The organism is Campylobacter mucosalis (assembly GCF_013372205.1).
GTDB lineage: Bacteria > Campylobacterota > Campylobacteria > Campylobacterales > Campylobacteraceae > Campylobacter_A > Campylobacter_A mucosalis.
In genome coordinates, this window is the sequence record NZ_CP053831.1 from 1672473 (window position 1) to 1728151 (window position 55679).

Sequence of the window (55679 nt, forward strand, 5' to 3'; positions counted from 1 at the left end):
TTTCTTTAAATATGCACGAATTTTATAATCTTCGCCAATGTTTTCAGCCAAGTTTGATTTAGCAGGAAACCATCTTGACTCCCAGTTGCGGTTAATACCAAGTCTAAGACCTATCGGATTTACTTTTTGTCCCATATTATGCTTCCTTGTTTGCTTTTGATACTTCTACCAATATATGAGAAGTTGGTTTGCGAATTCTACTTGCACTACCTCTCGCTCTTGGTCTAAATCTTTTTAACACAGGGCCTGCATCAACACGGCAACTAGTGACCACAACCTCTTCTGGCTCAAAACCGCCATTTGCAACAGCCGAGCTGATAGCGTTAGCGATAAATTTTGCACCACGATTTGGCATAAACTGCAAACTTGCAAGAGCAAGTTCGGCATTCATACCTTGAACTTCACGTGCTATAAGTCTAGCTTTTGTAGGTGAAAGTCTAACAAATTTTGTAATTGATCTACTCATAACCTACCCCTTACTTACCTATTTTCTTTTGCACTGAGCCTTTATGACCCTTAAATGTGCGTGTTGGAGCAAATTCGCCAAGTTTGTAGCCTATGTGATTTTCTGTGATATACACAGGTATAAAGCTCTTACCATTATGAACGTTAAATGTAAGTCCAATCATCTCAGGCACTATTGTGCTTCGTCTTGACCAAGTTTTGATTGGCTTGTTGTCGTTTGCCTTTTTAGCGGCATCAACTTTTTTCATAACGTGATCATCTACGAAAGGACCTTTTTTGAGTGATCTTGCCATCTCTATTTTCCTTTCCTTCTTGAAATTATAAGCTTATCGCTTGCTTTTTTACGGCGAGTTTTTGCACCTTTTGTTGGTTTGCCCCACGGAGTTACTGGATGGCGACCTGAGTTTTTCTTACCCTCACCACCGCCGTGTGGGTGATCAACTGGGTTCATTGCAGAACCACGTGTTTGTGGGCGGATACCTCTGTGGCGGTTACGACCAGCTTTACCGATAGTTACGTTTGCCCAATCTTCGTTGCCAACAACACCGATACTTGCCATACATTCAGCCAAAATTTGTCTCATCTCACCACTTGGCATACGAACGATGACATATTTTTCTTCTTTACCCATTAGCTGAGCATAGCCACCAGCTGAACGAGCTATTTGAGCACCTTTGCCCGGCTTTAACTCTATGTTATGAACTATCGTTCCCACTGGGATATAGCGTAGTTTCATAGCGTTACCCGGTTTAATGTCAAGTGCGCCGTTTTCTGCACTAGCGATAATATCGCCTACATTTAGTCCGCTTGGCTTAATGATATAGCGTTTTTCGCCGTCTTTGTAAGCAATAAGTGCGATACGGCAGTTTCTGTTTGGATCATACTCAATCGCTTCAACTTTGCCTTCAACATCAAATTTGCGACGTTTAAAGTCAATAATACGATAAAGTTTTTTAGCACCAGCCTCTTTATGTCTTGAAGTAATGCGACCATTGTTATTTCTACCGCCAGTTGCTGGAAGTTTTACAAGAAGGCTTCTAACACTTGGTTTAGCTGTGATATCTTCGCTGCTTAAACCAGTAATATATCTACGGCTTGGGGTATATGGTTTATATGATTTTATAGCCATCTTATGCCTCCGTGTTTTCTAGGGTTACACCCTCTGGTAGCTTAACGTAAAATTTCTTCACGTCATCTCTAACGCCAACTCTGCCTCTAAAACGCTTAACTTTGCCGTCCATTCTTAGTGAATTTATGCGAAGTGGCGTTACACCAAAATACTCTTTTAGCACCTCTTTTAAACCATTTTTGGTAACTTTTGGTGAAGTTTGGATAACTACAACACCTTGTTCGCCAAGGCCAAGAGTTTTTTCTGTATATATAATTGTTCTGATATCTGTAATATCTGCCATTTTAGCCCTCTTTTGTTATAGTTTGAAGTGCTGCTTTTTCAATTATAACTGCACTATAAGTTGATACCAAATAAGCATTTACTTCACTAGCATCAACAACATAGCTATTTGCTAAATTTCTAAATGCAAGTAGAGTTTTGTCATCAAGCAAATCTTTAACAACTAAAACATCTCTTACATTTAGAGCTTTGATGATTTTAGCTGCGTCTTTTGTCTTGCCACTCTCAACTGCTATGCTATCAACTGCAAATAGTTTATTAGCTGCTGCTTTTTCATTTAGTGCAAATTCAAGAGCAAGTCTTTTTTGCTTTTTATTTACCTTTTGGAAGTAGTTTTTCTCATTTGTAGGACCAAATGCTACTGCACCGCCAACCCATACGTTTGTTCTAGTTGAACCTGCACGAGCACCACCGCGACCTTTTTGTCTCCAAGGCTTCTTACCACCACCGCTTACAAATGCACGGCTCTTTGTATGAGCTGAATTTGCACGCATAGAAGCTAGGTAAGATTTTACATAAAGATAAAGATTGTGTGGATTTACCTCTGCATAACTTGCTGGAAGTTCTAGCTCACTAGCTTTTTCAAATTTATCATTTAATACACAAATTTTACTCATTTTACAATCCTTATTCTGCCCATTGCACCATTAAATCCCGGCACACAACCCTTTACAACGATAATGCCATTTTCTGCATCAAAGCTTACTAGCTCGTTTTTAACGGTTACTTTCTCGTTGCCCATATGTCCTGCCATTTTCATACCTGGCTGAACACGACCTGGCCACTCTCTATTACCGATTGAACCGTGGCGTTTGTGGAAACGTGAACCGTGGCTAGCTGGACCACCTGCAAATCCGTGTCTTTTTACAACACCTTGATAGCCTCTACCCTTTGAGTTAAAGCTAACTTTTAAAACCTTTGCTTCGCTTAATGCCGAAACATCAATAGCACCAGCCTCTTTGTTTGCAACTTGCAAAGTAGCAAATTTGTTAAATTCAGCAGTTAGATTGTATTTTTTTTGCTGACCTGCGATAGCTTTGTTGTTTGCTTTTGTATCAGCGTATGCTACGATAGCACGACCGCTTTCATCAACTTCGCAAACTTTTGTATCTACAAGTTTTAGTAGCGTTACTGGTATGCTTTGTGCAGCGATTGTTCTGCTCATACCGATTTTTTCTACGATGAATTCCATAACTTGCTCCTTACTTCATTGCACGAACTTCAACATTAACCTCAGGGGCTAAGTCAAGTTTTGTTAGGCTATCTACGGTTTCTGGAGTAGCTGCTACAATGTCAAGCATTCTAGCGTGAATTCTCATCTCAAACTGCTCACGTGAGTCTTTATTTACGTGTGGAGATTTTAAGACTGTGTAGCGTTTAATCTTCGTAGGCATTGGCACTGGACCACGAACGTCAGCACCAGTTCTTTTGACAGCTTCTACAATTGCTGCAACTGTGCGGTCTAGAACTCTATGGTCATAAGCTTTTAGCTTTAACCTGATTCTTTCCATATTTTTTCCTTTAAAAAGAACTTGTCGCAAACCCGCGACCCCTTTACATAGACAAATTTACAGAGGATTGTAAGCTTTTTGTGGCTTTTAATCATGCAAACAGATATTAAATCTTTCGTAAAGAGAACGCGATTTTACTAAAAAATCTCTAAATTTGCAAGAATTTTGGTAGTTTTAGCAAAAATTTACAGGATTTATTTCCTTTAATAAAGGAAAGATAAAGCGAGAATTATCTCGCTTTACGGTACCTGTTTATCGCCTGTTCTATCGCGTTTATTATGTCCTTTTCGTGATTTACATTCATATCGTCGTGAGTGTTTTCTAAGATGGTTTTTAAATTTTTCTCAACGTAGCTCGTATCAAAAAAACCTCGCCTAAATTCACGGCTCTTGCTAATAGCAAGTAAAAACGGGATAATCGTCCTAACGCCCTCAATTGTAAATTCATCTAAAGCACGTTCAAGCTTATTTACCACAGAATCATAGTCGTCGGCTTTAACTATGAGTTTAGCCACCAAAGAGTCAAAAAAAGGCGGTATCTCATAATCCTTATAAGCGTGACTATCAACTCTCACGGCTGGTCCGAGTGCTGGGTAGTATCCTGAAATTTTCCCTGGTGCTGGAGTGAAATTTTGCCATACATTTTCAGCTGTTATCCTAGCTTCTATAGCGTATCCTCTTGGCTTTATGTCGCTTTGGGTTAGCTCAAGTATCTCGCCGTCAGCTATACGAATTTGCCTTACAACCAAATCAACCCCGGTTATCTCCTCGGTAATGCCGTGCTCAACTTGTATCCTAGTGTTCATCTCCATAAAATAAAATCGGTTGTCATCATCTAGCAAAAACTCGATCGTTCCGACATTTGAGTAGCCAACAGCCTTTGCAGCTGCCACCGCTACAACACCCATAGTTTTACGCAAACCATCGCTTATAGACGGGCACGGAGCGATCTCGATAACCTTTTGATGACGGCGTTGTATAGAGCAGTCGCGTTCGCAAAGATGTATGATATTCCCGTAATTATCGCCTAAAATTTGAAACTCAATGTGGCGAGGATTGACAACAAGTTTTTCCATAAAAACTTCATCATTATTAAAATACGCCTTTGCCTCCCTAGTGCAAGACTCAAAGGCGTCCTCCATATCTTCCTCTTTCCAAACCTCTCGTATCCCGCGACCGCCGCCGCCGCCACTTGCTTTTAGTATCACAGGATAGCCTATGCGTCTTGCATACTCTTTTATATTTTGCATACTTTCGTCATTTAATTTTTCTGTGCCAGGCACGATAGGAACGCCATTTTGCTTCATAAGCATACGAGCGATATTTTTATCCCCCATTTTCTTTATTACATCAGCCTTTGGTCCTATAAAAATAAGCCCAGCCTCCTCCACAGCCTTGGCAAATTCATAGTTTTCGCTTAAAAATCCATACCCAGGATGAACCGCGTCCGCACCACACTCAAGTGCTACTTGCACTATCTTTTTTGCGTCAAGATACCCTTTTATAGGATCTTCGCTTACCATATAAGCCTCATCGGCTATTCTTACGTGTAAGCACTGGGCGTCTGGTTTTGTATATATAGCTACACTTTGCATATGTAAATCTCTACACGCACGAACGATACGTACCGCGATTTCGCCACGATTTGCGATTAAAATTTTATGTATCATAAACGTCCTTTTTGTAAATTTTTATAATGATATTACTAAACGATTTATGTCTAGCTAAACCATCGCACAAGGCGACCAAAAATTAGAATGGTTTAAAAACTATCATCCATATAATAATAAGCATTGCGACTGTTGGAACTTCGTTATATGCCCTAAAAAACATACCCGTTCTCTTACAGCGACCAGCTTTTAGCTCTCTCATATAATAACCCAAGCTAAAATGATAAGCTGCCATTAAAACAACGACTAGTAGCTTTAGATGCATATAGCCTATTTTTAGCAGATCAGGCATAGCAAGTATGATAAGCACACCTGTTGCAAAAGAGCCGATTAACGCTGGGTAGCCTATATACTTATACATCTTATACTCCATCACTTCAACCACTTTGACATAGTCTGGCTTGTCGTAGTTCTCAGCGTGATAGACATAAAGCCTAGGCTGATAAAATAACATCGCCATCCACGATATGAAAAACAGGTAGTGCAAATACCTAAAGTAGTTGTAATACTCACTAAAAATTTCCATATTCTCTCCTATCTAAATAGTATTTCTTTTCTAGCTTCAAACTCTGCTTTGCTTATCTTTCCTGATTCGTAAAGCTCATAAAGTGTGCGTAAGTCATTCGCGATATCTTTGTTTCTTAGCTCATCTTTTAAATTTTGCTTTATTATATTTTTATCAACATAAGAACCAGTTAAAAATACATCAACTATCCACCAAATTCCCCAAATCGCTAAAAATAGATATCCAACTAAAATAAACGTCAGAGCAGAACCCGTAAAAAATAGAGCCATCATCGCAAAGCCTGATATAAATTTGCCAAGATAAAGCCTATGAGCCCCAAGCCAACCTAAGAAGAACCACAACGCATAAGCTATGTATATATTGTTCAATTTTTTTCCTTTTTAAGTGCTTTTTTATGCAAAAAACTTTGAAAAAGTATGACCACAACGCCAATGTCTATCATTACGTCAGCAAAGTTAAATACCGCAAATTCAAACCATTTATGCCAAAATACATAATCCACAACTCCACCGTGGATAAAGCGATCAAGCACATTTGAACTACCAGCACCAAGTATCATACCAATAGCAATGGTGTGCGAGCAAATGATTGTCTTTTCTTTTACCAAATATAAAAAAACTACAATTAAAAGTGCTGTTTGTATAAATTTTAAATTCTCGCCCAAAAAAGCAAACATAGAAAATGCCACGCCCCTGTTGTATGTAAGAATTAGTGAAAAAAACTCTCCATCATATCTGCCATAACCTGCGACATATAGCCATTTTATAGCTTGATCAATTGCAAAAATTACAAAAAAAGCGATCAGAAATTTTAAAAAAATACCCTTCACGAATTTAATGCTTTCACAAAAAATTTCTCAACCTCATCCATACGCTTTTCAACCAAAGCCTGATTTTTGCCCTCTAGTAAAAGGCGGATTAAATTTTCAGTGCCTGAATAGCGAAATAGTGGGCGAATTCCCTCTTTTTTAAGGCTCTCTTGCAACTCTTTTAATCCAGAAATTTCATCAAGCGGTTTTTTCTCTGTTATCTTTAAATTTAGCAAAATTTGTGGATATGGCTTAACTTCGTTAAAAACAGCACTCGCTTTTTTGCCCTTTTTAAGTAGCATTGCAACCACCTGCATTGCAGTAACTAAGCCGTCTCCGGTCTTTGCAAAGTCACTAAAAATCACGTGTCCGCTCTGCTCTCCACCAAAATTTATGCCCTCTTTTTTCATCATTTCAAGCACATATTTATCGCCGACATTTGCCCGAAATAGCTTTAATTTATGTTTTGACAAATAGTCCTCTAATGCAGCATTACTCATTATCGTAGCGACCACACCACCGCCTTTTAAGGCACCTTGTTCTGATAAAAACACACCAAGCACACCAAGCACAGCGTCGCCATTTACGATATTGCCCTCATCATCAACGACCACAAGTCTATCAGCGTCGCCGTCAAACGCAAAGCCGATATCAGCACGAAGTCTTTTAACCTCACTAGCTAAATTTTCAGGATGAAGCGCTCCGCAACTTTGGTTGATATTTGAGCCGTTTGGCTCGTCATTTATAACGATAACATCGGCTCCAAGCTCACTAAACACGGTCGGAGCGACCTTGTAGGCAGCACCATTTGCCACATCTAAAACAACGCGTAAATTTCTTAAATTTAGCTCTTTTGGGAATGAGTTTTTAATCTGGACAATATAACGCCCTATGACATCATCAATTCTCTTGTTTGCACCGATGTTTTCCATAGTTTTTTGAGCATTTGCAATTATCTCATCATCATAAAAAATTTTCTCTATCTGTGCTTCTATATTCTCATCTAGTTTATCACCCTTAGCGTCAAAAAATTTAATGCCGTTATCATAATATGGATTATGACTAGCACTTATCATAATCCCAGCGTCACAACGCATATTTTCAGTCAAAAATGCCACAGCAGGTGTTGGCATAGGGCCAATTTGAAGGACATTATACCCCACAGCCGTAAGCCCAGCAACGATTGCCGTTTCTATCATATAGCCCGATTTTCTAGTATCTTTGCCGACTAAAATCACATTTGTGTTTGAGTGCTTTCTAAAATAAATTCCAGCCGCCATTGCTAATCTCATCGCCGTTTGAGCTGAAATTTTCTCACCAGCTTTGCCACGAACGCCGTCAGTGCCAAATAGTTTCATTATTTTTATCCTTTTTTCTTATACTTTATTGCTCTATTTTAAATTTTAAAATTTCATAATGAAGCATATCGCACCAAGAAACGAATTCTTGTGCCGATAGGGCGTTGCGTTCTATGCTGAGTTATGAAATTTAAAAACCATAAATAGCAAAATTTTCGTTGATTTTATCAAAATCCACTTAAATTTTTGTTTTAATTAAAGCTCACTTAAATTAAGTGTCATTTAAATATATTTTTAGTAAAATCGGCAATTTAAAATTAATTCCAAAAAGGGTAAATTTATGGCAAATCACAAATCTGCTGAAAAAAGAGCAAGGCAAACGATAAAAAGAACAGAGCGAAACAGATTTTACCGCACAAGACTTAAAAACATCACAAAAGGTGTTGTAGTGGCTGTTGAAGCAAAAGATTTAAGCAAAGCAGAAGAGGCTTTAAAACTAGCAAATAAAAGTTTTCATAGCTTCGTAAGCAAGGGCTTCTTGAAAAAACAAACAGCTTCACGCCGTGTAAGTCGCCTTGCAAAACTTGTAAATTCACTAAAAAACGCATAAATTTTAAATGTTAGCCGATAAACTTCGTCCATTTTTGGATCGCTATGATGAAATTTCATCACTTCTTAGCGATCCAAATATTGTAAATGATATTGAGAAAATGACGAAACTCTCAAAAGAGCAATCAAGCCTTGAAGAGATAAGAAATACGGCTAAAAACTACCTAAAAACTCTTGACGATATAGAAGAAAATAGGGCTTTACTTGATGATAGTGAGCTTGGCGATTTGGCAAAAGAAGAGCTTAAAAATGCTCAAATTCGCAAAGAAGAGCTTGAAAACGAGATAAAAATTCTACTCCTACCAAAAGATCCAAATGATGATAGAAATATCTTTTTAGAAATTCGTGCTGGTACCGGTGGCGATGAAGCGGCGTTATTTGTGGGCGATTTGTTTAATGCTTACATCAGATACGCGGACGCAAAGGGATATAAATTTGAGATCGTTAGCCAAAGCGAGGGCAGTGTCGGTGGATTTAAAGAGGTGATTTTGCTCATAAAGGGCAAGGGGGCTTACTCACGCTTGAAATTTGAGGGTGGTACGCACAGGGTTCAGCGTGTGCCAGAAACCGAATCTCAAGGGCGTGTGCATACTTCAGCGGTTACGGTTGCCATTATGCCAGAGGTTGAGGATAGTGAAGTGCAGATAAATCCAAACGACCTTAGAATCGACGTAATGAGAAGCTCAGGACACGGCGGACAAAGCGTAAATACAACCGATAGTGCCGTCAGAATCACACATATACCAACAGGTATCGTAGTAACCAACCAAGACGGCAAATCCCAGCATAAAAATAAAGACGCTGCGATGAAAGTGCTAAAAGCTAGACTTTTTGAAATGCAAGAGGCTGAGCGTCTTGAAAAAGAGATGAAAGATAGAAAAGAGCAGGTCGGCACAGGCGACCGCTCTGGACGCATACGCACCTACAACTTCCCACAAAATCGTATCTCAGATCACCGCATAAACCTCACGCTTTACCGCCTTGACGCGATAATGACAGCTGGGCTTTTTGACGAGATTATCGACCCACTCATAACTCACGCTCAATCAGAAGCGTTACTTGAAGCTGGACTTTAAAATTTCGCATTTTTATATAAGATATTTTTTTAGATTATTATAATTTTGTCTCAATTAAACCTAATAAGTAGTATTTGATAAAAATTTTCTCTGTTATTAAATCTAAGCTTACACTCTTTTATCTCTTTAAACTTACTTCAATAACCCCAAAATTTCCCTATACCATTTTAGCTTTTACTTTTAATCTACCAAACCACTATAAGTCTTAAAATAGGCACTAGCTCATTTTTTGATAAACCGCACATAAGTCTTGCCAACTCTTTTTAGCACACAAAATACTAGCTGTTTATTGTTACGTTTTTTACGAACCATTTTTGGTTTTAAAGTAGTTTTCACCTATCTTATTTTGCCATTAAATTTAGAAATTTTTTCGTATTCTTGTATCTTTAAAATTCTGATATTTTTAAAATTTTTACATAAGTTTTGTTCTAAAATTCATGTTAATTTAGACATTTTACTAGCTTTAACATCTATGCAAAAATACTTTAAAATTTCTCTAATTTTAGCTTCTGAAATTCTTAAACAGACTATATTTGTTTGAGTCAAGTAAATCAAATTTGACTTTTTCTTACCAAATTCATTTTCTTTGTGATAAAGATAGAAAATTCCTTTCTAATCCCCTTAAATTTAGTCAATCTATGCTTTGCATAAGCCCAAAAACTATATGATTTTTGCCATTTGCAAACTAGTTCTTTCAGTGCTTTATCACATAATGAGATTTTGTAGCATAATCTAAAAGTCTATTATAGGCTTTTTAAGAAAATCAGCAATAGCCAACTCGCAGAGCAATTTTATCTATTTATTTTTTTATAGTTATCATAGCAACCAAAAAGTTGTTAGATATGAAAATCTGCACAAAGCAAGGCAGTATAAAACAAATTTAAAACAAAATATAAATAAAATTAAATTAATTTATGCATTTTTAACACAAACTCAACTCTGCCAAGCCCCAAATACAGGTCTTTTGCGATAGCTTCACTACTTTTGCCTTCGTTAAAAAGTCGCACTATCTGCTCTGCTTCATTTTGCATACTTGGCGGTGTGATTTTATTTATATCGCGAGTGCGTTCTTCAAGGCTATAAATTCGGCTTTGTTGCTCACTTTGAAACTCATCTATCGTGCTTTCAATGTTTTTTAGCGAGTTAAAAAGAGGTAAAATTTTCTCACTTAAACGACTCTCAATCTTCTCATCAAGCTGTTTTTCAAGCACACTTAAATCCACCACGCCACCATCATTTGTGCTTGTTAGCGTTAAAAGTTGCTTTTTTAAGGCAAAATTTTCTTGTATCACGCCCTCAATAACCTTTTCAAATCTAGCAAATTTCTTTTTTTGATTCAAGCTCTTTTAGATAGATAAAACCTAAAAGTGCTGCTAAAATTACACTAAAAACAAAATATAATCCAAATTTTCTCCTTTAATCTCTATTTTGCCGTATCATCACACGCTCTCTTGCGGTTACATAGGCATTAAAATCACTCTCATCATCAGTGTGCATTGTTGAAATTTTTGCTGTTTTTTCATCAACTCCAGTTAGGTAAATAGCTATCGTTCGCTTTGGAAATATCGGCATTAAAATACGTTCATAATAGCTTTTGCCACTTTGAAATTTTGGCTCATCAATGCTAATGCCATCAAAGCCAATGCCGTTAATTTTAGCCACACTTTTAAGCTCAATCCTGCTTTTTTGCTCGTTTTTTATTATCTCGCTAAGCTCATCAAATTTACGATGAAGTTCAATTAAAAGCGTTAAAAGCACCTGATCGCTCTCTTTTGTATCGCCTCTTGCCTTGGCACGTTTTAGCCACGCTCCAAGTGCGTCCTCTTCGCTTCTTGTCATTGAGTTAAACTCATTAAAAAACTGCTCATTTTTATCATCATCAAGCTCAAATTCCAGCACCAAACTAGCAGGGACTAATCTCATAATAAATCAACCAAAACAAAGATAAAAAACATAATGCCAAGATAACCATTAAGCGTGAAAAATGCCCTATAAATCTTACTAAAATCACGCCTTACAATGCGGTGTTCTTGCCATAAAATCACACCACTTAACACCACACCAAAAAATGCAAATCCACCAAGTTTTGCCGACCAACAAAAAAGCAACCAAAACAACACAGCAAGTGCGTGAAATAGGGCTGAAATAAAAAGCGTGGCCTTATCGCCATAAATGCTAGGCACACTAAAAAGTCCGTTTTTAACGTCAAATTCTAAATCTTGAAGCGAATAAAGCAGATCAAATCCAGCCACCCAAAAAACCGCGCCAAGCGATAAAAGCACAGCATAAAGCGTAATCTCATTTGCCACAGCAACCACGCCTGCAATTGGTGCAAGTCCTAAACTAACACCTAAAACAACGTGTGCGAGCGAACTAAAACGCTTAAAAATTGAGTAAATTGCAAGAATAATTAAAATCGGCACACTTAAATAAAATGCTAAATCATTTATAAAATACGCTACAAGCACGAAAACAATGGCATTTATAGCGATAAAAATGAGCAAATTATTTGCACCAATCCTGCCATCAACGCTAGGGCGAGATGCTGTTCGTGGGTTATGTTTATCAATATCTCTATCGGCATAGCGATTAAACGCCATAGCAAAATTTCTAGCACTCACAGCACACAAAACGCCTAAAATCAGCAGTTTAAAGCCAAACCAAGCCGAACCTGTTTTAATAAAACTAGCCACAATCATCGCCGTAAAAATAAACGGCAAAGCAAATATTGAGTGCTTAAAGACGATTAAATCGCTAATATCTTTTAATAAATTTAGAAATTTTTGTATTTTTATCCAAGAGTTTTTCGTGGATTTTACACGGATTTTCTTTAAATTTAGTATAATTTTTAATTTTTAAGGGATTTAAAATGTTTAGACAATTTTGCATCATCGGCACGACAGCAAGTGGCAAAACCGACCTAGCACTGCAAATAGCACGTGAATTTAACGGCATTATTTTAAGCCTTGATAGTCTATCAATTTACCGCTATATTGACATAGCAAGTGCTAAACCAAGCAAAGATGATTTAAAAAATGTTAAACATTTTGGCATTGATTTAATTAATCCAGATGAAAATTTTAGCGTTGGCAGGTTTTTTGAAATTTACAAACAAGCACGAGATTATGCTAAAAAGCAAAACAAAATTTTAATAATCACCGGCGGGAGCGGATTTTATTTAAAGGCGATGATGAGCGGACTCACACCAGATGTGCCAAAATACGACACGCCAGACAATGCCAAAATTTATGAGTTAATCACACAAATTGACCCAGAATTTAAAGCAAAATTTAGCCAAAATGACACATACCGACTACAAAAGTGGTTTTGTATTTATAAATTTAGCAATCAAAAGCCGAGCTTATGGCTAAAAAACAACACGCAAGAGCCAATTTTAAAAGAAATTCCGATATTTGAAATTTTATGGGATGTAAAAACAATTAGAGAACGCATAGAAATTCGCACCAAAAATATGTTAAAAAATGGACTTCTTGATGAAGCAAAGTGGCTATTTAAGCGTTATGATAGCGATTTAAAACCACTAAAATCAATCGGATTAAAAGAGTGTGGCGAGTTTTTTAGTGGTAAAATTTCAAGTCAAAACGAACTTGAAACACTAATTTTTACACACACAGCGCAACTTGCAAAAAGACAGCGGACATTTAATCGCTCAGCGTTTTTAGAAAAAATAAGCGGTGATTTAAATTTTATTAACGATGAAGTTAGAAAATTTTTAAAATTTTAACCAAATTTAATGACTTTTTGCTAAAATCGCTCAAACGTAAAGCAAACGTAAATAAAAAGGACTGCAAATGAAACTAAAATTTTTAGCAAAAACGATATTTCTAGCGACTGCAACGCTATTTTTCGTAGCTTGCGGAGGTGATGAAGCAAAGAGCCAAAATGCCTTTGAGCGTATCAAAAAAGATGGTGTTTTAAGAGTTGGCACAGAAGGGACCTACTCGCCGTTTTCGTATCACAACGAAAAAGATGAGCTTGTAGGATATGATGTTGATATTGCTAGGGCTGTTGGCGAAAAAATCGGTGTAAAAGTTGAGTTTGTTGAAGCGCCTTGGGATGCTATGTTGGCGGCGTTTGATGCTGGTAAATCTGATGTTGTCTTTAATCAAGTTACAATAAATGAAGATAGAAAGAAAAAATACGACTACACACTACCTTACACAAAATCACGAAGTGCCTTAATCGTGCATAAAGATAACAACGACATTAAAGATTTTAGCGACTTAAAGGGCAAAAATTCAGCCCACTCAGCCACTAGCAACTGGGCGAAATTAGCCGAAAATCTTGGTGCAAATATTGTAACTACCGACGGATTTAGCAAAGGTGTTGAGCTGATCATCACAAAACGTGCCGACGCTACAATAAATGATGACGTTACATTTTATGATTATCTAAAACAAAAACCAGACGCACCGATAAAAATCGCAAAAAACGGCGATGAAGCGATACTTTCAGCCGCTATTGTTAAAAAAGGCGAAGATGATTTAGTAAATGCAATCAACAACGCTATAAAAGAGTTACAAAATAATGGAAAAATAAAGGAAATTTCAATAAAATACTTCGGCAAAGATATCTCACAATAAAAAGGATTTGATATAGAACGGGCAATTGAAATTATATTTGAAGCGATTGTGCCAATTGCAGTCGCTGGGGCAAAAATCACGATACCGCTTAGTATTATTTCATTTGCCTTTGGGCTTGTTATTGCCGTTATTACGGCACTTGCGCGACTTTCAAAGATTAAAATTTTAAAAATATTTTTTGATTTTTACGTTTGGATTTTTCGTGGCACCCCTATGCTTGTTCAGCTTTTTATCGTGTTTTATGGGCTACCAAAGGTTGGAATTCAGTTTGATATTTGGAGTGCAGCCATTGTTGCGTTTAGCCTAAATGTCGGCGCTTACGCATCAGAAGCGATTAGGGCAGCTATCCTTTCGGTGCCAAAGGGACAATGGGAGGCAGCACTATCTCTTGGTATGAATAAGGTTATGATTTTACGACGAATTATCGCCCCGCAAGCGATGAGAATTTCTATCCCACCGCTTTCAAACACCTTTATTAGCCTAGTTAAAGACACATCTTTGGCTGCTTCTATAACGATGGTTGATATGTTTATGGTCGCTCAACGCATTGCTGCACGGACTTTTGAGCCACTTTTACTTTATGTTTTAGTCGCCGTTATGTATCTAATAATCTGCACAGCACTTACGTTTTTGCAGTCATATTTAGAGAAACGCTCATCAAAATTTTTAGGATAAATATGTCAGTAAAACTCATAAAAATAAACAAATTTTTTGGTGAAAATCACGTTTTAAAAGATATAGATTTAGAAATTTACGACAAGCAAACAACGGTGATTTTAGGTAGCTCTGGCTCTGGCAAATCAACGCTTTTGCGCTGTATAAATCTGCTTGAAACCCCAAATAGCGGACAAATGTATCTACGTGGATTTTATATAAATTTTTCATTGCCGATCAAAGAGAGACAAAAAATACCATTTCGTAGCCACACTGGTATGGTTTTTCAAGATTTTAACCTGTTTCCGCACCTAAACGTGCTTGAAAACATCATTGAAGCACCGATAAATGTGCTTAAAATTCCAAAAGAAGAGGCGATAGAAAACGCTAGAAATTTACTAAAAAAAGTAGGTTTGGCACAAAAAGAAAACGCATATCCAGCCACACTCTCAGGCGGACAAAAGCAAAGAGTTGCGATTGTTAGGGCATTAGCGATGAAACCATATTTTTTACTGCTTGACGAGCCAACATCAGCACTTGACCCTGAACTTGAAGCCGAAGTTTTAAAGGTTATTTTTGATTTAAGCAAAGAACAACGCTCAATCATAATCGTGACCCACAATATGGAATTTGCAAAGCGAGCAGCGGATCGGATTTTGTTTTTAGACAAGGGCAATATCATTTTTGATGGCACAAGCGATGAGTTTTTTTACAACGACAACGATAGAATTGTAAATTTTATTTCAGCGATGAAATTTTAAGGAGAGATGATGAATTTAAACACACTTTTAGTCAAAGGTATTTGTGCACACGATGACCAACACAAGGCCGTCGTGCCACCGATTTATCTATCAAGCACATTTGCACAAGACGGACTTGATGAATTTGGCAAATTTTGCTACTCACGCGGCTTAAATCCGACCACAGACGCATTTGAAACGCTATTTGCAAAGATTGAAGGCGTCAAACACTGCATTAGCTTCTCATCGGGGATGGCGGCAACTACGGCTGTTTTTCATTTGCTAAAAAGTGGCGACAAAGTGCTTTTAAATAACAATGTCTATGGCGGGACATTTAGATACGCACACAATATTTTTGCAGATAGTGGCATAAAATATGAGCTAGTTGATGGCTTAAATTTACTTAGCGAAAACGACTTAACACCAGATGTTAAAATGATTTTTGTAGAAACGCCATCAAATCCGCTTTTAAGAGTAACTGATATTAAAAAAATCGTGGATTTAGCACATAAAAAGGGGATTTTAGTAGTCGCTGATAACACATTCTTAACGCCATATTTTCAAAAATTATTTGATTTTGGAGTTGATGTTGTCGTGTATTCAGCGACAAAATATATCGGCGGACACGCTGATGTCATCGCTGGCATCGCTACGACAAACGACGAAGCACTTGGCGAGAAATTAAGATTTATTAAAAACACACTTGGTTCAAATTTAAGCCCAACTGACGCATATTCGCTAATTCGCGGACTAAAAACGCTAAGTGTTCGTTTTGATAGACAGATGCAAAATACGCATAAAATCATTGAATTTTTAAAATCAAACGAAGCCATTGACGCTGTGCATTATGCTGGGTCATACTCAGATTATGAAGATAAAATCCAAAAGAGCCAAGCTGGCGATATCGGTGCTTTAATCTCAATTGAGCTAAACGAAAATTATGATTACAAAAAATTTGTAAAATCGCTAAAACTATTTGATTTAGCCGTTAGTCTTGGAGGCGTCGAAAGTCTTGTTTGTCAGCCGTCATCAATGACACACGAATCTTATCCAGCCGAGCTTCAAGAAAAAATCGGCATTAAACCAAACCTACTTCGTTTAGCAATCGGCGTAGAGGATATAAATGATTTAATTGCTGATTTAGCAAATGCAATCAAGCTATCAAAAAAGTAGCTACATCCAAACCAAAACTACATCTTTTATAAAAATATCGCTCTTTTTTGGAGCGATTTTTATAAAAGACGGCTCTAAATTTTCATTGTTTGCTGTAATCTCGCCTGATTTTTGCTCAAATTCACGCTCTAAATCATCAATCAAAGATAAAATTTCATCAACCCCAGCCTCGCTTAATTTCACGTCATTTCGCTCTTTTAAAAGGCGATTTGTGCTTTTTACGCTAGTTGCGATTTTTGAGACACTTTTTTGCCAAATAACGCACCAATCAAACCAGCACCGATATTTATTACGGCGTCAATCGTGCTAGATTTTGCGTCATTTTGCTCTTTAACTAGCCTCTGTTTTGCACGTGCTAATCTCTCATCAAGCCTTACTCTTTGTGTCTTAAATTTCTGTTCTAACGCTTCTAGTTCTTTGTTTAAAATTTCAGCCCTTTTATCTTTTATCCTAGCTAAAAACTGCTCTTTATTCTCGCCTAAATTTGAGCTAATGCCAAAAAGCGTATAAACATAAAACCCTTCATTTTGATAGATAAAATCCTTTAAATCACTCTGTAAATTTTTTGTATTTTTAAGACGTAAAATTTCACTTGGCAATTGCGTAAATGTCGCATTTTCTGGCATTTGATTAAAATTTAAAGCTAAATTTTACTAGCATTTTGCCAGCTAAAATTTTCAACCGCCTCGCCAATAAAACTAATGTCTAAAATAGTATCAATATTTAATTTTAAATCATAAAATCTGACCTTTGCCGTGCCTAAAAAATAGGCATTTAAATCCGTATTTTTACTTGCATAAAGCTGTTTTATCTCGTTTGACAAAAGTGGTTTTTGTGAAATTTGTGTAGATTTTGGCGTAAAATTTTGACGTTTTTGGCTCATCAAATTTGAAATTTCATCAGTCGTTAATGGACCTTTTAGATAGCTTAGGGCGTAGCGAGTTTTTATCGCCATTTAGTCCGCTAATGATTCGCTCTTTATCCTGAGTGGTTAAGAGTCTGCCGATAAACCAAGTACCGATATTGCCAAGCCCTTTATAATCTAAATCTACTGGATTTTGTGTGCTTAAAACACCGCCCTAAGCTCATCTGTGCCTTCTGTCGTCCTTAACCAAGCGATAATTTCATTTAATAAAAACGTAACAAAAAACATACGCTCGTTATCATTTAGGTGCGATATGCTAAAAATGTTGCATTTTGCCTTTTTGCCGTTAAAAAGCATATTTTTTATATCAAGTCGTTCGCCGTTTGTATAGGCTTTAAAATTCGCACTTGCAATGAGTGAGTTTAATTTGACGCTAAGCTTAAAACGCTCATTTGCTGGATAAAATTTCTCAATCTCAAAGACGCCAATTTGGCTAAATGGTGGCTCATTTAGAGTTAAAATCAGCTCATTTAGAGTTAAAATTTTACCTTGTTTAAAAGTGCTTATTAAAATTTCATTTATTAAAATATACTCTTTTGATGTATCGTCATTTTGAAGTGAAACTAGCGACAAAATAGAACTTGTAAGCGAATTTATGTAGTTTATCATTGCTTCATCGTCTAAATTTTGCGGTAACGTAAAGTCGCCTAAAAGTGCTACACCAACCCCACTGCTGCTTTTTGGTGTATAAATCGTAAAATCCACGCTATCTTTAAACTCACTAACTCGCGCTAAACTACCAAAACTATTTTCAAGTCCGATTTTTAGACTATTTGCTAAATTTTCTGCCGTGTCTTTATCTTTTGCGTAAGGCAAAAATTCATCAGCATTTTTAAGCGACAAACAAAGATTAGCCATATCACCTTTTGGATCAATGACAAAGCTTGGGATATTTTTTAAACAAATCTCTTCAAGTAGCGTAACACCAAGTCCGGTTTTGCCTGAACCTGTCATACCGACAATGAGTGCGTGAGTGTTTAAATCGCTACTTTTATAAAAAAATGGCTCGTTATCTTTAATGCCAAGCAGAAATTTATCACTCATTGATAGTGGCTTTGAAGCTCATTTAGCTCATTTATCGTATCTCAACCCTTTTATCTATGAATTTATCAAGCTCAGGCGTGATTTGATTGTGATTTTGCATACAATAACGCATAAATCCGTTGTAATTTATCTGCACGACAAGCGTTAAATCAAGTGTAGTCGTAACACAGCTATCCTCGCTCACACATAGTTTTTTCGTGTGGATGAAATTTCACATCCTCTTGACTTAATACACTAAGTCCGCCCTTTGAAATATCATAAAGATTACCTAAAAGTTCGGTATTTTCGCCTTTTAGTTTAACTCTTGTAAATTTATTTGGATGCACCCTTTGGTGCTTTCTAAGGCTAGCACTCATCTTTTCAACACGCTTAAAATTCGTGAGCGTAATCGTCTTTGAAGTTAGATTAAAATCGCTAATATCAGCCTTTATGTGCTTTAAAAAATAATCATTTTTTAAAATATAAGCATTACCTTCTTGCTTCATAGCTAAAATTTGATTTAGCGTCGTTTGAAGCGTTACACTATCTTCGCCGATATTTAAAATCGTGCCGTCATTTTGGATATTTACGCCATCATAAAGATTTAAAAACGTAACACTTTTTTCTAAATCTTTTATCTTTTTAAAGGTGTTAATTGGGTGTTCAAAAAACATATCATTGTTTAAATTTAGCACCGAAGGCTAAGCTGAAACTACCTTTCTAGCCTTTAAATCCTTAATAATAAACTCAATCCTAGAAATAAGCTGCGTAAGACCAAACTCACTCTTTTTTGCGTATTGAATAAGAAAATTTAAAAAACGTGTTCTGGTAGCCTAGAAACGCCGTTTGCCTTTATTACAAGTGCCTCAAAATCATCTTTGAGTTTTAAATTATCAAGCTCATCGCTAACTAAGGCTAAGTAAATATCCTTTAAAAACATAGTCACATCATCGCTATCAAGCTCAATCAGAAGCGTTGCTTGAAGCTGGATTATAATACCCCTCTAAACTCCTTTACAAGGCTTAAACTAGCCTCTATCTCGGCACGTTTTGCCATCACACTTTCGATATTTGCACCTACACTTACTCCTAAATTTTGACCAAGCAAATAAAGCTGAGCGAAATTCTCAACGCAAATTTTTGACGACTCAGCCAAAATATCACTGCTTTTTAAAAGGCGTTCCTCTACGTTTTGTGGCACATTTATGCCAAGCCACTTTATAAATTCAAGCGTTTTTGGCGTCCCACAAGTCGTAAATGTAAAGATGATTGGCACATTTAAATTTGCCCTTGCCACGGCATTTAAAAGCTCTTTGGCTAAAGGCAGATCAAATACCGCCTGCGAGATGAAAAATTTCGCGCCAAGCGATACTTTGTGAGCCATTCTTTGCTCCTCATCGCCTTTTTTGGCGTGTCTTTCGGCTATACAAATACCGCCTACACAAAGGTTTTTAAACTCATCTCGTGCTATCTCATAAGCCCTATTTAGGCTCATTTTTGGCTCTATCTTACTCGAGGCGGCTCCTACAAATACGCTTAGATTGGCACTTTGATGAGCCAAAATTTCACGGAATTTCTGCTCATCATATTTGTTTGCCACGTTGTAAAAAATACTTGGCGTTTTTACATTTAGATAGTCGTTGTAGTAGTTATTTGGGCTTAGGGTGTCGCTAAACTCAAACGTCCGCTCACCCATTCTAGCACTCTCATCTTGTATCTCATAAAGCACCAAGCCATCGGCATTTACGCTATTTATACGCTCCGTCCAGCGAGATGAAATTTCACGAAGCTTTTGCTCGTCAAACTCCGCTTTTGGCGGTGTAAGTCCGTAAAGTAAAATTCCAGCTTTATTATTTTTTAAATTCCCTTTTAGCATCGCGCCTATTTTTCTGCAAAGTCGGCGGTTAGCATTATGCCTATCGTCTTTGGTCCAGACATACAAACAAATTTATCTTTTAAAAGTTCTTTGTTGCCACGCCAGTTACTTGATATATTAACAACATCAGCCTTATGCTTTATAGCAGACTTGACATATTTACGAATAATTTCAATAAACGCTTCCGTACAAGCATCTTTTATAAATTCTACACTAGATGTAGTTACGTATTTTTGAACCTTAATATTTGCCTTTTTGATGGTTTTATTTTGATCATTTGAACCAAATTCAAGTCTTACTCTGTCAAAACCTTTGATATTTTGTTTAGCATATTCAGAACCTAAAATTTCATTAACATCATAGACATTTCTTTGTTGAAGTGCACCTTTGTTTAAAGGTATTGAACTACGACCACAACCTACAAAAAATAGTACCAATAAAATAAATAATAAAAGCTTTTTCATCATCAACGCCTTTTAAATTTTTAAGAATTTCTTACGATTTTAACAGCTTGTGTCATATTTACTAGACTTGGCTTAACCTCTTCCCATTTGCGAGTTTTAAGACCACAATCTGGATTTATCCAAAGCTGCTCTTTTGGCAGAACTTCAAGCAGTGCTTTTATCTGTGTTACTAGCTCATCAACGCTTGGTACACGTGGGCTGTGGATATCATAAACGCCCGGCCCTACCTCTTGCTTGTAGCCAACTGATTTGAAAATTTTAAGTAGCTCATTGCCACTTCTAGCCGTTTCAATAGAGATAACATCAGCATCCATTGCTTCAATGGTTTTAATTATATCGTTAAATTCAGAGTAGCACATATGCGTGTGAATTTGCGTCTCTGGGCGTGCTGAACTAACTGAAAGCTTAAAGCAATCAACGGCAAATTTCTCATAAGCTGGGATATTTTCTACACGAAGTGGATAACCCTCCTTAAAAGCCGCCTCATCAACTTGGACGATTTTTATACCAGCGTCTTGAAGGTCTGAAATTTCATCATTTATACAAAGTGCGAGTTGCTTTGCGATCTCGGCTCGTGGCTTATCATCACGCACAAACGACCAGTTTAGGATTGTAACTGGCCCAGTTAGCATACCTTTCATTATTTTATCAGTCCTGCTTTGAGCGTAGCTTATCCAATCAACGGTCATCGGTTTTGGACGGCTTACATCACCAAATAAAAGCGGTGGCTTTACACAACGACTGCCATAGCTTTGCACCCAGCCATTTTCACTAAACGCATAGCCTTTAATCTGTTCACCAAAATACTCAACCATATCGTTTCTCTCAGGCTCTCCGTGAACTAGCACGTCAAGTCCGCACTCCTCTTGAAATTTTACGCAATCATCAATGTATTTTTTAATCCCGTCATTATAAGTACTCTCATCTATCTCGCCTTTTTTGAAATTTTGACGAAGCACACGAAGCTCGGTAGTCTGTGGGAAAGAACCTATCGTAGTAGTTGGTAAAATGCCGTAGTTTAGGGTTTTATGCTGGATTTTTATACGCTCATCAAAGCTTAGATCTCTCTGTAATTTTACAAGAGCATTAACGCGCTCAGCAACAGCCTTATCATGAATAAGCGTAGAATTTGCACGTGAGTTTGCACTAGCTTTGTTATCGTTGTAAATTTTAGTCGCAACTTCACAAAGCGGTTTGTTGTTTGCAAGAGCCGTGATAATCGAAATTTCAGATAACTTATCAACCGCAAAACTTAGCCAACTCTTTACCTCTGGATTTATTTTCTCTTCGTATTTTAGAGTAAATGGCACGTGAAGTAGTGAGCAAGATGAACCAACATAAAAGTCCTTTCCGCCAAGTCTTTTTTCAATCTCTTTTACAAACTCAACCTTTTTATCAATATCACTCTTCCAAACGTTTCTGCCGTCAACTACACCAGCAAATAATACAACGTTTGACTTTGCTAAAATTTCAAGAGCATCTAAATTTTTTACCCCATAAACAAAGTCAAGTCCGATACCATAAATTTTAGTTTTAATAGCCTCATTTACAGCTTTTAAGGCGTGTTCAAAATATGTCATAAATACGATTTTAACGTTGTTTGCTACGCTTGTTAGTTTCTCATAAACTGGTACGATTTTATCCGCTAGCTCATCGCCTTTATCGGTAACAAAAATCGGCTCATCAAACTGCACGATAATCTCATCATCAAGTTTTGAAATTTGTGCTAAAAGTTCGGCGTATTTTGCTACAACTTCATCAAGATGACAAAATGCACAGCTATCATCAGTCGTTTTTGCAAGTGCTAAAAACGTTATAGGACCAATTAGATTGATTTTTGTTTTTATCCCTTGTGCCTTAGCTTCGTTATATTCGCTAATAACCTTTTGGCTATTTAGGTTAAATTCTGTGCCTTTGTGAAGTTCTGGCACGATGTAGTGGTAGTTTGTATTAAACCACTTTGTCATCTCCATAGCAACGGCACTATTGTTGCCACGTGCCATTGAAAAATATAGCTCGTTTCCGCTTAAACCCCTAAATCTAAACGGCACACAACCTAGCATAAAAATCGTATCTAGCATAATGTCATAAAGTGAGAAGTCGTTGCTAGATATGACGTCTATATTTGCATTTTTTTGATACTCCCAGTGTCTAGCACGAAGCGTTTTTGCTGTTTGGCTTAAACTATCTTGACTAAACCCCTCTTTTTTACTCCAAAGCCCCTCTAATGAACGCTTTAACTCTCTTTTTTCGCCAATTCTTGGAAAACCTGTAACATAACTTTTTATCATTTTTTATCCTTGTAAATTTTATTTTTGTTGATGAGTTAGATAGATATACCAAAAGGCGGATGACAACCGCTTTTACGTAAAGAGAAGTGGAATTTGTAATACTCTTGACCTATTAGCAAATAAGCAAGAGATAGTTTCTGGTAAGATAACTTAGAGTGCAAACCCGACCATGGGTAACATTTTAGCTCCCTTTTAAAATAAAGTTCGCAATTATATTATTTTTTACCACTTTTGTAAAGAGTATGTAAATTTAATTTAGTTAAAGCAATATTTGAGTATAATCCACTCCTTACGTTCAGTCGTAAAATACACTAAAGGATTTAGTATGCCAAAAATGAAAACCGTTCGCGGTGCTGCTAAACGCTTTAAAGTAGGCAAAAACAAGATCAAACGTGGTTCAGCTTTTAGAAGCCACATCTTGACTAAAAAGTCTGCTAATCGCAAAAGAGATCTTCGCCAACCACAATACGTGGATAGCACAAACGTCTCAGCAGTAAAGAAAATGCTCGGTATATAACCGAGGTAGCTTAAGTTTTTGACGCAAAGTCATTCAAAACTCCCCTAAAATAGGGAAAGATCCGCTTAGCGGACGCCAATTTGTGAAAGGATAAATATGGCAAGAGTAAAAACGGGCGTAGTTAGAAGAAGACGCCATAAAAAGGTTTTAAAACTTGCACGTGGTTTTTATAGTGCAAGACATAAACATTTTAGAAAAGCAAAAGAACAGCTTGAAAGAAGCTTGGTCTATGCATACCGCGACAGACGCCAGAAAAAACGCGATTTCCGCCGTTTATGGATAGTTCGTATAAATGCGGCTTGCAGACTAAATGACATAAGCTACTCACGCTTTATCGCTGGTCTTAAAAAGGCTGGTATTGAGCTTGATAGAAAAATTTTAGCTGACTTAGCTATGAATGACGCGAATGCATTTGCGGCACTTGCAAAATCTGCAAAAGACTCTTTAAAATAATCTTAGCCCCATTTTTGGGGCTACTTTGCTTCGTTATTCTGTTTAGTATCAACCGAATTTAAAGCCGAGTAACCCACTATAAAAACACTTGCAATCATCAAAATCGCCACAAAAACACCCATAACGCATCCTTTACTTTTTTAAATCTCTAATCTCTTTTAAAATTTTCTTTGACTTTAAGTTACCAAGTATAATCAAAACCAACAAGCCAATCGCACATATACAGACACTAAAAAATTCTAATGGGTCAGTGTAAGTTTTATAGTTTGTAAAAATCCAACTGATAATACCCGCAAGTTTTGGTATTTTTTATCTTTTTATTTTTTTGATTATAACACAAAAGCCCACCAAAAGGTAGGCTAGAAAGTATTAATTTTTTAACTGAAGAAGTGTGTTTAGCATCTCATCACTTGTCGTGATAGTTTTTGAGTTTGCTTGGAAACCACGCTGGACGATGATGAGTTGGGTTAATGCACGGCTTAAATCAACGTTACTTTGTTCTAGTTTAGCTGAAGCTATCGTTCCCTTATTACCAGTTCCGGCAGCGCCTATGACCGCCTCGCCTGAGTTTGCGCTAGCTAGAAAGAGATTTCCGCCCTCTGCTGTTAAACCCTCTTCGTTTGTAAAGGTCGCTAGTGCCACCTGCGCTAGTCCAAAGCTCTGTCCGTTTGTAAAAGCACCTATAACTGTGCCTGACTGATCTATCCTGACATCTTTTAGGGCTCCGCCCTCGTAGCCATCCTGGCTTACATAGTCAGTGCTTGAATCCCTATCGTTACTTGTAAGTCCGTTAAAGTCCGTGCCAAGACCAAAATTTAGCCTTACGCTTTGACCTGATTGTGAGCCGTTATTTGCTGTAAATGTAAATCCAGCAGGATAAAAGCTACCCAAAGAGCCGTCAGAGTTAAATCTAAGTGAGCCTGTGATAACGTTTGCAGGGCCCTCGCCTGAGAAATTTATCTCCGCTGGTTCTGGGACTTGTATTATCATACCCCACTCTGTTCCACCGTCTGGTGTGGTGCCGGTTTTTGCCCATTTGATACTTACGGTGTGTTTTGAGCCAAGAGAGTCAAAAATTTCTATCGTAGAGCCGTGACTAGACATAACCATAGCCCCACTGTTTCTTACCGCTTCACTTGGGCTTAGTGAGCCCTCAAGCGACCTCATAAGCGTAGTTAGCTTGACATTTTCATTTACGGCTTGGACATTGCCTATGGCTTCAGAGGTGAGTCCAGTTATGCTCATGTATAAAGAGTGATCTTGTCTGCCATTTTTAGGATTTGTCAGTTGAAACTGACCTTCTTTATTTATAGTAAATTTTACCTGGTCATTTGTATCGGCACCAGCTTTTGCTATAAGAGCTTGTATGCCTGCTTTATGCTTCTCGGCATCTGTATTAGCTGGTGGTTGAGCCTGATTTGCTGCATCCTCATACACTTTTTTATATGCATTAACATCTGCTGGATTTACTGATTTACCAAACGCCTCTAGAATATTTTTGACCTGATCTAGATTAGGTTGTTGCCCCATTTTATTAAAGACATTTTGTGCTATAGTTGCAGCATTTGCAGATTTTGAGTCAGCTTCTATCTTGCCATCTCCGTTATAGTCCACGTGGTCTCTAGCGTCCTCTTGCATGGCTGCACGCAGATCCTCAGTCGTATTTACAACCCTTGCAATCTTATCATCATTTGTATGTACAGGTGTCGTAGCTGTGGAGCTATATACATACTGGTAAGCGGTGATAACATCGACAGCTTTTATACTAGTTTGTGTTTGGTCTACACCATTTAATTGATTTCCATTATTTACAATTAGATGGATGTTTTTGGTTGATTGTGTTGTGCCGGTGTTGTTTCTGTTTATAAGGGTTAGCTTATTGCCCTCTGAGATTTCAGCGCTTACTCCAGTTAGCTTTGTCTGAGCGTTTATGAGTGATGCTACGTCGCTTATAGATGTGATAGCACCATTTGGGCTCTTTATATTTACACCATTAAGGGTGATGTCTAAAGTACCTGCATTAACCTGTCCTATGGTATTTGTAGCTGCGCTACCTATTGTAAATTTCTCAGTCTTTGCGTTTGCATAGCTTACCCAAATTCCTTGTCCATTTCTTAATCTTAAGGCGTTGCCAGTTTCATTATACAAAACTGCTAAGTCAACACCGCGCTCAGTTAGAACCTGCTCATTTTTAGAATTTGTAAAAAACTCATTTGAGTTTCTGTCATTTTCAGCGTGAACTTCTAATTCAGTGATCATATCATCATTGTTTTTATCGCGACCACCGCCAAACTCATCTAGTGAATACACAGGGGTGCTTCTAGTGCCTATGCTGTCTCCTGAGTCTAGGTTTGCCTTTACATTTACTACACTTGTAGCACGCGCAGGAGTGGTTAGCCCCTCTTTTATGACGATATTTCTTATAGGTCCAGTGGCGTCTATCGCGCCTGTTTCATCATCTCTAGTCCAGCCCTGAACTATAAAACCGCCGTTGTTTACAAAATTTCCAGCCTTATCAAACAAAAAGTCGCCGTTTCTAGTGTAGTATCTAGTCCTACCACCGTCAGGAGATACGACAAAAAAGCCATTTCCTTGAAGCGCAACGTCTGTATTTTTATCTGTTGACTGAAGTGTGCCCTGGCTGAAAATTCTAGTAGTTGAGTTGATACTAGTTCCTAGTCCTATCTGAGTAGCGTTCATACCGCCACGCTCACCTTGTGGTGCTGTGGCGACGGTTGGGGTTTGGCTTATGATATCGGCAAAATTTGCACGAGAGTATTTAAAACCAACGGTATTTACGTTTGAGATATTGTTTCCCTCTACGTCCATAGCTATTTGGTGTGCCTGAAGCCCTGTCACACCAGACCAAAGTGATCTCATCATAGTTTATCCTTTAAAATTTTAATCTTTCAAAGGAGTAAGCAAAAGGCGTTCCAAATTTAAAGCAATATAGCTCCTAGTGTCGCGCCGATGATAAGAGGGATATTAAAAAACATAAACGTAGGCACGCATGTATCGTAAATATGGGCGTGTTTTCCGTCTGCATTTAGCCCAGATGTAGGTCCTAGCGTGCTATCACTAGCAGGGCTACCAGCGTCCCCAAGGGCAGCTGCAATGCCTATAAGCAAAATAATCGCAGGAGTATCAAGTCCAAGTGATACAGAAAAAGGCACGTATATAGAGGCGATAACTGGTATCGTGCCAAAGCTAGAGCCTATGCCCATAGTGATTAGCAAACCAACAATAAGCATAAGAAGCACTCCAACGATCTTACTACCTGCGATCAAACTAGCAAATTTCACAAGCTCTTCAATACCACCACTCTCTCTAAGAACAGCGCCATATCCAGCAGCCACAAGCATTATAAAAGCTATAAAAGCCATCATCGCAAGACCTAGGCTCATAACCTCATCTACCTTATCATACTCAATGCCTTTAAAAACTATCATAACCACAAGCCCACTTAACGCACCAAGTGGCATAGACTCTGTGTAAATTTGAATACCAAAAGCCACAACCGCACCAGCTAAAACCGCCCACTCTTTTCTAGTCATAGTCGCATTTAGACTCTGTGTCAACATCTCATCGCTAACGCCATAATCTCTTTGTCTGCCATAAAACAGCACCGCCAAAAATAGTCCAACCAACATAGACGCTCCGCCTATCCACATAACGCTTTGAATATCTGAAATGCTCACATTTATGCCGTTGTTTTCAAGCTCTTTTTTAAGTATGTTATGAAAGAGCAAACCAAAGCCAACGCTTAGGCTGACATACGGTGCTTTTAAACCAAAAGTAAGTGCGCACGCCACGGCACGGCGATCTAGCTTTAGTCTGTTAAAAAGTGGCAAAAGCGGTGGTATGAGAACTGGGATAAAAGCTATGTGAACTGGTATTAAATTTTGCGACAAGCAAGATATAGCAGCGATACTAAGGACTAAATAGGTTGATTTTTTGCTTAAAATTTGACTGATTGCGTTTATTAAAATAGCCGTTAAATTTGTCCTAGCAATAGCAGAAGCCAAAGCTCCAAGCAAGATATAACTAAGCGCCGTTTCAAGGTTGCCCTTCATTCCGCTAATTAAAATAGACGTCGTATCTACGATACTAATACCGCTCATCACACCCGCAACGAGTGCTGAAATAAGTATGGCTAATAAGATATTAAATCTCATCAAACACAAAGCCGTCATAACTAAAATACTGATAACTACGGGATTTGTAAGCATTTTTATCCTTTTTATTTTATTATATCCAAAAATGCTTTTTAAATATTTTAATAATGAAAATTTTAAATTTATTATACAAAGAGTGAGTAAAACTAGATTTTTTTAATGACAGCAGAGGTGTTTGTGATAATATCGTGAAAATTTAGCCTATCTTTTCTAAAAAAACACAGCAATAACCCAACCACACTAAAACCAGCCAAAATAAAGCAAATGTAACGACATAGTGCGTAAAAAAAGCTTATCTTGCGTCCAGTTTTTAGGTTGATTAGATAAATTTGTTGTGCTTTATAGCCTGGTGTTTGGGCTTTAAAAGCAAAAAATAGCGAAACAATCACGCCAAAAAGAGCGTTGCATATAAAAATAGCAATTTGTGAGCTTTTAAAATCATCTTTCCCGTCAAGCACAACATAGGTCGTAATATACAAAATAGGCATTAAAATGATAAACATATCAATCACAAATGCCTTAAAACGCATAAAAATCGGTGCGATTGTCGCCTTTTGTTTTGACATTTTTAAAATTTAGTTTCCGCGACTTCCAGGCTTAACGGCGACGCTACCACCTTTACAAAGCGGGCACTCATCTGGCGTGTAAATTTCAAACTCAAAATTTCCTAAGGCAAAAAGTGGCTTATCAAAAGGTAGTTTGCACTCGTTTTTTCGCTCGGTTTTTATGTTTGCAAGTGAGCAAAATCCACGATTTGCAAGGGCAGCAAATGCCACGACTTTACCACCTAGGCTCTCAATGATTTTTGCACTCTCTAACGCAGAGCCACCAGTGGTTATAATGTCCTCACAGATTATAAATCTCTCGCCTTTTTTTACCTCAAAACCACGCCTAAGGCTCATCACTTTATCCACTCGCTCAGTAAATATAAAGCGTTTTTTAGCGGCACGTGCTAGTTCATATCCAGCTAAAATTCCACCCAAAGCAGGCGAGCAAACGCTATCAAACTCCACGCCATTTTGTGCTATCACACACGCTAACTCATCAGCCAAACGCCCCGCTAAAATCGGATCTTCAAGCACCTTTGCACTTTGTAGGTAAAATTCCGAGTGGTTGCCACTTGAAAGCAAAAAATGTCCTTGCAGATATGCCCCAGCGTCCCTGTAAATTTGCTCTATGTTCATTTTCAGACCTTTAAAAGCTCTGCTTCTTTCTCTTTTACGATTGTATCGATCTTTGTGATATAGCTATCAGTGATTTTTTGCACTTCATCTTGTGCTTTTTTACTCTCATCTTCGCTTATGGCTTTGTCTTTTTCTAGCTTTTTAACCTCGTCATTTGCGTCTTTTCGTACGTTTCTAACGCTAACTTTTGCCTTTTCGCCCATTGCTTTTGCGTGCTTTGCGTTCTCTTGGCGTTGCTCAATTGTCATTGGAGGGAAAAATAGTTTTACGCCTTCGCCGTCAGAATTTGGATTTACGCCGATATTTGCCGCTTGGATAGCTGATGAGATTGTCTTTATCATTGACTTCTCCCAAGGTGTTATCGTGATAGTTGAAGCGTCGGTTGCGATAACAGTGGCAACTTGATTTAGCGGAGTTTGTGAGCCGTAGTAATCAACAAAAACGTGATCAAGAACACTGATATTTACCTTGCCAGTTCTAAGCGTCGTAAAGTCGCGTTTTAAAGCCGAGATCGCCTTTTCGTTGCCGTCTTTTTGTTTAGCATAAATTTCATTCAACATTATTTATATCCTTAACTAGAATTTTTGTAGTGGTTTTGCGTCCTATTTTTAGTGAAATTCTCACTTTATACTTATCAAGTGGATTTTTAAATTTGTAGTAAAAAACTCCATCTTTTATATCCACGCTCTTATACGAGCTAAGCCCTGAAACAAAAAACTTGGCTTTTGTGGCGTTTTTATCATCCACAATGATACTTAGCTCATCGATGACGTTATTTTTTGGATAGTCTTTTGGAAATATCCACTTTGCGTCAAGATACTCATCAGCGAAGGCAACGTCCATACTTGTTTCATCTTTAAGCGGAGTTCGATTTAGATCAAACCTGTCGCTTTTAGCCGAAACCGCCCCCGTATTTTGGTTTAAAAGTGCTTCAAAGCCAAATTCCTTTGCCTTTTTTATCACTCTTTCATCATATTCGCCATACGGATATGCAAAATACTTGGGCTTTTTGCCCATATATTTTTCAAAAACAGCTATGCCGTCACTAAAATCCTGCTTTAACCTATCGTCATCTAGTCCAACCATATGCAAATGTGCGTATGAGTGATACTGAATATCTCCATATTTAGACGTCTCTTTAATCTCATCAAAACTCATATAATCGCCATATTTTCTAGCACTTGCCTCGACATAAACAAACAGAGTAAATGGATAGCCATACTCTTTAAATACTGGCAAACCATTGCGGTAAAAGCTCTTATAGCCGTCATCTACAACTAGCACGACCCAGTTATTTGGTACATCTTCGCCATTTTTTAATCGCTCCACCATCATCTCTAGCGGGACGACTTCATAGCCTTTTTGCTTGATATAATCAAACTGCTTACGCAAAATTTCTGTCGAGATATTTGTGCTAGAGTGCTTTGGGTCATCAAAACGATGATAGACAAAAATATGAGCATCTGCAAATGCAAATACAAACCCAAATACGAGTAAAAACAGAATCCGCATTATTTCGCGTCAGGTGCAGTAGGAACTGCGCTATCTTTTGCTTTTGGCACTATGCTTTGTATATTTGCACTATCAATTAATGAACGCTTCATCTCTTTGTTATAAGAGTAGCCAAGCATTAGCGTGTTTAAAACAAATATGACCGCAACGACAAAGGTAAATTTTGCCAAAAATCCAGCTGGACCTTTTGCACCAAAGAGGCTTTCGTTACTACCACTATATGCTCCAAGCCCGATAGATGAGCTTTTTTGAAGTAAAACGGCTATCGTAATGATGACCGCTAAGACAAACTGCAACACTAAAAATAATGAACTCACGTGATTTCCTTTGAAATTTTTAGGGCTGATTATACAAAAAAAGTTTTAAAATTTTAATAAATCTCTTTTTCAATCTCGTAAAGTTCGTAGCGTATGCTTTTAAAAAGCTCTGAATACTCTAAATTTACGATTTTAAAGCACTCTTCAAGCACACGCGCACTCTCTTGTGCTCTTTTAAAATTTGCCGTGATTATGTCGTTTAAATCGGCTCTTTTTTGCTCATCTTTTGTGCTTGATTTTAGCACATCATTTGTGCTATCTCTAAATTTTATGAAGTCATTTTGTGGGATTTTTGCTTTGTGGCGAAGTGTTTTGATTTTTAGGGCTAGGGCTTTGTCGTTAAAGCCATATCTTTTTATGTCCTCAACGACTCTAAGCCCCTCTTTTAGTCTATTTAAATTTGCGTCTATAACTCTATAAACGTTACTCATCACGTCCAAAAATACCTAAAATTTGAAGCAATGAAGTAAATAAATTTACAAAGTCAAGATAAAGTGCAACCGCACCCTCAACTGGCGTTTCATAGTTGCCACGAATGATATTTTGTGTATCATAAAGTATGTAAGCACTAAATAAAATCGCAGATATACTTGCAATCACAAGCTGAAACATTGGGCTTTGCGTGAAAATGTTTATCAAACTTGCAACCACAACAACGATAAGTGCGATAAATAGCATTTTACCCATTGTCGTAAAGTCGCGTTTTGTATTCATAGCAAAAATGCTAAGTCCGCCAAAAGCAACGGTCGTAAGCGTAAATGCCTGAGCTACGATAGCCGCACCACTTGGCATACCCAAAATCGCATAAAGTAGCGGAGTAAGCGTAAGTCCGCTCATAAATGTAAATGCAAATAGCAAGATTAGATTTAGCCCTGCCTTGCGTTTTGCTGCCATTAAGGCAAATAGTGTGATAAACTCAACTATCACAATACCCCAGAACAAAAATTTGTTTTGGATTAGCGTTGCAGCCAGAAAGTAAATTCCAGTGTAAGCACCAGCTGTAGCTGCTAAAAGCGAAGCGGCAAAAAGCTGATAAGTCTGCTTGATAAACGCACTTAGGTTGCTTTGCGCGTAGGTTTGTTCTATCTCACGCTCTTGCGTGTAGTTTCTGTTGTATAAACTCATTTTTTCTCCTTTTTAATTTTTTTGTGAAATTTAGCAAAAAATAGGTAAATAAAGAGTAAAAATTTTCTTAAAAAATCTGTTTTTAGCTATTTTAAACAAAAAACTGATAAAATAAACACAAAATAAATAAAAACAAGGTAAAATTTTGTTTGATTTTAAAGAAATTTCTGAAATTTTTACAAATTCGCTTGGCAAAAATGCCGATGAGATTAACGCACTTGGCGGTATGACAAACTCAAACTTTCTAATCACTTCAAATGGCGAAAAATTCGTGCTTAGAGTGCCGGGCAACCGCTCAAATCAAATCATAAAACGAGATGATGAAAAACTAAATCAAACAATCGCTTCAAATTTCGGATTTAACGTAAAAACGGCGTTTTTTGATGAAGTTAGCGGGATAAAAATCACGGAATTTTTATCAAATGCCATAACCCTAAAACCAGCCACACTAAGGCAAAATAGTGAGAAAATAGCTAAAATTTTAAGCAAAATTCACAGCTCAAAAATGGAGTTTAAAAATGATTTTAACCCATTTTTACAGATGAAAATTTATCTAAATCTAGTTTCAAACGAAACGGCATTAAAATTTAATGGATTTTTAACAGCACTTGAAATTTTTAACGATTTAGAGCAAAAATTAACAAAAATCAATCAAAAATTTTACTCTAAAAATACCATCTTAGTTCCAACTCACGGCGATTTAGTGCCTGAGAATATCTTAATGTGCGATGAGAGAATTTTCATCATTGACTGGGAGTATTCAGGGCTAAATGACCCAGCTTGGGACGTGGCTTCTTTGTTTGTTGAAAGCGATTTTTCAAATGATGAAGAAGAGCGATTTTTGGGGCTTTATGGGGCAGATTTAGGACTAAAATCAAAGATAGAAATTTATAAAAGTGTGCAAGATATTTTATGGACGGCTTGGAGTTTGGTTAAAATCTCAAACGGCGATGAAAGCTACACAAACTACGCTAAAAAACGGCTAAAATCGGCATTAGAAAGGGTGTTATGAGCGGATTTTTTGCCGCACTTTTTAGTGGGATTTTATGGGCGTTTGACGGCACGATTTTGGCAAAAATTTCGCTAAATCCGCTAGTTTTGGCATTTTTGCACGACTTTTTAAGCTTTTTGGTTATCTTTTTGTTAATTATTTTTTTAAATAAATTTAAATATATATTTATAATTAAAAGACGCTCGTTAATAATCACTGCCCTAGCCTCATTTTTTGGCGGTTTTATCGGTATGGGCTCGTTTGTTTTAGCCATTTCTTACGCAAATATCGGCTTTGCAGCGGTGTTTAGCTCACTTTATCCCGTAGTTAGCGTGGTTTTAGCAAATTTTATTTTAAAGCAAAAGCTTAGCAAGACCGGACTTTTTGGGCTAGGCTTAGCCGTAGTTAGTAGCGTTGGGCTTTGTTTTTTAAGCTATAACGTGCATTTTAGCCTACTTGGTGCGATTTTTGGACTACTTTGTGCCTTTGGCTGGGGTGCTGAATGCGTGGTGATAAACTTAGCCCTAAAAGATGAGCTAAGCCCCTTAAATGCGTTGTTTATAAGGCAGGGTGTAAGCAGTATTTGCCTGTTTTTATTAGCCGTGTTTTTAGGATTTACTATCAATTTTGAAAGCGAGTTTTTTGGCTTTAAAAGTCTATTTTTAGCTGCAATTTTTGGTGCGTTTTCATACCTGCTTTACTACTTTGGTATCACTAAAATCGGCGCTTTAAGGGCAATGGGACTAAATATCTCATACTCATTTTGGGCGATTTTAATCGGCTTTGTTTTGGGCGGCGAATTTTCAATAGTTTTAGCCATTTTTGCCGTGCTAATTATCATCGGCTCACTGCTTACAAATTTATAAGGATTAAAATGAATGCAATCATCTTAGCTGCTGGGTTTGGCTCACGGCTTAAAGAGCTAACAAAAAGCAAACACAAGGCACTTTTTGATATTTTAGGTGAGCCAAATATTGAGCGAACGATAAAATTTCTAAACGAGCGAGACATTAGCGAGATTTACGTAATCACCGGCTATTTAAGCGAAAATTTTAGCTATTTAGAGCAAAAATTCGGAGTAAAACTCATTAAAAATGAGAATTTTCACGCCTCAAACAACCTAGCTTCATTTGCCCTTGCTTTGCCTTATTTTGGCGATAGTTTTGTTATTGACGCTGATGTTGTGCTTTTAAAAAATATCTTTCAAATCCGCCAAAATTCGCACTACTACACGACAATTAGGGCAAACTCACAAAAGCCAGAGTGGATTATCAAAACGCAAGAAAATCGCGTCGTTGGCATTGAAATTTCAGCACTCAATGCCCCTTCGCTTCTTGGCATTAGCTACTTTAATAAAACCGATGCAGACGTGATAAAACGCCACATTTTATCGCTTGAAAAAAGTGCGTTTTTAGACCCTAAAAAATATTACGATAACGCCGTTTTAGACGTGATTAGCGATATAAATATGGGCTTTTTAAACGTTCCGAATGAGCTTGTTGGCGAGATTGATGATAAAGATGATTTAGATGAATTAAATTTAAAAATAAAGAGGCTAAAATGCGAAAATTAAATGATAATGAGTGTAAAAAAGTAATGCTTGAAATGGCAAATGTAATTCACGAAATTTGCCTTGCAAACGATATAAAATACTCACTGGCATACGGGACTTTAATCGGTGCAATCAGGCACGGTGGATTTATACCTTGGGACGATGATTTTGATATATTTTTAACAAGAAAAAACTATGAAAAATTGATAATGGCTTTAAAAAAGCTTGATGATTTTTACCTGCTTGATTTAAACGTGGATGGTTACAATCTAAATTTTGCAAAGCTCTGTCATAAAAGATATGTCGGCGAGTTTTTAGATAAAAAACACGAAATTTATTTTAGAAAATTTGGCATTTTTATTGATATTTTTTGCCTTGATGAGATTAATAAAGACCAAAAAGATAGCCACTTTTTAAAATTAAAAAAGCTACTTAAAAAGATTGAGATCGCTAGTTTCCCAAATTATGACTATAAATATAAAAGCAAAGCTAAAAAAATTGTCAAGAAAATCACTCATTTTCCAAGATTTTTATACTATAAATTCTTTGAAAAAAGAGAAAAACTAATCAAAAAATATCAAAAATTAGAGAAAATTTTTAACGGCACAAATCAAGAAAATTTAGGGATTTTATCTACTGGATTTAAAGAAATTTATCAAAAAAGCGACTTTGATGACTACGTACTTTGCGATTTTGAAAATACAAAGCTTATGATTATCAAAAACTATGATGAAATTTTACGAACATATTACGGCGATTATATGCAGTTACCACCAGAAAACGAGCGTGTCGGACACCACCCTTACGCATTTTTTGACACCAAAATTTAGCTTTAAACCTACTTTTGATATAATCGGCTCAAATTTGTGTTAAATAGGAGTTTTATGAAAGCTTTATTAGAAGGTGCTGTAAGCTTTATGGAGGACGGATTTTTAGAGCACGAAGAGCTATTTAAAAGTCTGAAGCATAACCAAGATCCAAAGGTACTTTTTGTCACCTGTACCGACTCTCGCGTAGTGCCAAATCTCATAACAAACGCGCTACCAGGCGATCTTTTTACAATACGAAATATAGCAAATATAGTGCCTCCATACCGCGTGAGTGATGACTTTTTAGCTACAACCTCAGCCATAGAGTACGCTCTGCAAGTGCTAAATATAAAAACTATCATCATATGCGGACACTCTGATTGCGGCGGTTGTAAGGCAATTTATCAAGATGAAAGTAAATTTGTAAATACACCGAATTTAAGAAACTGGATAAAACTAATCGAACCTATAAAAACCGAAGTTTTAAAATTTACAAGCGACGATCCGGCCAAAATAGCGTGGTTAACAGAGCGATTAAATATCATAAATTCCATTGAAAATTTACTAACCTATCCAAACGTTGAGAGCGATTTTGACGCTGGAAAGCTTGAAATTTATGGTTGGCACTATATCATTGAAACGGGTGAAATTTTTAGCTACGATTTAAAAACCAAAAGCTTTAAGCTACTAGCAGTAAGGTAGATTATGAAATTTTGGCTTTTGCTTTTTGCGTTATTTACGTTTGTTTTTGGTGCTGAAGATAATAATACTATCGTGCAAATCACAGAGCAATTAGAGCAACTAAACTCACAAATAAACATACTAAAGGCTCAAACCGACTCAAACTCAAGCAAGGCAAATTTAGCTATCTTAAATGATAAAAAGGCAAAGTTGCTTGAGCAAATACCATTTTTCATAACTCAAATTTCTATAAAAGAGAGCGAGATAAAGAAATTTAGAGTCAAAAAGGCGGAGTTAGAAAAAATAGTCAAGCGATATGAAAATAGCCAAAATAAAACCGCTTACGTCCAAAATGCAATCGAGCTTGAGAGTATGAATATCGCACAAGCCTACTACACAACGTTAATAGAGCTTGAGGAGATGTTTAAAAACGGCACACACGCAAAGGCTATAAGAGAGCTTATAAATTCTGGACTTTTGACACTCCAAACCAACTCATACACAAATATCGAGGAGTTAAAATCACTTGATACAAACAAATTTGACGCTCAGATAAATGCCTTGCAGCTACAAAAGCAAAGCAGTGAAGAGGTTTTAAACTACTTAAAAACAAATGCTGATCTTCTTAGCTCAAACAGCATACTTTCAGAGCTAAATTTAACAACGGCAATAGAGTTTATCAACAAACAAATTCCAACTTTAGCGTCTAAATTTAATATTGGAAAAAGTGTCATCATCTTTGCTGTATTTGTATTTTTCATATCGCTTACGAGAATTTTGGCAAAACTCACATATTTGGTGCTTACAATACTTTCAAAGCAAGATGGCACCGATGAAAAAGAGCAAATTTTAATCATCGTCAAACGTCCGATAGCGTATTTGCTTATCATATATGCACTTAAAATTTGTGTAGGCGTTGGCTTTTATCCAGTTCCTATACCAATTAGTATCGCAACTGCACTATCCATAGCATACATTTTAGGTTTTGGTTGGTTAGCACTCACTATGCTTAATGGCTATGGATTAATAATCATAAGCGAACTAACAAAAAAGAGTGGACGCAAAGAGGTTATAAATTTAATCATAAAAATCATATATTTTATAATCATAATAATCACCATACTTTTAATCCTTGCACGACTTGGTTTTGATATTTCAGCAATTATCGCTTCACTCGGTATTGGCGGACTTGCCGTGGCGTTTGCAGCAAAAGATATTATCGCAAATTTCTTTGCCTCAGTTATGCTTTTGTTTGATAACTCATTCTCTCAAGGCGACAGAATAGTTTGTGGCAACATAGATGGCACAATAGTTGAGATAGGGCTAAGGAAAACATCTATAAGAAGCTTTGATAACGCCCTGATATTTGTCCCAAATTCAAAACTAGCAAGTGAGCCTATCATCAACTGGTCTAGAAGAAAAGCTGGGCGACTTATAAATATGACAATTGGACTTACTTACGACTCAAAACCCGAGCAAATTTTAAAGTGTATGTCAGAGATAAAAAGTATGCTTTTGGCAAATCCAAAAATTTCAAAACCAGATAATGGTGGTAGTTTTATAAGCGATAACAGAAGGCTAAAATTTAAGCAAAATATAGTAAGCATTGATGATCTAGCAGGTTATAAAAATGAACTTTATGTGGCTTTAGATAAATTAAATGATAGTTCTATTGATATTTTGATATACTGCTTTACAAAAACGACCATAAGGGCGGAATTTTTACAAGTTCAGCAAGAGATAATTTTAGGTATTATGGATATAATTGCCAAAAATAACCTTAGCTTTGCATTTCCTAGTCAAAGTCTATATGTTGAAAATAGCGATAAAAACGAGTTGCCATTTGTAGCAAAACAAGATGAAAGGAGTGAGGTATGAGCCAGTTTGAAGATGAGTTCGAAGAAGAACTTGAAGAGATCGAAGATGAAGAGTATGAGAACGAGCGTAGTTATAACTATGACGAAGATGACTACGAGTACGATGACGGCGACAGCGACGAAGATAGTTACGACAGCTACTAATGTTTAGTGTTCTTGATAAAACAAACTATATCGAGTATAAATCAGCAGATGGCATATATCGATTTTTGCTCGATATGGTCGTTGTGTTTAACATTTTAAGCACGTCGATATTTTTTATCCTAAATCATACGTTGATGTTTGTATCTGCTATTTTAGTGATCATAACACTCATCGTAAGAGTAAGATACAGCTATAAATATAAAAATTTCAGCATACTTTGGGTGCATTGTAATGTCATATACATAAGCGTATCCTCAACCGCAATACTGGGCTTTAGCAGCGGTTTTTATCTATGTTTGGTGCTTCTTGTATATTCACACTATTTTTGCACGTTTAATAACAAAATTTTCTCATACGCCATATCTTTGGGTGAGTTAGCAATCCTAATAGCAATGAAGCCAAATTTCCAAAATAGCTATGGTTTGCCACAGTGGTTTAGCAATATGTCGTTTGTCATCTGCTCTTTAATAGTGTTTTTTGTCATCATTAGGCTTGGAATGTTTGCAAATTTCTTAACAACAAGCTCGTATAAAGAGCTAAAAGATGAGAGAGACGAGCTTGAGCGTCTTTCAAAACACGACTACTTAACAGGACTTTTAAACAGGCGAAGTATCGAGCATATCATAAAATACAAGCCTAAAATTTTCAAAAAGCCAAATTCTGTCTTGATAATGGGCGACATAGATAACTTTAAATTCATAAACGACACTTACGGACATAACTGGGGCGATAGGGTACTTCAAGATATTGCAACGACTCTAAAAAAGATATTTAGAAAAGATGACTTTATTTGTCGCTGGGGTGGAGAGGAATTTTTAATAATAATCCCAGAGGCAAACATAGAGTTTATCCACAGCCTACCAAAAAGACTTTTAAAAAACATAAGCAACAACAAACTACCAAGCGGTGCGTCCGTGACGATGACCTTTGGTATGGTAATATTTTTAAACGGCTTTGATGATAACTTTGCGCAGATGATTAAAAAGGCGGATGAGCTTTTGTATCGTGGCAAAAAAAATGGCAAGGATCGCGTGGAGATGGAGATACAAAAATGATACAAAATTTATCAATGCACAAAATCAGCTCCACAACAGCCATAAAAATCACAAATGTCCTTATTTTACTATCGCATATCTTTTACCTTGCGATGTTTTACGCGTTAGGCGACAACGCGTTGATGACCTTAAACATATTCTCAGTTTGTATCTATATTTTTATAACCGCCATATCATTTTATGATGATGAAAATTTGAAAATTTCACTTGCAATTACTCAGTTTGAGATAGTTATCCACGCCACTTTATGCTTTATGCGTCTTGGCTGGGGATATGGGTTTGAGCTTTTGTTTTTTGCCTTTATTTTCACATCGCTTTTTACAGATATCAGATACAAGATACTGACAAATGCTCTTATTTTTACCCAAATTTGCATATTTTTTGGTTGCTACTATCTGTTTTATGATGGGACTGTTAAATATGATGGCTGGGAAAATACATTTTTTATCTCAAATGCCGTTGTGGCGTGTTGTTTTGCCATAATAGTTTCACGCCTTTTAGAGCTTTCAAACACTCTTGCCTTTATAAATGCAAGACAAGAAAAGATCGAGATAGAAGAAATTTTAAACCAAGATCCTCTCACAAAACTACAAAATAGAAACGCTCTAAATGCCTTTGTAAAGGAAAATTTAAACAATGAGCGGGATTTTGCAGTCGTGATATGCGATATAGATGACTTTAAAAGGATAAATGACACTTACGGACATAACGCTGGGGATAAGGTTTTAATCAACATCGCAGAGATTTTTAAAAATATCTTTAGAAAAGATGACTTCGTGTGTCGCTGGGGTGGGGAGGAGTTTTTAATAATCCTATGCGATAGCACAGACCAAAAAGCTTTAAGCGTTTTAGAGCGTGTAAGAAATTCCATAAACTCAAGCCATATTTTATATGAAGATACTCAAATTTCAGTTACTATGACTTATGGTGTATCTTGCTATGAAAGCACAAAAGAGCAAAAGGACATATACACGATGATAAAAGAGGCTGACGAGCGTCTATATAAGGGAAAACGAAGCGGTAAAAACTGTATCGTAAACGAGTGATTTAGCCCCAAAAGTGGGGCTAAGGATTAGTTACAACCGCAACCGCAGCAGCCACCGCCCTTGCCGTGAAGGTCGTTTGTGTAAAACTTCACTGAGTTTAAGCCCTCTTTTTTAGCCCACTCATAAGCTTGTGAGACAAAATCCCAGTTGATATTTTCATAAAACGTTTCAAGGTATTTAGGACGTGCATTAAAGTTATCAATATAATAAGCGTGCTCCCAAACATCAACGACTAAAAGTGGCACTTTGCCGTCATTTACAGGCGTAGCTGCATTTGAAGTTTGCACTATCTCTAGTTTTTTTGCACTTGGGTCATAAACTAGCCACGCCCAGCCTGAGCCAAAAAGTGTGGTAGCAGCTTTTATAAAATCATCTTTAAAATTTGGTAGCTGTGCATTTAAATCCGCTTTTAAATCATCGCTCATCTCGCTTTTTTTAGCGATGCAATCCCAGTAAAAATCGTGGTTATAAACCTGTGCTACGTTGTTATAAAGTCCGCCCTTTGCACCTAGCAAAATATCGTAAAATTCGGCATTTTCAAACTCTGTGCCTTTAATTAGGTTGTTTAGGTTTGCGACATAAGTAGCGTGGTGTTTGCCGTGATGATACTCACAGGTTTTCTCGCTTACAACAGCATTTTGTGCTGGATTAAATGGTAATTCTCTTAGTTTAAACATTCTATCTCCTTTAAAAATTTGTGCGTCGATTATAGTTTAAATTTTCTAAATAGTTAATTAATATTTTTTATTAACTAGATTAAATTCTATCTCTTAAAAGCACATAAAGCCTGATTGTTGATATAAACAGCGTCACAATGGCAGGTCCAAGTATAATCCCCCAAAAGCCAAATGTCGTAATACCAGCTATCATAGCAAAAAATATGAGTAGCTCATTTATCTTTGCTGGTTTTTTTACAAGCCTTGAGTTTATAAATTTTATCACCAAAGGCTTTAAAAATGTATCAGCCACTATCGATATAACAATAACCGAATAAACAGCTATCACAACCGCTCCAAAACTATCGCCTGAGGCAAATTGATGAAGCGATATTGGCACCCATGAGAGCATACCACCCACAACTGGTATGAGCGATGTAAATGCAAATAAAATTCCCGTTAAAATGCCGTCATATCCGTAATACATCGTCACGAGAGAAAATAAAAACCCCTGTAAAATCATATTTATGATAATAGAGTAAAAAACCACACTCATCACATTTGCAACTTCACTAAGTATAAACTCGCTATCCTCTTTTTGCATCGGAAGAGCGTCTTTTAGGTATTTTACCAACTCGCCACCATAGAGCATAGCAAAAAAGAAAAACACAAGAACAAAAATCATATCTGTTAGAAATTTAGCACTTAACTTACCTATGCCAGTAATGCTTGAAATGGCATTTGTGATTATCTTATTAAAATCTAGACTACCCAAAAACTCATCAACACTTGGCTCTAAAAAACTAAAGGATACTGGCAAACTAAAATGGTAGTTTTTGATGTATTCTATCGTCGAATTTATCGTATCGGCGTTGAAATTTGTAGCGTATTTTACGATACTTGCGATCGCATAAAGTGATGGGGCAACAAACAAAAATAGTAAAACTATCGTCGTTAGCCCAGCTGAGAGTGTCTTTTTGCCATTTGTGATTTGTAAAATTTTTACATTTATGTTTGAGGTGGCAACTGCTAGAAGTGCTGCGATTAGGATATTTAACAAAAATGACTGAAATAGATATAAAAGCAGTGCCAACACAAAACAGACAAAAAATCCTATAAAAATTTTAGAACTCACATTGTGCCTTTTGGACATAAATTTTAGAGATTATAGCAAAATTTGCTTCATTTAAGATTTTAATTAAAGTCAAATTTTATAGTAATTACTTTATAATTACAAAAAAAGGCTAAAAATGACGACAAATTTAATACAAATAGGCAACTCACAAGGCATAAGACTACCTAAAAGCATAATTGAGCAGTTTGGGTTTGATAAAATTTCACTTGAAATTTTAAAAGAGGGGGTTTTACTAAAACCAGTTAAAGAAGACGACATAACTGACTGGGATACGCCAGAGCTAAGAAAGGCTGCCAATGATGAAAAAACGTGCGATTTTGGCACGATAGACTTAGATGAGTGGGAGTGGTGATGAAGCGATATGAGATATACTTTGTCGCCCTTGACCCAACAATAGGGGCAGAGATACAAAAAACCAGCCCCTGTGTCATCATCTCGCCACCAGAGCTTGACTATCTAAAAACTAGGCTAATAGCACCAATAACCAGCAAAGGATTTGAGGCACCATATCGTATCAAAATAAAACTACTTGACAAAGACGGACTTATCTTGTGTGATAAAATCAGGTGTGTTAGCACAAGTAGGCTCGTTTCAAAAATCACAGAGCTTGACACAAAAAGCGTCAAAGCCCTAAAATCCGTGCTAAAAAAGATGTTTTAATCAAACAACCCCTTTTCGCCCTCAAATTTCAAATCAAAAATCTCATACGCCTTCGCACTTGCTATCCTGCCACGAGCCGTTCGCTCAATGTAGCCATTTGCAAGCAAATAAGGCTCTAAAACATCCTCAATCGTCCCCTCATCCTCGCTCATAGCCGCAGCTATCGTGCTAAGCCCCAAAGGTCGGCGTTTTGCTTCTAGTAAAATCTCTAAATACTTTATATCCATCTCATCAAATCCGAGCGAATTTACGCCAAGTGCGTCAAGGGCTTCTTTGCTTCGCTCATGTGATATGAAATTTTCATCATTTATCTCAGCAAAATCGCGAATTCGTTTTAGTAGCCGTAAAGCGATACGTGGTGTGCCTCGCGAACGCCCAGCGACTTCAAGAGATGCGTTTTTATCGCACTCTTTGCCAAGTTTACTTGAAGCGATTTGCACGATACGGCTTAGCTCATCAGAGGTATAAAACTGCAACCTAAAATCCATACCAAAGCGATCACGAAGCGGTGCTGAGATCATACCGGCACGTGTTGTAGCTCCGATTAGCGTAAATTTTGGCAGATCAATCTTAATAGTTTGAGCAGCAGGTCCTGAGCCAATGATAATATCTAAGCGAAAATCCTCCATCGCAGGATATAAAACCTCTTCAATAGCAGGGCTAAGGCGATGAATTTCATCAATAAAAAGCACGTCGCCCTCTTGCAAATTCGTTAAAATCGCAGCCAAATCGCCACTTTTTTCTATCATAGGGGCTGCCGTCATCTTTATTGCCACGCCCATTTCGTTTGCGATTATGTGAGCAAGTGTCGTCTTACCAAGCCCCGGTGGGCCATAAAAAAGCACGTGATCAAGGCACTCAGAGCGTTTTTTCGCCGCTTTTATAAAGACGTTTAAATTTTGTTTTATCTTATCTTGTCCGATGTAATCATCAAATCCGCTAGGACGCAGACTTACCTCAAAATCGCTCTCAAAGCTAACTTTTTCTATCTCAACAATTCTATCCATCTTGCTACTTTTTAAATTTTTATGGATTTTACTTTAAAATTTATAATTCTTAGCTTTTGTTTTACTTTTTTGAAAATTTGTGCTAATTTTAGCAAATTTTTTGCTACAATATGGGTTGCTATTATTTTAAGGATCAATTATGGGCATATTTAAAAACCTAGAGCTTGAGTACTCTTTTGACATTGTAGATGAGTTTTTGTCACACTACTCTTTGATGTGCGACATTATGGAACCGCTCATAATAAGCCTAAATCGACCTGATAAATACAAAGATGATATGCGTGAGCTTTATAGAATTTTCCACAACATAAAGTCTGCTTCGGCATATATGCACCTTGATCCTATACTAAAACTCACAACTTTGGCTGAGGAAATTTGTAGTGAAGCCATAAATTTGCAAGGTCCAGCAAATGATAAATTTATCGATTGGCTCTTGCTAGTAAATGACCAGTTTAGCAAATACAGAGCAGATTTAGAAAACGACGCAGAATTCTTTAGTGTGCTAGAACCGCTCATAGTAAATATACCTCAAAAACTTGACTAAATTATAAAATCGCTGTAAAATAGCTGACTTTTTATGGGAGCGACTTGGCTTCGACAGGAGCAGAGTGGTCGTGGTGGCATACCGCTTTTGGCAAAGCGTAAAAAGCCTAAATTAAAATTAAACGCAAATAACGTTAAATTCGCTCCTGCTTACGCTAAAGCTGCGTAAGTTCAGTTGAGCCTTGCGCCTTTTGATACTATCTAAAAAGGTCTGCGAGTAATCCAGGTAGTGTAGTTTTGGGGTTTGACGAGCCTTGAAGCGAAGTTTAGTCTTAGTCTAAATTTTGGTTTTGGGAAGTGAGCCTTTTTAGATGAAATTTTCACTTCTGCTAAGTATGTAGAGGCTGCGGTTGTTTTGTTTTTGGACAGGGGTTCGATCCCCCTCGCTTCCACCATTCATACTAAATTTCTGCAAAAAATCTCTTTTTTATTTTTTATAGTCTTGTAATTCTCCTTTGCATTTAGGACAAATTCCGTTTTTATCTTTTACATCTACGTAATTATAAACTTTTTTGCATTTTTTGCAACGTAAGAATTCTGGGCATTTTAGTTTGTAAAAAATTCCTATGCATATAAAAAACAAACCTGTAGCTAAAAAACCAAAAATAGTTTTTTCATCAGACATTTGCCAACCTTGATACTTAAAATAAATTTTACCGCCAAATAAAGCCCAAATTGCTTCTACAATAAAAATAAAACCTAAAAATATAAAGCCACTTTTAACACTCATTTTTATTTCCATTTGTTATAGCTTGTGTTTGATAGGTTTTTCATAGGTTGGGTTATTTGTGTTAAATTTAGAGTGTTGTTTGCTATTAGCTGTGAGTTATTATTTATTATGCTCTCTTGGTTACTATGTCCTTGTGAGTAGTTTAAGCCAGCACTTCCTCCTCCACCTCCATACATACTAAATTTAATACTTCCACCTAGCTCTTTAGTATCTTGTTTAGATGTATATGTATCTTGTGATGATGATATGTTTAGGTTGTTTGTGTTTATGTCTATGTTATTAGAGGCTATTAGGTTTGAGCCAGTTATATTTGTGCTGGTATCTTTATCTTTATTGGTTGATATAGATATGTTGTTTGCTTGCAGGTTTGATGAGATAGAGGTTGTTTGTGTGGTGTTTGATTTAATGTCTTTACCATTTACATCTCCTGCTATGCCTACGCTAAAGCCATAAGTACCTGAGCTACTTACTGCTGCTACACTTTGGCTTATTAGGGCTGCTGTGTCATCAGCGGTTAGGGGTTTTAAGCATATTAAATTTGCTTGTAATCCTAATACAAATAAGATTATGCTAAATAATATGCTTGAAATTTTAGTCATTTACTTCTATTTTATACTAATATTCAGGATGTATCCATTGCACTAGTGGATTATGTCCGGCATTTGGGTCATATTTTTTATCATAATGCATTAACCCCTCTTTTTCCATACGAGCAGTATCTATGTCGTGAATGATAATACTATCAAATAGCTCTTTTTTGGTTTGTTTAAAAATTTTAAGAGCTTGCATTGATTTATCTTTATCAAACAAAGAAACTTCATACTGTATAACAAGATATTTAATTATATTAGCATTATCTTTTACATAGTATGGGCATTTGGTAGTATAAAATATCTTAGTAGTTGCTTTGTAAATCTCTCTTGTAGTTTGACACTTTATATTTCCTATATAATCAATATTGTCACTTAGAAGCCCGTGATGAGTCCAGCTAATCATTTCATCAATACTTGCTTCTTTATTATCTGGAAAACTGGCTTTAAAATACTCTTTAAAATACTCTTTTGGACTAATTTTAGTTTTTTCCATTTTAAAATATTTATCAATAGTCTTTTTATCCTCCACTTTTTCTATAAAAGAAAATTGTTCTGACATTTTTAAATTCTTAATACGCCTGTAAAATGCTGAAAAAGGGTCGTGAATATAATATCCTGTTGTCCATTCACTATTTGAATTCTTTGGCATAATAAAACTATAAGCCTTATAATTTCTTTTTGCTCCAAGCTCCAGTGGAATAAAATCAGATTTAAAACAACCACTAAAAACAAACGCAACTAAAAACCACACTAAATACTTCATTGTTATTTCTCCTTGTTAAATTTTATTTCTTTGTATAGGTTGTTATTATAATTTTGCATAGAGTGACCCCATATCTTATCCTTATTTATATTCATCTTTTAAGTATTCATTAGCATTTGAGCCAGTTAAACCAAATACATTAGATACCAAATCCCGGTCATTTACAATATAGGTAAAATTGTGTTTTACTTAACTAACGTTAAGTCTTTTTTGTTTAAAAAATAATCCTGCTTGGCACCTTCTGTTCTATATACTTTACAAAAGCCATCGTTATAACACTCTTGTATAAGTGCCACCTCTAGCTCTTCCCATATTTTAAATTTTTTTATATATTTATCATTCTCTTTAATATACCAAAAAACATTCTCAGGCTGAATAATTTTATAAACTTTCTCATTTGGCACTTCTTGACAATCCTTGTAATTAAAATATTTAACAATATAATTATGCTTATTCTTTTTAGCACTTGCACCATAACCCTCAGTGCCATATAGCATTTTGCTATTTGGGTTATTTGGGTCAATATACCACTTTTCAGTGTAGTATGGCGTATAGCTAATTGACAATATTTGATTATCAAAAAAACCATCACATTTTCCAGCATAGCAACCACTTATGAATAATACTAAAAAAGTTATAAATAAAATATTTTTCATTTAATACTCCGTGTCTTGTTTTAACATATTCTTATAATTCTCAGTCCCGTGTCCCGACATAAACCAAGTTTTTGGGTTAAGTATATTTTCTGGATAGGATACATAATCTCCGGGTCTTTTAAAGATTTTTAAAATTTTTTCATTATTTTCATTTGGTTTGCCATAAATTTTAATCAGTGTTTCATCTCTCATCGGAGCCCCAAAACTATAATATGTGTTTTTATTATTTGCCCCATACTTTGCTATCTCGTGAAATTGTGAGTGCATAAATATATAGTATTGTATTAGGTCTGAAAGCTCATTTTGTTTTTTGGTTATTTGTTTGCTTATGCCTGTTTTTCCATTGAATTTATCCACTAAAAATTCTATCCCATCTGCTAAAAATCCCCTCGATGGGTTATACCATACTTGAAAATCATCACTTCCTATTATATTTCTTCCGCCTTTTAAAGCGTCCTCTTTTGTATTTAATATACCATTGCCATATACATTACGTGAGTTTTTATCGCCTAAAACTTCAAACTGACTATCCTCATATCCAAAGTATCCTGGTATATTTCCTAGTAATCCACCTAAATTTTCATTTGTAGGCAATACTCCTAAACTTAAAGCACCAAACATATTCCAAACATAACCAACACCAGCTTCAAATGGATTATCGCTATTTTCATCAGGGAGTGTTTGTGCTATTGTAGCCATATTTTTATCCATATCCTCAAACTCCCTCTTAACCTGTTCTCTACCCTCTTTACTAAGTAACCTTGTATCTAGTGTGGAGTTTATGTTTGATGATATGTTTGTGTTGTATAGGTCTTTGTTTATTTTAGTTGTATCTGTGTTTAGTTTAGATATATCATCTGAGTTTTCTTTGTCTTTTATATTTAGATTACCTTGTCCTATTGTAGCTAGGGTTTTAGAGTGGGTGTAGTTTAAATTTCTATTGTTTGTGTAGTTTATTGATGATATTTTATTATGTTGGTTTGTGTCTTTGTCTTTTTTATTGTTTTCTTGGTTGTTTGATTTATTGGTGTTAGTTGTCTCTGTTTGTGTGTTGTCTTTGTTGTTTTGTTTGTTGTTGTTACTATTTAATGCATAGTTAAGTCCTATACCTAAACTTGTTCCTTTTGTATAGCTTGTATTTGATAGGTTCTCATAGGTTAGGGTATTTGTAGTTAGGTTTAGGTTTTTATTGTCTATGAAGTTACCATTCTCATCAAAGCTTCCAGCTGCTATCATTGAACCTTTTAGATGAGTGTTGTTTTTAGTGTTGATGTTTATGTTATTAGCTGTTATGCTTGATAGGGTTGTTTGTTTATTTATGGTGTTTAATTTGTCTTGGCTGAAATTTGAGTTTATGCTTGATGGTTTTATAGTGCTTATATCTACAAAGTGGTCTTTGCTTATTAGTGATGGTTTTACTGGTGTGTTGTTATTTATTTGATTGCTTTGAGTTTTACTTAATCCACTAAATCCTATACCAGCACCTAGGCTTGCTCCTTTATAGTTTGATTGGTATATATCTCTTTGGCTTTGTAAGCTTAGGTTGTTTGTGTTTAAATTTAGAGTGTTATTAGCTCTTAGGTTTGCTCCTTTTATGGTTGTGTCATTTGATGTGTTGATGTTTATATCATTGTGTGCTAGTAGTTGGCTATTGTTGTGTGTTGTGTTTTCTTGATCTAAGTTTGATTGTGAGTAGTTTAAGCCTGCACTACCTCCACCTCCACCATACATAGTCATCTTAACACTACCGCTTAGCTCTTTGGTTTTAGAGTCTGCTTTGTAGGTATCTTGGCTAGAGTTTATGTTTAGATCTTTAGTGTCTATGTTTATGTTGTTGTTTGCTATTAAGTTTGAGCCAGTTATGTTTGTGCTGGTATCTTTGTCCTTGTTGGTTGAAATTTTAATATTGTTTGCATTTAGGTTTGATGATACAGATGTAGTTTGTGCGGTATTGGATTTAGTGTTGCTACCTTTTATATCACCAACTATGCCTACGCTAAAGCCATATGTGCCTGAGCTACTTGTTGCTGCTACACTTTGGCTTATTAGGGCTGCTGTTTTAGAGGCTACGTTTGTAGTTGCTAGGGCGATATTTGCTATATAGTATTTTTCTTCATCTTTTACATTATCTATTATATCTGTTAGATCCTCTATGTCAGAGTAGTCTATACCTACCTCTTTGTTTTTATATCTTTGTTTTATATCTGATAGTTTGTCTTGTAGGTTTGAAACCTCTTGTTTATATTTATCATACTCTTTTTTTACACTCTCTAATTGCTTTATGGCCTCTTGTAAAGCTATGGCAGCTGGAGCTATCTGGGCGTATTCGTTTTGCACAGTAAGAGATAGGGCGGCATTAGCCTCTTTTAGGGTTGTGTCTGTGCTAATTGTATCTGTGCTGTTTGATATGTATATGTTGCCATTGTTTGAATGTAGGGTTATATCCTCTTTGGCATTTATATCAGCTCCTGTGATAGTTATATCTTTGTCGGTGGTGATGTTTAAATTTTTAGCTTGTAGGTTTGAGCTTATGCTTTTGGTGGATGAGATGTTGTTTGTAGCTTTTTCATAGGCTGCATCAGCTAGGCGGATCTTGGCTGATGTATCTTTTTTAAGTTCTGATAGAGATTTTGGTTTGGCATCTTTTAAGATATCGCCTATATGAGCTATACTAATACTGGTTTTTTTATCTATGTTGTAGCTTTCATGGGTATTAGTAGCGTTTAAGATGGTGGCAGTGTTTGCTTTTATGTTAGTATCTTGATCTGATTTAATGTTGGCTGTAATGATGGCATTGTTTGCATGTATATTAATATCTTTATTTGCTGTGATGTTTGATAGCTTAGATAAACCATCAAGGCTTCCTTTTTGATTCTCTTGGGCTTTGTAAATTTCTCCCCCATTTGTTCCTAGTGTGCCAACATAGGTAAATATACCAAGCGGATTAAAACTACTTTTTTTATGAACACTTACCTCTTTAACCTGCTCTTTGGCTGCTATGATATTTATATCATTATCTGCATTTAGGTTTAATGCCTTTATGCTTGATATATCTGATGAGATGATATTTATATTGTTTGTGGCGTTTAGGTTAATGTCGCCTGTGCTTGTGCTTAAAGATGAACCTTGTAAATTTGCTTTTGCAAGTGAATGCATATCAAGGCTTTTTTTAAGCCCGCCCCAGCTTGATTTGCTAGTATGTGAATAATCTAGACTCTCATATACTGCTGGATTTAGGTTAATATCCTTTGCATTTATATTTATCTCATTATCCGCTACTAAATTCGCCCCCTGTATAGTTGTATCTTTATTTGAGATTATGTTTATGTTATTAGCATTTAGATTTGATGATACAACATCTTCTTTTATGGTTTGTGTGGTTGTCTGCTTTTTAGATAAAAAGCCTTTGCTTGTTATTTTACTTGTTAAATCTATGGTGTCGTTTGTGGAGGTTATTAATAGGTTGTTGTTTGAGTTTAGGTTTATATTATCACTTGCGTTTAGGTTTGTGCTTACTAGTGTAATATCATTTGCTTTTAAATTTATGTTGTTTGCGTTTAGGCTTGAGATTTGATTGGTGGTTATAATGCCTTTAAAGGTTGTATCTTTACCGCTTATATTAAAGCTCTCTTTGGCTTGATTGGTTTTTATATTTAGGTCGTTTCTAGCTTGTAGGTTTATATTGTTTTTAGCACTTAAATTTGCTCCACTTATGTTTAGATTGTTATTAGCATTTATGTTTATATCTTTTTTAGCTATTAATTCTGACATAGCGCCTAGTGTGGTATTGGTAAAATTCCTACTGCTATAAGAGTTTGTTGTTTGGTCTATAAATATATCATTTGCGTTTAGGTTTATGTTTGAGGCAGTTATAGCTGATGATGTTAGGCTGATATTTTTATCTGCGTTTAGGTTTACACTGCTGTTTGCTATTAGTAGGCTATCTTTGTTTATAATGTTATTTGCATTAATGGCTATATCATTAGCTATTAATGCTCCATTATTAAACACATTTGCATCTGCGTCAATCTTAATATCATTTTTAGCTATTATTAGTGAGCTTTTATCTATTTGTGAATATGTTTTTTTATTTAATCTATCATTTAAAAGAGAGTTTGCGTTTTTATATAGGTTATCAAACTTATTTAGCATAAAAGGCATATTTGCACCGCTTGTGCTATATAGATAGCCAGTATCTATTGGGGTAAATTTTATATAAGGTATGTGGTTTGGTTTAAATAGTGGTATGTTTATGCTTTGGTTTGTTTTACTATTTATATCACCATTATTTAAATTTATCACACTTGCATAAAAGCCATTGTTTGCAGCTAGTATTGCTGGGTAGCCATCTTCTTGGTAAGTATAGTTCTTATAAGCACTATTGCCACCCTTAGTAACCCATTTTTTCTGTCCAGTAAGCTTACCTAATTTTTTCCACTCCTGTTGTCTGTATTCATATTTTATATGACTACTAACACTCCTATCAAGCTCTTTACCTATGTTGTTTAAAGTACCCAAGAGAATGTTAATATCATTATCTGCATAAATTTGGCTTTTATCGTTTGTGGTTGTGTTTGTTTTTAGATTTATATTATTAGAAGCATAAATTTTAGAGGGGATAAAGTTATCTAAACTATCTTGCGTGATATACTCTTTGGTTATGTTGTAGTAGATATTTCTAGTCTTTTCATTTGATTTGGCTCTATTTGTTGTAACAGCAATAGTGTTTGTGTTTTCATCCAGTAGGATTTGGATAAATGGGTGTGAGCTAGTGCCGTGTAGATAGCTCTTTTTATGTAAATTTAAAGCATAAGCTGTTGCGTCTTGTGATACTACTCTATTTAGTAGCTCTGTGTTTAGCTCTTTGTCTGTATATGTTTTATTTAATAACTTCCATTCATTTATAATCTCATCTTTTATACTTTTTATATTAGCTTCTAGTTTAAATACTCTCTTTCCACAACATTTTAGATTAAGAGTATTAGAGTAGGTGCTAAACCCTGTTTGTAGTGTGTTTAGCGAGTAGTTGTTTAGATTGTCTGCTTTTATAAATATATCATTAGCTAAGATATTTGATGATGCGTTGTTTATTTGGTTTGCAAATAGATTAATGGTGTCTACTGATATTATATTTGAGCTATTTGTGTTTGTTATCTCATTGGCTTGTAAATTTAGATTACTATTTGAGATGATATTTGCTTTATCTTTGTTTGTTATTGTTTTATTTGAGATTAAATCTATACTTTTTTCTGATTTTATGATATTAGAGTTTATTATATCCCCATTAGCATTTATCTTTATGTTTGTAGCTAGGATTATGCCTTTGTTATTTACACCTACTCCGTCATTAGTGGCTATTAGGTTTATCTTATTAGCATACATTCCACCAAGAGATGAGCTATCTATGGCTATTATGTTTTTATCATTGTTTGCATCTGCTTTTAAAGATAGATTGTTTGCGTGTATGTTTGAGGCTATGTTTATGGTGTTTGCTATTATGTTAGTGTAGTTAGAGCTATCATTTAGTCCTTTATCTATTATATTTATAGTGCCATTTTTATTTAGATATGAGCTATCTAAATTTTTAGCTATGCTATAAGCATTGTTTATATTTACATTTGAGGTGGTAAAGGTAGATGAGTTTGCATTTATTATATTTAAGCCATTTATGTTTATACCACTTGGATTAGCTATTAATAGATCAGCTCTCTTACCTGCTATTTCTAAATTTCCTTTTAAAAGTGATGGGTCGTTTGAATTTACTTGATTTACTATTAAATTAGCAGAGCCAGAGTTTAAAAAGGGATTAGCATTAACAAACCCAGCTATGTTTGTTTTATCTCCATTTACTGAGTTGTTTAATACTGTGCCAGTGTTTGGAGTGTTAAATTTAATATACTCATTCATAGATATACCATTCTTAGGTGTGGTTATATTTACTATTAGAGTTTCGTTTGTGGCTTTTAGGATAATAGGCTGGTTAGATTTAGGGGCGTTTGGGTCTGGGGTTATGGGGTTAGCTAGGGTTTGGATGATAATTAAAATTGGTAAAAAGATATATGGTGTTTTCATTTTAGTTTTTACTCTTTTTGGTAAATTCTTTTTCTATTTTATCAAGTTTTTGAAATTCTCTGTTTTTATTTTTAAATTCTTTATAGTCTTGCAATTCTCCTTTACATTTAGGACAAATTCTATTTTTATCTTTTACATCTGCGTAATTATAAACTTTTTTGCATTTTTTGCAATGGAGAAAATTTGGGTGCTTTGATTTATAGACGATTAAGAACAAACCGAATGCAAAAAAAATTATACTAGCAAATATCGCATAATTGCCTAAATATAATGGCTCATAATAGTGATAGCGAAATTCCTTAGTAGCATAAATTCCAAAACTTACAATAATAAGAATTAGTCCGCCAAATATACCAGCAAATCTATTCATTTATAATATTTTTTCTTATAGGTTCAATAATAAATTCCTTAGCTCCATAACCTAATCCTTGCAATAATGTATCTGGTGGATTTGGAGATATTGCACCATTTGTAAAATCAACCACCCCATAACCAATAGCCCAATTTCTTGGATTTAACATAAAATTTCCAAACCAATCTGCATTAGCTTTTGGTGTAAAATTTGTTGGCTTTATGGTTGTTATACTTTTCCCGTCTATAAACATTTTAAAATTCCTTGTTGATTTTCCATTTATTACTTGTGTAAATACTGGTTGCTTGCTAATATTATCAATACCAGCTATGGCATAATTTCTTCCGCCGTATATTATAAGTCCATTTTTATTATATGTGGCGTTTTTCGGTAAATTCTGAGTTATTTTTGCCATAGCGTCTGCTTCTATGTTGTTTAAGGCAGTTTTTATCTCGGTAGCTGTTGTTTTTAAGGTATTTGTGCCTAATTTAGCCACACCAGCAGTTGGCAATAATGACGGGATATCTATATTGTAAATTTTAATATTTATCATTGCAATAAAACAAAGCTTTCAGTTATTTTGCAATTTTCTTTCCCTGATAATATAATCCACTCTTGCACAATCTCTGGTTTATCATCTCTATTTGTTAAATACGCATAATAACACCCTTTTGGATAGTGCATTACGTATATATATCTATTTTCATCGTAAATTTCCCTGTGGTTTTGATTAGTTTTTGGAATAACAGAAGTTCCTATTTTAGGTTTTAAAACTCTTTCAACAAAAGTTTCATAAGTTGGAATATAATATTTAGAACAACCACTTAATCCTGATAAAACCATTAGACATAATATGATATTTTTTATATTCACCTAATACCCCTTTGCTTTATTTATAACTTCTTCCCTTGTCTGTTTATTATCTCTCTTTAAATCCTTATAAATTCCAATACTTGTCATATTATCTTATATGAATGGTGCTATTGCAAATGGTGTGGCTGGGATTAAAAACAACAAGCCCAAGCTTGTCTTTGCTTGCAATGTTCTTTACCTGACAATATAATCCACTCTTGAATAACTTCTGGTTTATCATCTTTGTTTGTTAGGTATCCATAGTGACAACCTTTTGGATGTTCAAATTTATATATGTATCTATTTTCATCATAAACCTCTCTAAGATTAGCACGATTATAAGGTGTTAAAAAGAAATCTCTATTCTCCTTAAAAACCTCATAACTTGGAGCACCTATGTAACAACTACTTAATCCAATTACAATCATTAAAAACGATACAATACTTCCAAATTTCATTTAAACTGCCTTTCGTATGATTTATTTATCGCATTTTCTCTCATCTGTTTATTATCTCTCTTTAAATCCTTATAAATTCCAATACTTGCCATATTATCTTGTATGAATGGTGCTATTGCAAATGGTGCAGAAGGTATTAAAAGCAATCCGCTTGCAATATCTATAAGAGTATTATTATTTTGTAGATATGTTTTTAATCCGATATTCTCATAATTCCAACTAGATAAAAAATCGTGTGGTCCTGCAAAGTATTCATTTACATAATCTGTAAAAGAACCTTTGCTATAACTACTACCAAATATAAGTCTTTCTCCTGTTTGAGAGCCACCAAATGGGGCGATTATTTCCTTGTTTATTAATTTGCCATTACTATAAGTTTGTTCATAATGACTTCCAGCCAGCTTAACTTCATCACCTCTAACGCCCTTACTTCGTGTGTTTTCAGGGACGAATTCTTTATTTTTCCCAGCATAATCATAATTATCCTTAACATACTTTCTCATCTGTAATGCACTATCACTTAGTATTGAAGTAATCGCTCCCATTGTAAATCCATCTTTAAAGCTTTCTCCTTTTATCTGTGATGTTATACCTTGACCTACTCCGTTTATAGTAGCGTTTTTAGCATAGTCTGATATATTC

At 35.9% G+C, this 55679-nt stretch carries 69 protein-coding genes, 1 other RNA gene and 1 pseudogene (2 of these 71 cut by a window edge); 22 read left to right on the plus strand and 49 right to left on the minus strand.

Going from position 1 to position 55679, the window contains the following annotated elements:
• From rpsC to glmM, 13 genes are all read right to left on the minus strand, one after another.
• Positions 1-135, minus strand: partial view of a 30S ribosomal protein S3 gene (rpsC, locus tag CMCT_RS08615; RefSeq protein WP_034969994.1) — the 5' end (the start) only. The gene continues 567 nt to the left of window position 1, outside the view; 135 of the gene's 702 nt are visible here — the first part of the coding sequence; it begins with the start codon at positions 133-135; the stop codon falls past the left edge of the window.
• Position 136: 1 nt separating this feature from the next.
• On the minus strand, positions 137-466 hold the full coding sequence (gene rplV, locus CMCT_RS08620) for a 50S ribosomal protein L22 (RefSeq protein WP_034969992.1): 330 nt from the start codon (positions 464-466) through the stop codon (positions 137-139).
• 10 nt (positions 467-476) lie between these two features.
• A complete protein-coding gene (gene rpsS / locus CMCT_RS08625; RefSeq protein WP_034969989.1) occupies positions 477-758 on the minus strand; it encodes a 30S ribosomal protein S19 in 282 nt (93 codons plus the stop codon).
• 2 nt (positions 759-760) lie between these two features.
• Positions 761-1594, minus strand: a complete 834-nt coding sequence (rplB, locus tag CMCT_RS08630; protein WP_034969987.1) for a 50S ribosomal protein L2 — start codon at positions 1592-1594, stop codon at positions 761-763.
• Between the two features lies 1 nt (position 1595).
• Positions 1596-1877, minus strand: coding sequence for a 50S ribosomal protein L23 (locus CMCT_RS08635; protein ID WP_034969985.1), 282 nt, complete (start codon positions 1875-1877; stop codon positions 1596-1598).
• Position 1878: 1 nt separating this feature from the next.
• Positions 1879-2493, minus strand: a complete 615-nt coding sequence (rplD, locus tag CMCT_RS08640) for a 50S ribosomal protein L4 (RefSeq protein ID WP_034969982.1) — start codon at positions 2491-2493, stop codon at positions 1879-1881.
• Positions 2490-3068: a 50S ribosomal protein L3 gene (rplC, locus tag CMCT_RS08645; protein WP_034969981.1), complete on the minus strand. Its 579-nt coding sequence runs from the start codon at positions 3066-3068 to the stop codon at positions 2490-2492. Before rplC ends, rplD begins: the two co-directional genes overlap by 4 nt.
• 10 nt (positions 3069-3078) lie before the next feature.
• Positions 3079-3387 (minus strand): 30S ribosomal protein S10, encoded by a 309-nt coding sequence (gene rpsJ / locus CMCT_RS08650; protein ID WP_034969979.1) that lies wholly within the window; start codon positions 3385-3387, stop codon positions 3079-3081.
• Positions 3388-3616: 229 nt separating this feature from the next.
• The gene (locus CMCT_RS08655; RefSeq protein WP_034969978.1) at positions 3617-5056 is read right to left on the minus strand and encodes an acetyl-CoA carboxylase subunit A; all 1440 of its coding nucleotides are present in this window, start codon (positions 5054-5056) and stop codon (positions 3617-3619) included.
• Positions 5057-5138: 82 nt separating this feature from the next.
• A complete protein-coding gene (hemJ, locus tag CMCT_RS08660; RefSeq protein ID WP_034969976.1) occupies positions 5139-5582 on the minus strand; it encodes a protoporphyrinogen oxidase HemJ in 444 nt (147 codons plus the stop codon).
• Positions 5583-5590: 8 nt separating this feature from the next.
• On the minus strand, positions 5591-5950 hold the full coding sequence (locus tag CMCT_RS08665; RefSeq protein ID WP_034969975.1) for an NINE protein: 360 nt from the start codon (positions 5948-5950) through the stop codon (positions 5591-5593).
• Positions 5947-6411, minus strand: coding sequence for a signal peptidase II (gene lspA, locus CMCT_RS08670; protein WP_034969973.1), 465 nt, complete (start codon positions 6409-6411; stop codon positions 5947-5949). The genes CMCT_RS08665 and lspA overlap by 4 nt, the downstream gene beginning before the upstream one ends.
• Positions 6408-7748, minus strand: coding sequence for a phosphoglucosamine mutase (gene glmM, locus CMCT_RS08675; RefSeq protein ID WP_034969971.1), 1341 nt, complete (start codon positions 7746-7748; stop codon positions 6408-6410). Before glmM ends, lspA begins: the two co-directional genes overlap by 4 nt.
• A 280-nt stretch (positions 7749-8028) precedes the next feature.
• Here glmM and rpsT point away from each other — a divergent pair, with 280 nt between their 5' ends.
• Entirely contained in the window at positions 8029-8298 is a 270-nt protein-coding gene (rpsT, locus tag CMCT_RS08680) for a 30S ribosomal protein S20 (protein ID WP_034969968.1), read from the plus strand.
• 7 nt (positions 8299-8305) lie between these two features.
• The gene (gene prfA, locus CMCT_RS08685) at positions 8306-9373 is read left to right on the plus strand and encodes a peptide chain release factor 1 (RefSeq protein ID WP_034969965.1); all 1068 of its coding nucleotides are present in this window, start codon (positions 8306-8308) and stop codon (positions 9371-9373) included.
• A 573-nt stretch (positions 9374-9946) separates the two neighbouring features.
• On the opposite strand, the pseudogene CMCT_RS08690 reads toward prfA, so the two are convergent.
• The 4 genes and pseudogenes from CMCT_RS08690 to mqnP all read right to left on the minus strand — a co-directional run.
• A pseudogene (locus CMCT_RS08690) lies at positions 9947-10127 on the minus strand (IS1595 family transposase); the annotation flags it as partial.
• Positions 10128-10275: 148 nt separating this feature from the next.
• Complete coding sequence (locus tag CMCT_RS08695) at positions 10276-10713, minus strand: DUF6115 domain-containing protein (protein ID WP_176325114.1); 438 nt, start codon at positions 10711-10713, stop codon at positions 10276-10278.
• A 76-nt stretch (positions 10714-10789) separates the two neighbouring features.
• Positions 10790-11296, minus strand: coding sequence for a hypothetical protein (locus CMCT_RS08700; protein WP_034969963.1), 507 nt, complete (start codon positions 11294-11296; stop codon positions 10790-10792).
• Entirely contained in the window at positions 11293-12162 is an 870-nt protein-coding gene (gene mqnP / locus CMCT_RS08705) for a menaquinone biosynthesis prenyltransferase MqnP (RefSeq protein WP_034969961.1), read from the minus strand. The genes CMCT_RS08700 and mqnP overlap by 4 nt, the downstream gene beginning before the upstream one ends.
• 80 nt (positions 12163-12242) lie before the next feature.
• Between mqnP and miaA the strand changes: the two genes are divergently transcribed.
• The 5 genes from miaA (at position 12243) to CMCT_RS08730 (ending at position 16544) form a co-directional block, all read left to right on the plus strand.
• Entirely contained in the window at positions 12243-13118 is an 876-nt protein-coding gene (miaA, locus tag CMCT_RS08710) for a tRNA (adenosine(37)-N6)-dimethylallyltransferase MiaA (RefSeq protein ID WP_034969959.1), read from the plus strand.
• 67 nt (positions 13119-13185) lie between these two features.
• On the plus strand, positions 13186-13977 hold the full coding sequence (locus CMCT_RS08715) for an amino acid ABC transporter substrate-binding protein (protein WP_176325115.1): 792 nt from the start codon (positions 13186-13188) through the stop codon (positions 13975-13977).
• A 48-nt stretch (positions 13978-14025) separates the two neighbouring features.
• Complete coding sequence (locus CMCT_RS08720) at positions 14026-14652, plus strand: amino acid ABC transporter permease (RefSeq protein WP_244948648.1); 627 nt, start codon at positions 14026-14028, stop codon at positions 14650-14652.
• A gap of 2 nt (positions 14653-14654) precedes the next feature.
• The gene (locus CMCT_RS08725; RefSeq protein ID WP_034969954.1) at positions 14655-15392 is read left to right on the plus strand and encodes an amino acid ABC transporter ATP-binding protein; all 738 of its coding nucleotides are present in this window, start codon (positions 14655-14657) and stop codon (positions 15390-15392) included.
• A gap of 9 nt (positions 15393-15401) precedes the next feature.
• Positions 15402-16544, plus strand: a complete 1143-nt coding sequence (locus tag CMCT_RS08730; RefSeq protein WP_034969952.1) for a trans-sulfuration enzyme family protein — start codon at positions 15402-15404, stop codon at positions 16542-16544.
• On the opposite strand, the gene CMCT_RS09350 is transcribed toward CMCT_RS08730, so the two are convergent.
• The 10 genes from CMCT_RS09350 to metE all read right to left on the minus strand — a co-directional run bounded on the left by CMCT_RS09350 (position 16545) and on the right by metE (position 23122).
• Entirely contained in the window at positions 16545-16727 is a 183-nt protein-coding gene (locus CMCT_RS09350; protein ID WP_051654925.1) for a hypothetical protein, read from the minus strand.
• 35 nt (positions 16728-16762) lie between these two features.
• Positions 16763-17170 carry a hypothetical protein gene (locus CMCT_RS09355; protein WP_051654924.1) on the minus strand — a complete coding sequence of 136 codons (408 nt, stop codon included), beginning with the start codon at positions 17168-17170 and terminating at the stop codon, positions 16763-16765.
• Positions 17171-17187: 17 nt separating this feature from the next.
• Positions 17188-17499 carry a hypothetical protein gene (locus CMCT_RS09360; protein WP_051654923.1) on the minus strand — a complete coding sequence of 104 codons (312 nt, stop codon included), beginning with the start codon at positions 17497-17499 and terminating at the stop codon, positions 17188-17190.
• 111 nt (positions 17500-17610) lie between these two features.
• Positions 17611-18513, minus strand: a complete 903-nt coding sequence (locus CMCT_RS09365) for a helicase HerA domain-containing protein (protein ID WP_051654922.1) — start codon at positions 18511-18513, stop codon at positions 17611-17613.
• Positions 18514-18544: 31 nt separating this feature from the next.
• On the minus strand, positions 18545-18697 hold the full coding sequence (locus CMCT_RS08740; protein ID WP_171994274.1) for a hypothetical protein: 153 nt from the start codon (positions 18695-18697) through the stop codon (positions 18545-18547).
• Positions 18684-19166 carry a PilZ domain-containing protein gene (locus CMCT_RS08745; protein WP_217903839.1) on the minus strand — a complete coding sequence of 161 codons (483 nt, stop codon included), beginning with the start codon at positions 19164-19166 and terminating at the stop codon, positions 18684-18686. The genes CMCT_RS08740 and CMCT_RS08745 overlap by 14 nt, the downstream gene beginning before the upstream one ends.
• 137 nt (positions 19167-19303) lie before the next feature.
• Positions 19304-19438, minus strand: a complete 135-nt coding sequence (locus CMCT_RS09475; protein ID WP_280525193.1) for a hypothetical protein — start codon at positions 19436-19438, stop codon at positions 19304-19306.
• Positions 19439-19482: 44 nt separating this feature from the next.
• Entirely contained in the window at positions 19483-20367 is an 885-nt protein-coding gene (locus CMCT_RS08750) for a methylenetetrahydrofolate reductase (protein ID WP_034969950.1), read from the minus strand.
• A gap of 5 nt (positions 20368-20372) precedes the next feature.
• A complete protein-coding gene (locus CMCT_RS08755) occupies positions 20373-20831 on the minus strand; it encodes a hypothetical protein (protein WP_034969947.1) in 459 nt (152 codons plus the stop codon).
• Positions 20832-20851: 20 nt separating this feature from the next.
• Positions 20852-23122 carry a 5-methyltetrahydropteroyltriglutamate--homocysteine S-methyltransferase gene (gene metE / locus CMCT_RS08760; RefSeq protein WP_034969945.1) on the minus strand — a complete coding sequence of 757 codons (2271 nt, stop codon included), beginning with the start codon at positions 23120-23122 and terminating at the stop codon, positions 20852-20854.
• A gap of 325 nt (positions 23123-23447) precedes the next feature.
• Between metE and rpmI the strand changes: the two genes are divergently transcribed.
• Entirely contained in the window at positions 23448-23639 is a 192-nt protein-coding gene (rpmI, locus tag CMCT_RS08765) for a 50S ribosomal protein L35 (RefSeq protein ID WP_034969943.1), read from the plus strand.
• Between the two features lie 96 nt (positions 23640-23735).
• Positions 23736-24092, plus strand: a complete 357-nt coding sequence (gene rplT, locus CMCT_RS08770) for a 50S ribosomal protein L20 (protein ID WP_034969941.1) — start codon at positions 23736-23738, stop codon at positions 24090-24092.
• Between the two features lie 369 nt (positions 24093-24461).
• Here rplT and flgE read toward each other — a convergent pair whose 3' ends face one another.
• From flgE to CMCT_RS08815, 9 genes are all read right to left on the minus strand, one after another.
• A complete protein-coding gene (flgE, locus tag CMCT_RS08775) occupies positions 24462-26975 on the minus strand; it encodes a flagellar hook protein FlgE (protein WP_034969938.1) in 2514 nt (837 codons plus the stop codon).
• A 56-nt stretch (positions 26976-27031) separates the two neighbouring features.
• Positions 27032-28321: a Na+/H+ antiporter NhaC family protein gene (locus CMCT_RS08780; protein WP_034969936.1), complete on the minus strand. Its 1290-nt coding sequence runs from the start codon at positions 28319-28321 to the stop codon at positions 27032-27034.
• 92 nt (positions 28322-28413) lie between these two features.
• Entirely contained in the window at positions 28414-28833 is a 420-nt protein-coding gene (locus CMCT_RS08785; RefSeq protein WP_034969934.1) for an RDD family protein, read from the minus strand.
• A gap of 9 nt (positions 28834-28842) precedes the next feature.
• A complete protein-coding gene (gene pyrE / locus CMCT_RS08790) occupies positions 28843-29451 on the minus strand; it encodes an orotate phosphoribosyltransferase (protein ID WP_034969932.1) in 609 nt (202 codons plus the stop codon).
• Between the two features lie 2 nt (positions 29452-29453).
• On the minus strand, positions 29454-30011 hold the full coding sequence (gene frr, locus CMCT_RS08795; RefSeq protein WP_034969929.1) for a ribosome recycling factor: 558 nt from the start codon (positions 30009-30011) through the stop codon (positions 29454-29456).
• On the minus strand, positions 30001-30963 hold the full coding sequence (locus CMCT_RS08800) for a polysaccharide deacetylase family protein (RefSeq protein ID WP_051654920.1): 963 nt from the start codon (positions 30961-30963) through the stop codon (positions 30001-30003). Before CMCT_RS08800 ends, frr begins: the two co-directional genes overlap by 11 nt.
• Positions 30963-31280: a preprotein translocase subunit SecG gene (gene secG, locus CMCT_RS08805; RefSeq protein ID WP_034969927.1), complete on the minus strand. Its 318-nt coding sequence runs from the start codon at positions 31278-31280 to the stop codon at positions 30963-30965. Before secG ends, CMCT_RS08800 begins: the two co-directional genes overlap by 1 nt.
• A 53-nt stretch (positions 31281-31333) precedes the next feature.
• Positions 31334-31711, minus strand: a complete 378-nt coding sequence (locus tag CMCT_RS08810; protein WP_034969924.1) for a hypothetical protein — start codon at positions 31709-31711, stop codon at positions 31334-31336.
• Positions 31704-32405, minus strand: a complete 702-nt coding sequence (locus CMCT_RS08815; RefSeq protein ID WP_034969923.1) for a Bax inhibitor-1/YccA family protein — start codon at positions 32403-32405, stop codon at positions 31704-31706. Before CMCT_RS08815 ends, CMCT_RS08810 begins: the two co-directional genes overlap by 8 nt.
• Positions 32406-32550: 145 nt before the next feature.
• Here CMCT_RS08815 and CMCT_RS08820 point away from each other — a divergent pair, with 145 nt between their 5' ends.
• Genes CMCT_RS08820 through CMCT_RS08860 form a run of 9 tightly spaced genes read left to right on the plus strand, consistent with a single transcriptional unit; the run spans position 32551 to position 40560 of the window.
• A complete protein-coding gene (locus tag CMCT_RS08820; RefSeq protein ID WP_051654919.1) occupies positions 32551-33417 on the plus strand; it encodes a choline kinase family protein in 867 nt (288 codons plus the stop codon).
• The gene (locus CMCT_RS08825) at positions 33414-34262 is read left to right on the plus strand and encodes a DMT family transporter (RefSeq protein WP_034969919.1); all 849 of its coding nucleotides are present in this window, start codon (positions 33414-33416) and stop codon (positions 34260-34262) included. Before CMCT_RS08820 ends, CMCT_RS08825 begins: the two co-directional genes overlap by 4 nt.
• An 8-nt stretch (positions 34263-34270) precedes the next feature.
• Positions 34271-34969, plus strand: coding sequence for an NTP transferase domain-containing protein (locus tag CMCT_RS08830; protein ID WP_034969916.1), 699 nt, complete (start codon positions 34271-34273; stop codon positions 34967-34969).
• Positions 34957-35778, plus strand: coding sequence for a LicD family protein (locus tag CMCT_RS08835; protein WP_034969915.1), 822 nt, complete (start codon positions 34957-34959; stop codon positions 35776-35778). Before CMCT_RS08830 ends, CMCT_RS08835 begins: the two co-directional genes overlap by 13 nt.
• A gap of 54 nt (positions 35779-35832) precedes the next feature.
• Positions 35833-36459: a carbonic anhydrase gene (locus tag CMCT_RS08840; RefSeq protein ID WP_034969913.1), complete on the plus strand. Its 627-nt coding sequence runs from the start codon at positions 35833-35835 to the stop codon at positions 36457-36459.
• A gap of 3 nt (positions 36460-36462) precedes the next feature.
• Positions 36463-38316 carry a mechanosensitive ion channel domain-containing protein gene (locus CMCT_RS08845; RefSeq protein WP_051654918.1) on the plus strand — a complete coding sequence of 618 codons (1854 nt, stop codon included), beginning with the start codon at positions 36463-36465 and terminating at the stop codon, positions 38314-38316.
• Positions 38313-38459, plus strand: a complete 147-nt coding sequence (locus CMCT_RS08850) for a hypothetical protein (RefSeq protein ID WP_034969910.1) — start codon at positions 38313-38315, stop codon at positions 38457-38459. The genes CMCT_RS08845 and CMCT_RS08850 overlap by 4 nt, the downstream gene beginning before the upstream one ends.
• Complete coding sequence (locus CMCT_RS09480) at positions 38459-39514, plus strand: GGDEF domain-containing protein (protein WP_051654917.1); 1056 nt, start codon at positions 38459-38461, stop codon at positions 39512-39514. Before CMCT_RS08850 ends, CMCT_RS09480 begins: the two co-directional genes overlap by 1 nt.
• On the plus strand, positions 39511-40560 hold the full coding sequence (locus CMCT_RS08860) for a GGDEF domain-containing protein (protein WP_082198669.1): 1050 nt from the start codon (positions 39511-39513) through the stop codon (positions 40558-40560). Before CMCT_RS09480 ends, CMCT_RS08860 begins: the two co-directional genes overlap by 4 nt.
• 26 nt (positions 40561-40586) lie before the next feature.
• Here the strand turns inward: CMCT_RS08860 and sodB are convergent, their stop codons facing one another.
• A complete protein-coding gene (gene sodB, locus CMCT_RS08865; protein ID WP_034969909.1) occupies positions 40587-41237 on the minus strand; it encodes a superoxide dismutase [Fe] in 651 nt (216 codons plus the stop codon).
• Positions 41238-41316: 79 nt separating this feature from the next.
• On the minus strand, positions 41317-42351 hold the full coding sequence (locus CMCT_RS08870; protein WP_244948649.1) for an AI-2E family transporter: 1035 nt from the start codon (positions 42349-42351) through the stop codon (positions 41317-41319).
• A gap of 115 nt (positions 42352-42466) precedes the next feature.
• Here CMCT_RS08870 and CMCT_RS08875 point away from each other — a divergent pair, with 115 nt between their 5' ends.
• Positions 42467-42703 (plus strand): AbrB/MazE/SpoVT family DNA-binding domain-containing protein, encoded by a 237-nt coding sequence (locus CMCT_RS08875; RefSeq protein WP_051654916.1) that lies wholly within the window; start codon positions 42467-42469, stop codon positions 42701-42703.
• On the plus strand, positions 42703-43011 hold the full coding sequence (locus tag CMCT_RS08880; RefSeq protein ID WP_034969904.1) for a type II toxin-antitoxin system PemK/MazF family toxin: 309 nt from the start codon (positions 42703-42705) through the stop codon (positions 43009-43011). Before CMCT_RS08875 ends, CMCT_RS08880 begins: the two co-directional genes overlap by 1 nt.
• On the opposite strand, the gene ruvB is transcribed toward CMCT_RS08880, so the two are convergent.
• Entirely contained in the window at positions 43008-44018 is a 1011-nt protein-coding gene (gene ruvB / locus CMCT_RS08885) for a Holliday junction branch migration DNA helicase RuvB (RefSeq protein ID WP_034969902.1), read from the minus strand. The genes CMCT_RS08880 and ruvB overlap by 4 nt on opposite strands.
• Positions 44019-44157: 139 nt before the next feature.
• Between ruvB and CMCT_RS08890 the strand changes: the two genes are divergently transcribed.
• Positions 44158-44562 carry a histidine phosphotransferase gene (locus CMCT_RS08890; protein ID WP_034969900.1) on the plus strand — a complete coding sequence of 135 codons (405 nt, stop codon included), beginning with the start codon at positions 44158-44160 and terminating at the stop codon, positions 44560-44562.
• A gap of 35 nt (positions 44563-44597) precedes the next feature.
• Positions 44598-44956: a transfer-messenger RNA gene (ssrA, locus tag CMCT_RS08895) on the plus strand.
• Between the two features lie 32 nt (positions 44957-44988).
• Here ssrA and CMCT_RS08900 read toward each other — a convergent pair.
• The 10 genes from CMCT_RS08900 to CMCT_RS08945 all read right to left on the minus strand — a co-directional run.
• The gene (locus CMCT_RS08900; protein WP_051654915.1) at positions 44989-45291 is read right to left on the minus strand and encodes a hypothetical protein; all 303 of its coding nucleotides are present in this window, start codon (positions 45289-45291) and stop codon (positions 44989-44991) included.
• Positions 45292-45293: 2 nt separating this feature from the next.
• Positions 45294-45890 (minus strand): hemagglutinin repeat-containing protein, encoded by a 597-nt coding sequence (locus CMCT_RS08905; protein ID WP_034969899.1) that lies wholly within the window; start codon positions 45888-45890, stop codon positions 45294-45296.
• 16 nt (positions 45891-45906) lie between these two features.
• Positions 45907-46647 carry a hypothetical protein gene (locus tag CMCT_RS08910; RefSeq protein WP_034969896.1) on the minus strand — a complete coding sequence of 247 codons (741 nt, stop codon included), beginning with the start codon at positions 46645-46647 and terminating at the stop codon, positions 45907-45909.
• Positions 46648-46832: 185 nt separating this feature from the next.
• Positions 46833-47303 (minus strand): hypothetical protein, encoded by a 471-nt coding sequence (locus CMCT_RS08915; protein WP_034969895.1) that lies wholly within the window; start codon positions 47301-47303, stop codon positions 46833-46835.
• On the minus strand, positions 47304-53375 hold the full coding sequence (locus tag CMCT_RS08920) for a hemagglutinin repeat-containing protein (protein WP_176325116.1): 6072 nt from the start codon (positions 53373-53375) through the stop codon (positions 47304-47306). It abuts the gene before it with no gap.
• Position 53376: 1 nt separating this feature from the next.
• The gene (locus CMCT_RS08925; protein ID WP_034970590.1) at positions 53377-53745 is read right to left on the minus strand and encodes a hypothetical protein; all 369 of its coding nucleotides are present in this window, start codon (positions 53743-53745) and stop codon (positions 53377-53379) included.
• Positions 53738-54280 (minus strand): hypothetical protein, encoded by a 543-nt coding sequence (locus CMCT_RS08930; protein ID WP_034970593.1) that lies wholly within the window; start codon positions 54278-54280, stop codon positions 53738-53740. Before CMCT_RS08930 ends, CMCT_RS08925 begins: the two co-directional genes overlap by 8 nt.
• The gene (locus CMCT_RS08935; protein WP_034970595.1) at positions 54277-54600 is read right to left on the minus strand and encodes a hypothetical protein; all 324 of its coding nucleotides are present in this window, start codon (positions 54598-54600) and stop codon (positions 54277-54279) included. Before CMCT_RS08935 ends, CMCT_RS08930 begins: the two co-directional genes overlap by 4 nt.
• Positions 54601-54731: 131 nt before the next feature.
• Complete coding sequence (locus CMCT_RS08940; RefSeq protein ID WP_169753594.1) at positions 54732-55037, minus strand: hypothetical protein; 306 nt, start codon at positions 55035-55037, stop codon at positions 54732-54734.
• A protein-coding gene (locus CMCT_RS08945; RefSeq protein WP_176325117.1) for a hypothetical protein crosses the window boundary here: on the minus strand, positions 55034-55679 show its 3' portion. The gene runs 164 nt beyond the window's last position; the window shows 646 of its 810 coding nt (coding positions 165-810); its start codon lies off the right edge, out of view; its stop codon occupies positions 55034-55036. The genes CMCT_RS08940 and CMCT_RS08945 overlap by 4 nt, the downstream gene beginning before the upstream one ends.

Coding starts and splice junctions, on each gene's coding strand:
- hemJ (WP_034969976.1), bottom strand. CDS start 5,582: ATGGAAATTTTTAGTGAGTATTACAACTACTTTAGGTATTTGCACTAC.
- CMCT_RS08750 (WP_034969950.1), bottom strand. CDS start 20,367: ATGCTAAAAGGGAATTTAAAAAATAATAAAGCTGGAATTTTACTTTAC.
- CMCT_RS08845 (WP_051654918.1), top strand. CDS start 36,463: ATGAAATTTTGGCTTTTGCTTTTTGCGTTATTTACGTTTGTTTTTGGT.
- CMCT_RS08900 (WP_051654915.1), bottom strand. CDS start 45,291: ATGAGTGTTAAAAGTGGCTTTATATTTTTAGGTTTTATTTTTATTGTA.
- ruvB (WP_034969902.1), bottom strand. CDS start 44,018: ATGGATAGAATTGTTGAGATAGAAAAAGTTAGCTTTGAGAGCGATTTT.
- CMCT_RS08800 (WP_051654920.1), bottom strand. CDS start 30,963: ATGCGGATTCTGTTTTTACTCGTATTTGGGTTTGTATTTGCATTTGCA.
- frr (WP_034969929.1), bottom strand. CDS start 30,011: ATGTTGAATGAAATTTATGCTAAACAAAAAGACGGCAACGAAAAGGCG.
- CMCT_RS08930 (WP_034970593.1), bottom strand. CDS start 54,280: ATGATAAATATTAAAATTTACAATATAGATATCCCGTCATTATTGCCA.
- CMCT_RS08700 (WP_034969963.1), bottom strand. CDS start 11,296: ATGAGATTAGTCCCTGCTAGTTTGGTGCTGGAATTTGAGCTTGATGAT.
- CMCT_RS08915 (WP_034969895.1), bottom strand. CDS start 47,303: ATGAAAAATATTTTATTTATAACTTTTTTAGTATTATTCATAAGTGGT.
- CMCT_RS08925 (WP_034970590.1), bottom strand. CDS start 53,745: ATGAATAGATTTGCTGGTATATTTGGCGGACTAATTCTTATTATTGTA.
- CMCT_RS08655 (WP_034969978.1), bottom strand. CDS start 5,056: ATGATACATAAAATTTTAATCGCAAATCGTGGCGAAATCGCGGTACGT.
- CMCT_RS08815 (WP_034969923.1), bottom strand. CDS start 32,405: ATGAGTTTATACAACAGAAACTACACGCAAGAGCGTGAGATAGAACAA.
- CMCT_RS09355 (WP_051654924.1), bottom strand. CDS start 17,170: ATGCCAGAAAATGCGACATTTACGCAATTGCCAAGTGAAATTTTACGT.
- rpsT (WP_034969968.1), top strand. CDS start 8,029: ATGGCAAATCACAAATCTGCTGAAAAAAGAGCAAGGCAAACGATAAAA.
- rplT (WP_034969941.1), top strand. CDS start 23,736: ATGGCAAGAGTAAAAACGGGCGTAGTTAGAAGAAGACGCCATAAAAAG.
- CMCT_RS08810 (WP_034969924.1), bottom strand. CDS start 31,711: ATGAGTAACGTTTATAGAGTTATAGACGCAAATTTAAATAGACTAAAA.
- rplD (WP_034969982.1), bottom strand. CDS start 2,493: ATGAGTAAAATTTGTGTATTAAATGATAAATTTGAAAAAGCTAGTGAG.
- CMCT_RS08635 (WP_034969985.1), bottom strand. CDS start 1,877: ATGGCAGATATTACAGATATCAGAACAATTATATATACAGAAAAAACT.
- CMCT_RS08725 (WP_034969954.1), top strand. CDS start 14,655: ATGTCAGTAAAACTCATAAAAATAAACAAATTTTTTGGTGAAAATCAC.
- rplB (WP_034969987.1), bottom strand. CDS start 1,594: ATGGCTATAAAATCATATAAACCATATACCCCAAGCCGTAGATATATT.
- CMCT_RS08840 (WP_034969913.1), top strand. CDS start 35,833: ATGAAAGCTTTATTAGAAGGTGCTGTAAGCTTTATGGAGGACGGATTT.
- CMCT_RS08785 (WP_034969934.1), bottom strand. CDS start 28,833: ATGTCAAAACAAAAGGCGACAATCGCACCGATTTTTATGCGTTTTAAG.
- CMCT_RS09360 (WP_051654923.1), bottom strand. CDS start 17,499: ATGGCGATAAAAACTCGCTACGCCCTAAGCTATCTAAAAGGTCCATTA.
- CMCT_RS08835 (WP_034969915.1), top strand. CDS start 34,957: ATGCGAAAATTAAATGATAATGAGTGTAAAAAAGTAATGCTTGAAATG.
- CMCT_RS08880 (WP_034969904.1), top strand. CDS start 42,703: ATGAAGCGATATGAGATATACTTTGTCGCCCTTGACCCAACAATAGGG.
- CMCT_RS08745 (WP_217903839.1), bottom strand. CDS start 19,166: ATGTTTTTTGAACACCCAATTAACACCTTTAAAAAGATAAAAGATTTA.
- CMCT_RS08730 (WP_034969952.1), top strand. CDS start 15,402: ATGAATTTAAACACACTTTTAGTCAAAGGTATTTGTGCACACGATGAC.
- rplV (WP_034969992.1), bottom strand. CDS start 466: ATGAGTAGATCAATTACAAAATTTGTTAGACTTTCACCTACAAAAGCT.
- flgE (WP_034969938.1), bottom strand. CDS start 26,975: ATGATGAGATCACTTTGGTCTGGTGTGACAGGGCTTCAGGCACACCAA.
- CMCT_RS08830 (WP_034969916.1), top strand. CDS start 34,271: ATGAATGCAATCATCTTAGCTGCTGGGTTTGGCTCACGGCTTAAAGAG.
- CMCT_RS08755 (WP_034969947.1), bottom strand. CDS start 20,831: ATGAAAAAGCTTTTATTATTTATTTTATTGGTACTATTTTTTGTAGGT.
- rpmI (WP_034969943.1), top strand. CDS start 23,448: ATGCCAAAAATGAAAACCGTTCGCGGTGCTGCTAAACGCTTTAAAGTA.
- CMCT_RS08890 (WP_034969900.1), top strand. CDS start 44,158: ATGGGCATATTTAAAAACCTAGAGCTTGAGTACTCTTTTGACATTGTA.
- metE (WP_034969945.1), bottom strand. CDS start 23,122: ATGATAAAAAGTTATGTTACAGGTTTTCCAAGAATTGGCGAAAAAAGA.
- CMCT_RS08905 (WP_034969899.1), bottom strand. CDS start 45,890: ATGACTAAAATTTCAAGCATATTATTTAGCATAATCTTATTTGTATTA.
- CMCT_RS08850 (WP_034969910.1), top strand. CDS start 38,313: ATGAGCCAGTTTGAAGATGAGTTCGAAGAAGAACTTGAAGAGATCGAA.
- CMCT_RS08875 (WP_051654916.1), top strand. CDS start 42,467: ATGACGACAAATTTAATACAAATAGGCAACTCACAAGGCATAAGACTA.
- CMCT_RS09480 (WP_051654917.1), top strand. CDS start 38,459: ATGTTTAGTGTTCTTGATAAAACAAACTATATCGAGTATAAATCAGCA.
- rplC (WP_034969981.1), bottom strand. CDS start 3,068: ATGGAATTCATCGTAGAAAAAATCGGTATGAGCAGAACAATCGCTGCA.
- glmM (WP_034969971.1), bottom strand. CDS start 7,748: ATGAAACTATTTGGCACTGACGGCGTTCGTGGCAAAGCTGGTGAGAAA.
- rpsJ (WP_034969979.1), bottom strand. CDS start 3,387: ATGGAAAGAATCAGGTTAAAGCTAAAAGCTTATGACCATAGAGTTCTA.
- prfA (WP_034969965.1), top strand. CDS start 8,306: ATGTTAGCCGATAAACTTCGTCCATTTTTGGATCGCTATGATGAAATT.
- CMCT_RS09365 (WP_051654922.1), bottom strand. CDS start 18,513: ATGAGTGATAAATTTCTGCTTGGCATTAAAGATAACGAGCCATTTTTT.
- CMCT_RS08940 (WP_169753594.1), bottom strand. CDS start 55,037: ATGAAATTTGGAAGTATTGTATCGTTTTTAATGATTGTAATTGGATTA.
- CMCT_RS08825 (WP_034969919.1), top strand. CDS start 33,414: ATGAGCGGATTTTTTGCCGCACTTTTTAGTGGGATTTTATGGGCGTTT.
- CMCT_RS08920 (WP_176325116.1), bottom strand. CDS start 53,375: ATGAAAACACCATATATCTTTTTACCAATTTTAATTATCATCCAAACC.
- miaA (WP_034969959.1), top strand. CDS start 12,243: ATGTTTAGACAATTTTGCATCATCGGCACGACAGCAAGTGGCAAAACC.
- rpsS (WP_034969989.1), bottom strand. CDS start 758: ATGGCAAGATCACTCAAAAAAGGTCCTTTCGTAGATGATCACGTTATG.
- CMCT_RS08860 (WP_082198669.1), top strand. CDS start 39,511: ATGATACAAAATTTATCAATGCACAAAATCAGCTCCACAACAGCCATA.
- pyrE (WP_034969932.1), bottom strand. CDS start 29,451: ATGAACATAGAGCAAATTTACAGGGACGCTGGGGCATATCTGCAAGGA.
- CMCT_RS08780 (WP_034969936.1), bottom strand. CDS start 28,321: ATGCTTACAAATCCCGTAGTTATCAGTATTTTAGTTATGACGGCTTTG.
- sodB (WP_034969909.1), bottom strand. CDS start 41,237: ATGTTTAAACTAAGAGAATTACCATTTAATCCAGCACAAAATGCTGTT.
- CMCT_RS08910 (WP_034969896.1), bottom strand. CDS start 46,647: ATGAAGTATTTAGTGTGGTTTTTAGTTGCGTTTGTTTTTAGTGGTTGT.
- CMCT_RS08715 (WP_176325115.1), top strand. CDS start 13,186: ATGAAACTAAAATTTTTAGCAAAAACGATATTTCTAGCGACTGCAACG.